This window comes from Alteromonas australica (assembly GCF_000730385.1).
GTDB lineage: Bacteria > Pseudomonadota > Gammaproteobacteria > Enterobacterales > Alteromonadaceae > Alteromonas > Alteromonas australica.
In genome coordinates, this window is sequence record NZ_CP008849.1 from 634386 (window position 1) to 692056 (window position 57671).

50 protein-coding genes (2 of these 50 cut by a window edge) are annotated in these 57671 nt (G+C 45.9%); 23 read left to right on the forward strand and 27 right to left on the reverse strand.

Annotated elements, in window-relative coordinates; genetic code table 11:
* Together fadA and fadB are read right to left on the reverse strand one after the other, a co-directional pair.
* Positions 1-743, reverse strand: partial view of an acetyl-CoA C-acyltransferase FadA gene (fadA, locus tag EP13_RS02785; protein ID WP_044055899.1) — the 5' portion only. The gene continues 421 nt to the left of window position 1, outside the view; the window shows 743 of its 1164 coding nt (coding positions 1-743); its start codon is at positions 741-743; the stop codon falls past the left edge of the window.
* Between the two features lie 18 nt (positions 744-761).
* Positions 762-2912 (reverse strand): fatty acid oxidation complex subunit alpha FadB, encoded by a 2151-nt coding sequence (gene fadB, locus EP13_RS02790; protein WP_044055901.1) that lies wholly within the window; start codon positions 2910-2912, stop codon positions 762-764.
* A 433-nt stretch (positions 2913-3345) separates the two neighbouring features.
* Here fadB and EP13_RS02795 point away from each other — a divergent pair, with 433 nt between their 5' ends.
* From EP13_RS02795 to EP13_RS02805, 3 genes are all read left to right on the forward strand, one after another.
* Positions 3346-5400 (forward strand): transglycosylase SLT domain-containing protein, encoded by a 2055-nt coding sequence (locus EP13_RS02795; RefSeq protein ID WP_052364256.1) that lies wholly within the window; start codon positions 3346-3348, stop codon positions 5398-5400.
* A gap of 112 nt (positions 5401-5512) precedes the next feature.
* Positions 5513-6832 (forward strand): Xaa-Pro dipeptidase, encoded by a 1320-nt coding sequence (gene pepQ, locus EP13_RS02800; RefSeq protein WP_044055903.1) that lies wholly within the window; start codon positions 5513-5515, stop codon positions 6830-6832.
* A gap of 109 nt (positions 6833-6941) precedes the next feature.
* Positions 6942-7658 carry a ZIP family metal transporter gene (locus tag EP13_RS02805; RefSeq protein WP_044055904.1) on the forward strand — a complete coding sequence of 239 codons (717 nt, stop codon included), beginning with the start codon at positions 6942-6944 and terminating at the stop codon, positions 7656-7658.
* A gap of 77 nt (positions 7659-7735) precedes the next feature.
* Here the strand turns inward: EP13_RS02805 and ispB are convergent, their stop codons facing one another.
* Positions 7736-8710 (reverse strand): octaprenyl diphosphate synthase, encoded by a 975-nt coding sequence (ispB, locus tag EP13_RS02810; protein ID WP_044058695.1) that lies wholly within the window; start codon positions 8708-8710, stop codon positions 7736-7738.
* A 778-nt stretch (positions 8711-9488) separates the two neighbouring features.
* Here ispB and rplU point away from each other — a divergent pair.
* The 3 genes from rplU (at position 9489) to cgtA (ending at position 11419) form a co-directional block, all read left to right on the forward strand.
* Positions 9489-9800, forward strand: a complete 312-nt coding sequence (gene rplU, locus EP13_RS02815; RefSeq protein ID WP_044055906.1) for a 50S ribosomal protein L21 — start codon at positions 9489-9491, stop codon at positions 9798-9800.
* Between the two features lie 15 nt (positions 9801-9815).
* Entirely contained in the window at positions 9816-10073 is a 258-nt protein-coding gene (rpmA, locus tag EP13_RS02820) for a 50S ribosomal protein L27 (RefSeq protein WP_012517170.1), read from the forward strand.
* 179 nt (positions 10074-10252) lie between these two features.
* Positions 10253-11419, forward strand: a complete 1167-nt coding sequence (gene cgtA, locus EP13_RS02825; protein ID WP_044055908.1) for an Obg family GTPase CgtA — start codon at positions 10253-10255, stop codon at positions 11417-11419.
* 109 nt (positions 11420-11528) lie between these two features.
* On the opposite strand, the gene EP13_RS02830 is transcribed toward cgtA, so the two are convergent.
* The 5 genes from EP13_RS02830 to EP13_RS02850 are packed head-to-tail and all read right to left on the reverse strand — an operon-like array spanning position 11529 to position 13450.
* Positions 11529-11789, reverse strand: a complete 261-nt coding sequence (locus tag EP13_RS02830; RefSeq protein WP_052364257.1) for a S24/S26 family peptidase — start codon at positions 11787-11789, stop codon at positions 11529-11531.
* Positions 11790-11821: 32 nt separating this feature from the next.
* Positions 11822-12319 (reverse strand): superoxide dismutase, Ni, encoded by a 498-nt coding sequence (gene sodN / locus EP13_RS02835; RefSeq protein ID WP_044055911.1) that lies wholly within the window; start codon positions 12317-12319, stop codon positions 11822-11824.
* Between the two features lie 9 nt (positions 12320-12328).
* Complete coding sequence (locus EP13_RS02840; RefSeq protein ID WP_044055913.1) at positions 12329-12535, reverse strand: hypothetical protein; 207 nt, start codon at positions 12533-12535, stop codon at positions 12329-12331.
* A 34-nt stretch (positions 12536-12569) separates the two neighbouring features.
* On the reverse strand, positions 12570-13070 hold the full coding sequence (locus EP13_RS02845; RefSeq protein WP_044055914.1) for a hypothetical protein: 501 nt from the start codon (positions 13068-13070) through the stop codon (positions 12570-12572).
* 14 nt (positions 13071-13084) lie between these two features.
* A complete protein-coding gene (locus EP13_RS02850) occupies positions 13085-13450 on the reverse strand; it encodes a hypothetical protein (protein WP_044446106.1) in 366 nt (121 codons plus the stop codon).
* Positions 13451-13654: 204 nt separating this feature from the next.
* Here EP13_RS02850 and folA point away from each other — a divergent pair, with 204 nt between their 5' ends.
* Positions 13655-14161 carry a type 3 dihydrofolate reductase gene (gene folA / locus EP13_RS02855; protein ID WP_231497915.1) on the forward strand — a complete coding sequence of 169 codons (507 nt, stop codon included), beginning with the start codon at positions 13655-13657 and terminating at the stop codon, positions 14159-14161.
* A gap of 85 nt (positions 14162-14246) precedes the next feature.
* Here the strand turns inward: folA and rpoS are convergent, their stop codons facing one another.
* The 11 genes from rpoS to EP13_RS02910 all read right to left on the reverse strand — a co-directional run bounded on the left by rpoS (position 14247) and on the right by EP13_RS02910 (position 24315).
* Positions 14247-15236 (reverse strand): RNA polymerase sigma factor RpoS, encoded by a 990-nt coding sequence (gene rpoS, locus EP13_RS02860; RefSeq protein ID WP_044055916.1) that lies wholly within the window; start codon positions 15234-15236, stop codon positions 14247-14249.
* Positions 15237-15307: 71 nt separating this feature from the next.
* Complete coding sequence (locus tag EP13_RS02865) at positions 15308-16201, reverse strand: peptidoglycan DD-metalloendopeptidase family protein (RefSeq protein WP_052364258.1); 894 nt, start codon at positions 16199-16201, stop codon at positions 15308-15310.
* A gap of 1 nt (position 16202) precedes the next feature.
* Complete coding sequence (locus EP13_RS02870) at positions 16203-16781, reverse strand: YqaA family protein (protein WP_044055917.1); 579 nt, start codon at positions 16779-16781, stop codon at positions 16203-16205.
* The gene (locus EP13_RS02875) at positions 16778-17413 is read right to left on the reverse strand and encodes a protein-L-isoaspartate(D-aspartate) O-methyltransferase (RefSeq protein WP_044055919.1); all 636 of its coding nucleotides are present in this window, start codon (positions 17411-17413) and stop codon (positions 16778-16780) included. Before EP13_RS02875 ends, EP13_RS02870 begins: the two co-directional genes overlap by 4 nt.
* Before the next feature lie 75 nt (positions 17414-17488).
* On the reverse strand, positions 17489-18232 hold the full coding sequence (gene surE, locus EP13_RS02880) for a 5'/3'-nucleotidase SurE (RefSeq protein ID WP_044055920.1): 744 nt from the start codon (positions 18230-18232) through the stop codon (positions 17489-17491).
* 8 nt (positions 18233-18240) lie between these two features.
* Complete coding sequence (truD, locus tag EP13_RS02885; RefSeq protein WP_044055922.1) at positions 18241-19311, reverse strand: tRNA pseudouridine(13) synthase TruD; 1071 nt, start codon at positions 19309-19311, stop codon at positions 18241-18243.
* Positions 19308-19781, reverse strand: a complete 474-nt coding sequence (gene ispF / locus EP13_RS02890) for a 2-C-methyl-D-erythritol 2,4-cyclodiphosphate synthase (RefSeq protein WP_044055924.1) — start codon at positions 19779-19781, stop codon at positions 19308-19310. Before ispF ends, truD begins: the two co-directional genes overlap by 4 nt.
* A complete protein-coding gene (ispD, locus tag EP13_RS02895; RefSeq protein ID WP_044055926.1) occupies positions 19781-20491 on the reverse strand; it encodes a 2-C-methyl-D-erythritol 4-phosphate cytidylyltransferase in 711 nt (236 codons plus the stop codon). Before ispD ends, ispF begins: the two co-directional genes overlap by 1 nt.
* Before the next feature lie 5 nt (positions 20492-20496).
* Positions 20497-20787 (reverse strand): cell division protein FtsB, encoded by a 291-nt coding sequence (gene ftsB / locus EP13_RS02900; protein WP_044055928.1) that lies wholly within the window; start codon positions 20785-20787, stop codon positions 20497-20499.
* A 101-nt stretch (positions 20788-20888) separates the two neighbouring features.
* Positions 20889-22604: a TIGR03545 family protein gene (locus EP13_RS02905; RefSeq protein ID WP_044055929.1), complete on the reverse strand. Its 1716-nt coding sequence runs from the start codon at positions 22602-22604 to the stop codon at positions 20889-20891.
* Positions 22605-22692: 88 nt separating this feature from the next.
* A complete protein-coding gene (locus EP13_RS02910) occupies positions 22693-24315 on the reverse strand; it encodes a methyl-accepting chemotaxis protein (RefSeq protein ID WP_044055930.1) in 1623 nt (540 codons plus the stop codon).
* Between the two features lie 433 nt (positions 24316-24748).
* Between EP13_RS02910 and putA the strand changes: the two genes are divergently transcribed.
* The 6 genes from putA to EP13_RS02940 all read left to right on the forward strand — a co-directional run bounded on the left by putA (position 24749) and on the right by EP13_RS02940 (position 36558).
* Positions 24749-28546, forward strand: a complete 3798-nt coding sequence (gene putA, locus EP13_RS02915) for a bifunctional proline dehydrogenase/L-glutamate gamma-semialdehyde dehydrogenase PutA (RefSeq protein WP_044058699.1) — start codon at positions 24749-24751, stop codon at positions 28544-28546.
* Positions 28547-28707: 161 nt separating this feature from the next.
* Positions 28708-30099 (forward strand): TolC family protein, encoded by a 1392-nt coding sequence (locus EP13_RS02920; RefSeq protein WP_044055932.1) that lies wholly within the window; start codon positions 28708-28710, stop codon positions 30097-30099.
* On the forward strand, positions 30096-31451 hold the full coding sequence (locus tag EP13_RS02925) for an efflux RND transporter periplasmic adaptor subunit (protein WP_044055934.1): 1356 nt from the start codon (positions 30096-30098) through the stop codon (positions 31449-31451). Before EP13_RS02920 ends, EP13_RS02925 begins: the two co-directional genes overlap by 4 nt.
* On the forward strand, positions 31444-34575 hold the full coding sequence (locus EP13_RS02930; RefSeq protein ID WP_044055935.1) for an efflux RND transporter permease subunit: 3132 nt from the start codon (positions 31444-31446) through the stop codon (positions 34573-34575). Before EP13_RS02925 ends, EP13_RS02930 begins: the two co-directional genes overlap by 8 nt.
* An 8-nt stretch (positions 34576-34583) precedes the next feature.
* Positions 34584-35264 carry a response regulator transcription factor gene (locus tag EP13_RS02935; RefSeq protein WP_044055937.1) on the forward strand — a complete coding sequence of 227 codons (681 nt, stop codon included), beginning with the start codon at positions 34584-34586 and terminating at the stop codon, positions 35262-35264.
* Positions 35257-36558: a sensor histidine kinase gene (locus tag EP13_RS02940; protein WP_044055938.1), complete on the forward strand. Its 1302-nt coding sequence runs from the start codon at positions 35257-35259 to the stop codon at positions 36556-36558. The genes EP13_RS02935 and EP13_RS02940 overlap by 8 nt, the downstream gene beginning before the upstream one ends.
* Before the next feature lie 76 nt (positions 36559-36634).
* On the opposite strand, the gene EP13_RS02945 is transcribed toward EP13_RS02940, so the two are convergent.
* Complete coding sequence (locus EP13_RS02945) at positions 36635-37240, reverse strand: TIGR04211 family SH3 domain-containing protein (protein WP_044055940.1); 606 nt, start codon at positions 37238-37240, stop codon at positions 36635-36637.
* 266 nt (positions 37241-37506) lie between these two features.
* On the opposite strand from EP13_RS02945, the gene EP13_RS02950 reads away from it, so the two are divergent.
* Together EP13_RS02950 and EP13_RS02955 are read left to right on the forward strand one after the other, a co-directional pair.
* Positions 37507-39012 carry a CYTH domain-containing protein gene (locus EP13_RS02950; RefSeq protein ID WP_044055942.1) on the forward strand — a complete coding sequence of 502 codons (1506 nt, stop codon included), beginning with the start codon at positions 37507-37509 and terminating at the stop codon, positions 39010-39012.
* A gap of 35 nt (positions 39013-39047) precedes the next feature.
* Positions 39048-40124: a helix-turn-helix domain-containing protein gene (locus EP13_RS02955; protein ID WP_044055943.1), complete on the forward strand. Its 1077-nt coding sequence runs from the start codon at positions 39048-39050 to the stop codon at positions 40122-40124.
* Between the two features lie 2 nt (positions 40125-40126).
* Here the strand turns inward: EP13_RS02955 and mutH are convergent, their stop codons facing one another.
* Complete coding sequence (mutH, locus tag EP13_RS02960) at positions 40127-40807, reverse strand: DNA mismatch repair endonuclease MutH (protein ID WP_044055944.1); 681 nt, start codon at positions 40805-40807, stop codon at positions 40127-40129.
* Positions 40808-40921: 114 nt separating this feature from the next.
* Here mutH and rppH point away from each other — a divergent pair, with 114 nt between their 5' ends.
* From rppH to EP13_RS02995, 7 genes are all read left to right on the forward strand, one after another.
* Positions 40922-41464, forward strand: coding sequence for an RNA pyrophosphohydrolase (gene rppH, locus EP13_RS02965; RefSeq protein WP_044058700.1), 543 nt, complete (start codon positions 40922-40924; stop codon positions 41462-41464).
* A gap of 42 nt (positions 41465-41506) precedes the next feature.
* Complete coding sequence (gene ptsP, locus EP13_RS02970; protein WP_044058701.1) at positions 41507-43798, forward strand: phosphoenolpyruvate--protein phosphotransferase; 2292 nt, start codon at positions 41507-41509, stop codon at positions 43796-43798.
* Between the two features lie 123 nt (positions 43799-43921).
* The gene (locus EP13_RS02975) at positions 43922-44728 is read left to right on the forward strand and encodes a sulfite exporter TauE/SafE family protein (protein ID WP_044055946.1); all 807 of its coding nucleotides are present in this window, start codon (positions 43922-43924) and stop codon (positions 44726-44728) included.
* A gap of 5 nt (positions 44729-44733) precedes the next feature.
* Positions 44734-45546 carry a prolipoprotein diacylglyceryl transferase gene (lgt, locus tag EP13_RS02980; RefSeq protein ID WP_044055948.1) on the forward strand — a complete coding sequence of 271 codons (813 nt, stop codon included), beginning with the start codon at positions 44734-44736 and terminating at the stop codon, positions 45544-45546.
* An 8-nt stretch (positions 45547-45554) separates the two neighbouring features.
* Positions 45555-46388: a thymidylate synthase gene (locus tag EP13_RS02985; protein ID WP_044055950.1), complete on the forward strand. Its 834-nt coding sequence runs from the start codon at positions 45555-45557 to the stop codon at positions 46386-46388.
* A gap of 9 nt (positions 46389-46397) precedes the next feature.
* Positions 46398-47423 (forward strand): response regulator, encoded by a 1026-nt coding sequence (locus EP13_RS02990; protein WP_044055951.1) that lies wholly within the window; start codon positions 46398-46400, stop codon positions 47421-47423.
* Entirely contained in the window at positions 47423-48376 is a 954-nt protein-coding gene (locus EP13_RS02995; RefSeq protein WP_044055953.1) for a diguanylate cyclase, read from the forward strand. The genes EP13_RS02990 and EP13_RS02995 overlap by 1 nt, the downstream gene beginning before the upstream one ends.
* 58 nt (positions 48377-48434) lie before the next feature.
* Here the strand turns inward: EP13_RS02995 and EP13_RS03000 are convergent, their stop codons facing one another.
* The 6 genes from EP13_RS03000 to rapA form a co-directional block, all read right to left on the reverse strand.
* On the reverse strand, positions 48435-50651 hold the full coding sequence (locus EP13_RS03000; protein ID WP_052364259.1) for an ATP-binding response regulator: 2217 nt from the start codon (positions 50649-50651) through the stop codon (positions 48435-48437).
* A gap of 137 nt (positions 50652-50788) precedes the next feature.
* A complete protein-coding gene (locus EP13_RS03005) occupies positions 50789-52117 on the reverse strand; it encodes an AmpG family muropeptide MFS transporter (RefSeq protein ID WP_044055954.1) in 1329 nt (442 codons plus the stop codon).
* 139 nt (positions 52118-52256) lie between these two features.
* Positions 52257-52580, reverse strand: coding sequence for a hypothetical protein (locus tag EP13_RS19015; protein WP_081869425.1), 324 nt, complete (start codon positions 52578-52580; stop codon positions 52257-52259).
* 133 nt (positions 52581-52713) lie between these two features.
* Positions 52714-53514 (reverse strand): DUF3530 family protein, encoded by an 801-nt coding sequence (locus tag EP13_RS03015; protein WP_197035945.1) that lies wholly within the window; start codon positions 53512-53514, stop codon positions 52714-52716.
* Between the two features lie 183 nt (positions 53515-53697).
* Entirely contained in the window at positions 53698-54402 is a 705-nt protein-coding gene (gene rluA / locus EP13_RS03020) for a bifunctional tRNA pseudouridine(32) synthase/23S rRNA pseudouridine(746) synthase RluA (RefSeq protein ID WP_044055959.1), read from the reverse strand.
* Entirely contained in the window at positions 54402-57227 is a 2826-nt protein-coding gene (gene rapA / locus EP13_RS03025; RefSeq protein WP_044055961.1) for an RNA polymerase-associated protein RapA, read from the reverse strand. The genes rluA and rapA overlap by 1 nt, the downstream gene beginning before the upstream one ends.
* Before the next feature lie 354 nt (positions 57228-57581).
* Between rapA and EP13_RS03030 the strand changes: the two genes are divergently transcribed.
* Positions 57582-57671, forward strand: the start of a protein-coding gene (locus tag EP13_RS03030) for a PhoH family protein (protein WP_044055962.1). 1308 nt of this gene lie beyond the right edge of the window; the window shows 90 of its 1398 coding nt (coding positions 1-90); the start codon lies at positions 57582-57584; the stop codon falls past the right edge of the window.

The following is a 57671-nucleotide window of genomic DNA, read 5'->3' on the forward strand; positions in this document are numbered from 1 at the left end:
ATGCCAGATGCACCGTCAGACAGCGCAGAAGACGTACCCGCAGTAACAGTTCCGTTTACAGGGTCGAATACTGGGCGAAGCGCCGCCATGCTCTCGGCTGTGCTTTCTGGGCGAATAACTTCATCGTAGTCAATAAGCTTTAATACGCCGTTTGCATCGTGGCCTTCAACAGGCACAATTTCGTTAGCCCAGCGGCCTTCAAGGTGTGCTTTATGCGCTAGCTGGTGCGAACGTGCGCCAAAGGCGTCTTGTTGTTCACGGGTAATCCCGTTTTGACGGCCAAGTAGCTCGGCAGTCATGCCCATCATGCCCGACGCTTTCGCCGTGTACTTAGCAAGGCCTGGGTGGAAGTCGATGTTATAGTTCATAGGTACATGGCCCATGTGCTCTACACCACCAATCATGTATATATCACCACGGCCAGTCATAATGCCGCTTGTGGCATCGTGAAGGGCTTGCATTGATGAACCACATAAGCGGTTAACCGTTACCGCGCCTGTTGTGCGTGGAATTTGTGTTAATAGCTGCGCATTACGCGCAATGTTAAAGCCTTGTTCTTTCGTTTGCTGAACACAGCCCCAAATAATGTCTTCAATTTCCGCTGGGTTTACGCCAGGGTTACGCTCTAGTAGCGCGGTCATTAGTGCTGCAGAAAGGTCTTCTGCACGCACATTTCTGAAAACACCGTTTTTTGAACGACCCATAGGGGTACGTACGCAATCGATTACGACCACTTCTTTCATTAGATTTTCCTCCGGGTCTTATGCGAAATAGGATTTACCAGCAGCGGCCATTTCACGAACGCCATCTGAAATCTGGTAAATTGGACCAAGTTCAGCGTACTTGTCTGCCATCGCAACAAAGTTCGCCAAGCCAATGGTTTCAATCCAACGGAAAATACCACCGCGGAATGGAGGGAAACCTAAGCCGTAAAGTAGCGCCATGTCAGCTTCAGCTGCGCTATCTACAATGCCTTCTTCTAGGCAGCGAATTGCTTCGTTTGCCATAGGGATCATTAGGCGTGCAATAATGTCGTCAGCTTCAAAGTCTGTCTTTTCAGCTACGTGTGGCGCCATGAGTGCGTAGGCTTCTTCAGCAGGTGTTTTAGACGGCTTGCCGCGCTTATCAACACCGTAGTTGTAGAAACCTTTACCGTTTTTCTGACCTAAACGCTCTTCTTTATAGAATAAGGTTACTGGGTCGTTATCTAGGCGCGCCATACGCTCTGGAATACCCGCGGCCATTACGTCAGCTGCGTGATCGCCAGTGTCGATACCTACAACGTCCATAAGGTACGCAGGGCCCATCGGCCAGCCAAAGATTTTTTCCATAACTTTATCAACCGCTACAAAGTCAGCGCCGTCGATAAGTAGCTTACTGAAGCCCGCAAAATACGGGAACAATACGCGGTTTACTAAGAACCCAGGGCAGTCGTTAACCACAATAGGGGTTTTGCCCATTTTAAGCGTGGCAGCCACTACCGCATTAATGGTTTCTTCCGAGGTTTTTTCCCCGCGAATAATTTCAACGAGTGGCATGCGGTGCACTGGGTTGAAGAAGTGCATACCGCAGAAACGCTCTGGCTTGTCTAGGCTTTCTGCTAGCTGGTTGATAGAGATAGTCGAGGTGTTTGAGCAGATAATAGCGTCGTCAGCGACATTCTCTTCAACCTCTTTAAGTACAATACCTTTCACTTTTGGGTTTTCTACCACCGCTTCAATAACAAGGTCTGCATCTTTAAGTGTACTGTACTCGAGGGTAGGTGTGATTGCGTTAAGCGTCTGCGCCATTTTGGTCGCATCAACTTTACCGCGCTTCATACCTTTACCAAGTATTTTCGCCGCTTCTGAAAGACCAAGATCTAGTGCACCTTGATTAATGTCTTTCATAATAACTGGTGTGCCTTTCACGGCGCTTTGGTATGCAATACCGCCGCCCATGATACCAGCACCGAGTACGGCGTTAAGCTTAGACTGCTTAGTGGCTGCTTTCGCTTGCTTCTTACCTTTGCTCTTAACAAGCTGGTCGGCAAGGAAAATACCTATTTGGGCTTTCGCCGCGTCGGTTTTCGCCAGTTCTACAAAGCCTTTATTTTCAAGCTTAAGCGCACCTTCACGGTCTAGTACAGAGGCTTTTTGCACTGTCTCCACCATTTTGTGCGGTGCTGGGTAATGTTTGCCTGCTTGTGCAAACACCATAGCTTGAGCAGTAGAGAAGCTCATCATGGCTTCGTTTTTGTTTAGCTGTAGTGGGGCTTTCTTAACCGCACGTCGTGCTTGCCAGTCAAACTTACCGTCAACGGCGTCTTTCACCATTGATAGTGCACCTTCCACTAACGTTTCTGGTGCTACTACTGCGTCAACTGCGCCTTCAGCAAGGGCTTTCGCGCCTTTTCTGTCACGTCCAGTGGTCATCCATTCTAGGGCATTATCTGCGCCAATGAGACGAGGTAAGCGAACGGTACCGCCAAAACCAGGCATCAGGCCTAGCTTAACTTCTGGTAAACCAATGGAAGCTGTGGTGTCTGCAATACGCATGTCACATGCCAATGCCATCTCACAACCGCCGCCCAATGCAAAGCCGTTAACGGCAGCAATGGTAGGGAATGGTAAGTCTTCAAAGCGATCGAATACCTGTGAAGTATTAGCAACCCACTGTAGTACCTCTTCGTCGTCCATGGCGAAAAGGCCCGTGAACTCGGTGATATCAGCACCTACAATAAATGCAGATTTTGCGCTGCGTACTACTAAGCCTTTTACGTCGCCCTTAGCTAGCAGAGCTTGTGTTGCTTCGTCAAGTTCAGTTACCGTTTGGCGGTCGAACTTGTTCACTGAACCTTCGGCGTCGAATACCAGCTCAGCAAAGCCGTCATCTAACAGGCTGACGGAAAGACTTTTGCCTGTGTATATCATTATCATCTCCTTCGGCATTGGCCAGGATGTTAGTGAGTTAATTCAACAAGTACGTAGGGTCGTAATTAACTACTAACGCGTTAGTGTGGCTAGATTCTTTACAAAACCACACAAAATTTCAACAAAAAATCAAACAAGCGTTTCAATCTGTCTAAGGTAGTGGTCGGATGACTTAAATTCAAGGGTTAAGTTTGAATTCACGCTTCATTTCAATATCAGTGCTTGTATAATGAGCGTTATTGGCGAAAAGCGCCAATCCAGCATAAGAATAATCCACAATCACAACGTTAATGTTTATGAACAGCATATAACGCGCTGGCACAACAACTTCCGTGGCAAGGAGCCACACCGTTTTATCGGTTTTAATCGCATACTCATCAACACAACACCTTTATGTGTGTGTTTGAATGCATCACAGGGTAGGAGTTCAATTGTGTCTTTAAATATCACATTTCAACGTTTCGGCTTAGCCCATTGCCGCACCAGTTACTTAGGTTCTTTGTCTTTTCGTTTGTTAACGATATTGCTAATGCTCGCGTGTGGTGAAACATCAGTATTTGCTCAAGCGCTCCCACAAGACACTTTCGAAGCACAACGTGAACGCTTTTTAGAGGTTGAAAAAAACTTAAGAACCATGCCTTCACGAAGTTTAGATAAGCTAGATCGCGATATTCACGCCCTCGCTACATACCCCTTGTATCCGTATTTACTAAGGCTGAAATTAGAGCGCACGCTTTCGTTAAAAAATAAGCGGGCCATCGAATCTTTCTTAGAAGACTATAGTGGGCAACCTGCAAGCTATGGGTTGCGGTATAGATGGTTAAACTACCTAGCATCAAAAGGGCACAATAGCGCCTTTATGGACAGCTATCGAAAAGGAATGGGCGCCAAGCTCACCTGCAAAGCCTTAGGTTACCAGTTAGCAAGTAGCGATAATCCGAAGGCGTTGCTTAACGATGTAGATGCACTGTGGTATCACGGAAAGTCGCAGCCAGACGAATGCGACCCTTTATTTTATCAATGGCGTAAAAATGGTTTGATGACGCCTGAAAAAGTGATTGCGCGCATTGAGATTGCAGCTAAGGAAGGAAATAGGCGTATAATTCCCTATCTTAAGCGTCAACTCCCAGATAACGAAACCTATATTGCCGATGCATGGTTGGCGGTCACGCGTGACGTGGCGGCAGTCAACCGCAGCCGCCACTTCCCCCTTAAGCAACCTGATAGGGAATCTACCATTCTTACTTGGGCTATTGAGAAGCTGGCGTGGAGAAACCCAAAGCAAGCAGTGAAGGCCTATGAAAAGTATGTGCCACAGGGTGTTTTTTCAACGCCTCAGTTACACATTATTCAGCGCGCTATAGCATTAAGTTTCACCCTCGACAGAATGCCTGAAGCCGGTCAGTGGTTACTTATTGCTGATGTAAAGGGAGCAAATGAAGACGTCAAGTTATGGCACGTAGCCTACCTACTGCGTGAACAGCGATGGCAAGATGTATTAGATGTGATTGCATCAGCTAAACCTGAATTGCAACAAGATGAAAATTATCGGTATTGGCGAGCCAGAGCGTTAGAAGCGCTAGGGAATACAATGCAAGCAACGGTGTTATATCAGCAGTTGTCTGAAGAGCGTCATTATTATGGTTTTATGGCTAGCGCACGTATAGGTAAGACCCCCAGTTTATCCAATAAACCTGTACCCCGTGACAATAGTGCTATCGAAAAGCTAGCGAGAATACCCGCCACATTGAGGGCATTGGAATTTTACCGCTTAGGCCGCAAGAATGAAGCACGTAGAGAGTGGCGTTACCTTATTAATGCACTACCGGACCCACAAGTTACCCACGCCGGAGTGTTGGCGTATGAGTGGGGCTTGTACGACCAAGCCATCATTAGTTTTGCTAAAAGTGGCTATTGGGACGACGTAGAAAGACGTTTCCCATTAGCATTTCAATCTTACTTTAAGGAGCAAGGTGAAACCTACGAGGTGCCCGACGCATTAGCCATGGCTATCGCGCGCAGAGAAAGCTCGTTCATGACAGATGCAGTATCGCCTGTAGGCGCCACTGGTTTAATGCAGTTGATGCCGGGTACTGCCCAATACATTGCCAAGCAAAAAGTCAGTCGAAACACCTTATTTAACGCCAAACACAATGTAGAGTTTGGCGTGCAGTATTTAAGGTATCTCATGGATAAATTAGACAACAACCCCGTATTAGTCACCGCGTCGTATAACGCGGGTTGGCGCAAAGTGTTAGAGTGGTTGCCTGAAAATGCGTCACTGCCAGTGGATATTTGGATTGAAAATATTCCATACCGGGAAACGCGGCACTACGTAAAAGCGGTAATGGCTTATCAGCACATCTACGAACAGCAGCTGGGGTCAAACAAAAATATTTTTCCGCAACTTACCCAAGATGTTATTCCTTCTACCGAGTCCATTACTACGCATCCGGTTACTGGCACATTACAGTTAGCCCCTCATTAGTGGTTATTTAGATTTACACGTGTGCTCACCGAGGCTGGGGCAGGAGGTAACTCTGCGCTTATCTTCATGTTACACTTTAGGATAACGTTAACTTAGTAAACACGAGGGAAGAATGTCACAACAGCAGGCATTATATATAGAGCATATCGAAGAATTGCAGGCTCGAACCCGAGAAGCGCTTCAGCGAGAAGGACTGGATGGCGTGGTTATTCATTCGGGGCAGGGGAAGAGAATATTTTTAGACGATAACCACTATCCGTTTAAAGTGAACCCTCAGTTTAAAGCTTGGCTACCTGTTATTGACAACCCTAACTGCTGGATTGTGGCTAATGGTGTAGATAAACCTACGCTTATTTTTTATCGTCCGGAAGACTTTTGGCACAAGGTGCCGCCAGAACCGAATGAGTTTTGGACCCAATGTTTCAACGTGGTGTTATTGCAGCAAGCCGATGCGGTAGAAAAGCACCTTCCCTATGACAAAAAGCGCTACGCCTACATTGGTGAGTATATTGAAGTGGCGAAAGCATTGGGGTTTGAAAATGTAAACCCCGATCGCGTGCTGCATTATTTGCATTACCAGCGAGCTTATAAAACCGAATATGAGTTGTTGTGTATGCGCGAGGCTAATAAATTAGCCGTGGCTGGGCACCAAGCAGCAGAACGCGCTTTCCGTAATGGGGAGAGTGAATTCGACATTAATTTAGCCTATGCAAAAGCGTGCCGTCAGGGTGACAACGATGTGCCCTACACCAGCATTGTGGCACTTAACGAGCACGCCGCCATATTGCACTATATGCAATGTGACACACTTGCTCCCAAAGAATCTCGTTCTTTTCTTATCGATGCCGGTGCGAATTATCACGGGTATGCCGCTGATATCACACGTACCTATAGCCAAAACTCAGCGATGTTCAGCGATTTAATCCAGGCAGTAGATAAAGTTACACTTACCCTGATAGACGGGTTGAAGCCGGGGGTAGCCTACACCGATATTCATTTGCTCGCCCACGACGGTATTGCACAAATCCTTCACGATACAGGTATTGTCAACTTAACCCCTCCAGACATTGTTGAAATGGGGATAACGCGCACGTTTTTCCCGCATGGCATAGGGCACTTCCTAGGCCTGCAAGTTCACGATGTGGGCGGGCTCGTCAATGACGATAGAGGTACACCTAAGCCAGCGCCTGAAGCGCATCCTTTTCTGCGATGCACACGGATAGTAGAGCCTCGACAAGTGTTTACAATTGAACCCGGTTTATATTTTATCGATAGCTTGCTACGTGACTTAAAAGCTTCACAGGCTTCAAAATATATCAATTGGGACACGGTATCGGCCTATAAGCCCTTTGGTGGCATTCGTATTGAAGACAATATTATTGTGCATCGCGATAAAAACGAGAATATGACCCGCGAATTAGGATTAAACTAACTGAAGGTTTAATTCGTTTAAGAATAAGTCATTTGAAGAGCAGCATAAGCTGCTCTTTTTGTTTGAATGCTAACTCCGTACTTCACTTGCACATAAAAAGGGAACACGTATGCAGGAGCCGAATATTCTTAGTTTATTGGTGGTAGCCTTTATCGCCGGGTTCGCCATGCCAGCGGGGGCAATGTTAGCCACCTATCACGGCATTCAACCCAAGTGGCTAGAGAAAGAATTACGCCACGGTATTTTAGCCTTAGGGGCAGGCGCATTGATTTCTGCGGTGGGGTTAGTTCTGGTGCCTGAGGGAATTAAAGATGTGTCTGTGACGGGGGCGTTAATGTGTTTTATCGCTGGTGCATTAGCCTTTATGTCGTTAGACATTTATTTAGCAAAAAAGAAAACCGCAGGAAGCCAGTTAGCGGCCATGTTAAGCGATTTTGTGCCTGAGTCCATTGCGCTAGGCACAACTGCGGCATTAGGCGGCGGTACGTTACTTTTGGGCGTGCTGATTGCGGTGCAAAACTTGCCTGAAGGCTTTAACGCTTATCGAGAAATGTTGCCAAAAAATAAACAGCGTAGTACTAAGCTAATTGTCATCTTTGCATTGATGGCGCTGCTTGGGCCACTGTTTAGTTTGGTCGGGTTTTATTATTTGTCCCAATTCCCGGTCGTCATGAGTGGTATCATGTTATTTGCTGCGGGGGGGATTTTATATTCGGTGTTTCAAGATATTGCCCCCCAAATTCGAATGGAAAACCACTGGCTGCCACCTCTTGGCGGCATCTTAGGGTTTTTAGTGGGCATTGTTGGGCATATGTTAGAGGGGTAAAAACGCTGGCGTGCAAAGCAAGGAAACTATCCCTTAATACACGCCGGTGTTAACGGTGCTAGTTTTAACAGTAAAGGTTAGCTGGTGCGCTCAACAGAAATGTAAGCTAATGAAACAAGCGCTTCTTTATAGGCGGAATCAGGAATAGCTTGCAAGCTGTCAATGGCCATTTGCACTTCTTTATTCGCACATTCTCGTGTGTAATCTAGCGCGCCCGTGGCCTCCATAATGCCCTGAATTCGCTGTAAATGGGGTAAGCCATTACTTTGCTCAATCGCCTCTTTGATCAACGCCTTGTCGTCCTCAGATTCGGCGTGCCACATGGCATACAATAAAGGTAAAGTGGGCTTACCCTCAGCAAGGTCATCACCGGCATTTTTACCCATGTCCTCGCTATCCGCCATATAATCTAATATATCGTCAGCTAACTGAAATGCCGTGCCTAAGTGCTTCCCGTACTCTTGCATGGCCACTTCAACTGAGCTGGGTTGGTCAGTCAGTACAGCACTTAATTGCGTCGCGGCTTCAAATAAACGGGCAGTTTTGCCATAAATAACATCAAAGTAGCGGGCTTCGGTAGTACTAGCGTCATTACAGTTCATCAGCTGTAGCACTTCGCCTTCGGCAATTTGGTTGGTGGCTTCAGAAAGGATCTCCATCACTCGCATACGTTTTAAACTCACCATCATCTGAAATGACCGAGTATATAAAAAGTCGCCTACAAGTACGGAAGCTTGATTTCCAAAGATAGCGTTAGCCGTTTCACGGCCTCTGCGCATTGTGGACTCATCTACCACGTCATCGTGCAGCAAGGTGGCCGTATGGATAAATTCAACAATCGCCGCAAGGGTGTGATGATCGTCATTTTTAATGCCCATCGCACGTGCGCTTAACACAGTAAGAAGAGGGCGCAGACGTTTCCCGCCGCTATTAACGATGTAAAAACCAAGTTGATTGATTAGCGCAACTTCAGAGTCGACCTGTTGTTGAATCAACTGGTTAACCGCTTGCATATCGTCATTTGATAACGCGCGGATTGAATTAATATCCATGGGCATTGATGTAAAAACTTATTTAATTTCTAGGGCAATAATTAGGGCAGATTGTACCTGAATGCTGTCTACTATCCACCAAATTGTCTTAAAAAATGACCGCTTAACGCATTTTGAATAAAAACATGAATAGGTAAGATCCCTTTATTTATGATTGACGATGCGTGTTAGTCAGCCATCCAACCCCATCGGTTTGTCTGTGTAACCTAATGATTTGGCGGTTAGTAAACGCATGTTTTGCGCGCTCGTCTACTATTATAGGCGTTATTCAATAGAAATGTGTTAAGACAGGTGTTTTTCTCAATTTTCTCGTGTTTTTCATGCTATTTGGACAAGGTAAAACTTACAACTTTAACCCGCCTTATGTTAACATTCCCGCCATATACATTTGTGGCATCTCTCTTTTTCGCTGTAAATGATCCCTGTGGGATCGGTATCGATCCTTAATAGGTGGCATTCACAGCTAAGAGGGCAAACGTGCCACCATCACTATGCATATAAAGGGCAACATTTTGTTGCTACCTCGTTACGTTATACCAGTAATAGGTATGTGAGTGAGCACCATGAAACTAGCTAATTTCTCATTTGCTTACTCTCAACCTGATTAACATTATGAGGTAGAGCTCTCGGTTTTCGTTGAATTCGAGATTAAATTGCAAAATGTTGGAAAAATAATCTATTTTTCTTAGAATCGGGGTTGTGGTTTGCGGATGTTTCACGTACAATTCGCGCCCTGTTTTTTGAATTGAAGCGTCAGTGACGCAGAGCGGAGTTAACTATGTACGCGGTTTTCCAAAGTGGCGGTAAACAACACCGTGTGGCCGAAGGCCAAACCGTTCGTCTTGAAAAAATCGAAGTAGCCCCAGGCGAAACGGTTGAATTTGACAAAGTTTTAATGGTAAGCAACGGTGACGATGTAAAAATCGGCACACCAATCGTTGCTGGTGGTAAGGTGACAGCTGAGGTTGTTACACACGGTCGTGGCGATAAAGTAACTATCGTTAAGTTCCGTCGTCGTAAGCACTCTCGTAAGCAAGCGGGTCACCGTCAGTGGTTCACAGAAGTGAAAATCACTGGTATCAACGCATAATAGGAGCACGAACACATGGCACATAAAAAAGCTGGTGGTAGTACCAAAAACGGTCGTGATTCAGAGAGTAAACGCCTAGGTGTTAAGCGCTTTGGTGGCGAATCTGTTCTTGCTGGTAACATCATTGTTCGTCAACGTGGTACTCGTTTCCACGCTGGTGACAACATGGGTATCGGTAAAGACCACACGTTGTTTGCACTAAAAGACGGTAAAGTTCAGTTCGATGTTAAAGGACCGAAGAACCGTAAATTTGTAAGCATCGTAGCTGAGTAAGCGCGAAAGCTTCTCGCCGAGCAGGCTTAGAAAAACCCCGCGCTAGCGGGGTTTTTTGTTATCAGCAAGTGCATACGCTTTTATCTATTATACAACGAAGCGTATATGCACAAATTGGTGTAAACTTTAAGTTCGTATTTTTAAGTAATAACCCAAGGCAGAATTGCCCGGAGTGATAAATGAAATTTGTAGATGAAGCTGAAATTCGAGTGGAAGCCGGCGACGGTGGAAACGGCGTAATTGGCTTTAGAAGGGAAAAGTACGTACCCAAAGGCGGCCCTGATGGTGGCGATGGGGGCGACGGCGGCAGCGTATTTCTCGTTGCCGATGAAAACCTAAATACATTGATCGACTATCGTTTCGAGCGTTTCCATCGAGCCGAGCGTGGCCAAAATGGACAAGGCAGCAATTGTATTGGAAAAAAAGGTAAAGACCTTGAAGTGAGTGTGCCAGTAGGTACGCGTGCAACAGACAGTGATACGGGTGAAGTGCTTGGCGACTTAACTGCTCATGGCCAGAAGCTTAAAGTAGCACAAGGTGGTTTTCACGGCTTAGGTAATGCGCGATTTAAAAGTAGTACCAATCGAGCGCCTCGTCAGAAAACTAACGGCACGCCAGGCGAAATCCGCAACCTTAAACTTGAGCTTATGTTGTTAGCCGATGTGGGCTTATTGGGTATGCCCAATGCGGGTAAATCTACCTTTATTCGCTCAGTGTCTGCGGCTAAGCCGAAAGTGGCTGATTACCCATTTACCACTCTAGTGCCTAACTTGGGTGTTGTACGTCAGGATGCGCAGCGAAGCTTCGTGGTGGCCGACATACCGGGTCTTATCGAAGGCGCTGCTGATGGTGCTGGACTAGGGATTCGATTCTTAAAGCATCTTGAGCGATGCCGTATACTTTTACATGTGGTGGATTTACTTCCCGCCGACGAAAGCGATCCGGCTGAAAATGCAAAAGCTATTATCGAAGAGCTTGAGAAATACAGCCCGAAATTGGCAGAAAAGCCCCGTTGGTTAGTATTCAATAAAGTGGACTTACTGCTAGAAGATGAAGTAGAAGAATGTATAAAACACGTTGTTGAAACCCTTAATTGGGAAGGTCCAACGTATCAGATTTCAGCATTCCAAAAGCTTAATTTAGCGCCGCTGTGCCACGATATTATGGACTTCATTGAAACCCTTCCTGCTATTGAGGAAACGAAAGAAGAAGCTGAAGACGTAGAGTTTAAGTGGGATACGTATCATCGTAATACCCTTGAAGCTCACGACGATTTAGGCGACGACTTAGATGATGACGATTGGGATGAAGACGACTACGATGTTGAAGTAGAGTATCGTAAGTAAGCTGATAAAAGGCGCATTCTTTGCGTTGCTAGCAAAATGGATTTGCAGTATATAACGTAAACGTCACTAAAAACACGAACCTGATTATTCAAGTTCGTGTTTTTTGCATTTAGCGAGGGCGTTTTACATAATAGAGAACACGGCCGATAACACGTTGGCGGTTAAACCACCCCATCTTTTCGGTAGTTAACGAAGCCGCAGTGTTATCGCCGCTAAGGGAGAATTCGCCGTTAGGAATAATTTGGTGAACCCGTTTTATGAGGGTGCCAAAGTGTGGGCAATTAACCACGACTACTTGCCCTGACCGTAACGCTTTTTTCGGCCACGTAAGCACAACAGCAAAATCGCCATCCAATAGTGTCGGTTGCATGCTATCTCCTGAAACCCTCACAATTTTCAGCATTAAAGATCTGGATAAACCAAGGTTAATGAAGGAGGGTAAGGGCATACTGCCTTTTTCGTTTTAACCTTTTTAGTCACCCAGAATCGTTCGGCAAATTCATTCACTAACGTCAGTAAATCTTCACCTTTCTCTCGGCTCACATGTTGTTTACACGCTGAACCAGCAAGCATAATTTTATGCACCAATTCATTGGTATCAGGAAACTGTTCAAATTGAGGGGCCTTAAAATAATCGCCCCATATAACGCGTACTTCATGCTTTACTTTTTCGGCATGCGTTTCTTTTTCTGAAATGAGGCGGCTCATCTGCGCTTGATCGGCAAAACTCAGGCTGTCTTTTTCCGCAAGTTCATTGAGCAAGTCAGTAAAGCGCACAACGCTGAGTGCTGCTAGTTGAGCCGTCATGGGATCATATATTTTACAAGGAATATCGCAGTGCGCACTGGCTGTGGTAAAGGGGTTAACTTTGTTTATAGAAGAAAGAATGTCGTAAATCATGGCGGGCTCCTAGTTTGATGTCGGCTTTTTGCGGTTGATGTATTTGTAAGCGCTATACGAACAGGCTGCAGCAACACTTGCTAGTGCTACGTAAAACACGGTGTGCAATACGCCACTTGTCCAGTGTCCATGATCATGTCCCGCGTGCGCGAACGCGCTGGCACTGGCTAAAATAGACATTATTGCTATACACATACGATGAATAAGTGTGTTCATAGTGGTTCCTTTAATACAAAGTGAATGATATCGGTCAATGCAATGCCTTCTTGATGTATTGCAAATTCGACCGGGTAGGGTGCTCACATTGCAAGGCTGCAAAGTGAGGGTAACGTTTTAAGAATACAAATCGTTGTTGACGGGCAATACTGCTACAACGCACGACGTGGGGATGCCGAGGTAATTGGCGTTCAATAGTGTCAATTAACCCTTCCACCTCTGTAATTGCGCCGTAGGCCAACGACAACTGCGTATTGCATGGAGCCGTTTCACTAGATAGGTATGCATCGGCAAGGTTGTGGTAACTGGTTAAAAGGGCGGTGAGTGACTCCTTTTTGGCTGGCGCCATACTCACTAAAACTTTCGCTGCCAGGATGGCTTGATGATATGTACCTATTGCCGAAAAAAGCCCCCCTTGTTCGTATTGCGTGTTACCTCCACGAATAAGCGTTTCCCAATGTGCAAAGTCTACCGTGTACTCGTCTTTTGGTTTTAGGGAGAGAGTGGTGCTGCGATAAATAGGGGAATTAGTCATCGGAGTGCTCTTGTCTAAAGGGTGAAATTGAAGGTAAGGGCGCGAGATGAAGTTCGATTAACCGCTGACAGTATGGCGTGTGTTCTATCAACAATGGCGTTTCGGTATAGCGGGAGTTTGACTTGAAAGTAAGCGTCTTCAAGGAGTTGGGAAAGCTGTGTAAGCTTTTTTATCATGGCGGGGTTTTCACCTCCGTCAATCTCTAGCAATATAACGGCGATATCAAATGCACAACCTAAATACGGAATAGCTTCGCTGGCTTGGTCGCACTGCATTAAGAGTGTGCCCTGCATTTCGTCTCTCGCCATTACGTGTAGTGCCTGATCAGGATTACCATATACCCAGTCTGCATGTTTCGGACATAAATAATTTATCTGCATGATTTGTCCCTCCTGTTTTTAACAATAGGCCATTAATAACATCAATGCAAATGATAATAGTTGCTATTTGCTTTTATCGTTATGGGTGTTCTTGCCTGCATGTTGCTGGTGGTGAAGATTAAGCCTTACAAGACGGTACACTCTTTTCAAATAACGGGCTAAGTTGAGGTATGATAGGGTTATTAACCATCTGGAAGTTGATGTATGAAAATTGCAATGATTGCTGCAATGGCGCATGAACGCGTTATTGGGGCTGATAATGATATGCCTTGGCACTTGCCCGCAGATTTGAAGCACTTTAAGCAAATTACCCTGGGCAAACCTGTCGTCATGGGAAGAAAAACCTATGCCTCTATTGGTAAAGCGCTACCTGGTAGGCCGAATATTGTTATATCAAGCAGTTCGTCACTGCAGTTAGCGGATGCAGACGTTGTTTCATCTTGCGATGATGCTATTGAAAAAGCGGCAACGTACCTTACAAGTCACGATGACGAAATCATGATTATTGGAGGGGGGACGCTCTATGAAGCGTTCTTAGCGAGGGCACAAACGCTGTATTTAACGGAAATTGATTTAGCCGTAGACGGGGATACTTACTTCCCTGATTATCATGCACGTGGTGAATGGGCATGTACATTCGAAGAAAGACACGATGCAGACGAAAAAAATCCTCATCGCTACCGGTTTTTAACCTTCAAAAAGAAGGGCTAAAAAATTGCCGATGTTGTAAGCATCGGCAATTTAATTTTCTTCTGTTTCACTATACCCGTCTTACTTCGGCGGGTGTTCGAGTGTGTCAATCACCCATCTGGTCAAATAAGCTTTCTAACGAAAGGCCTTGATGACTCAGCATATCACGTAGACGTCTGAGCGCTTCTACTTGAATTTGACGTACACGTTCACGGGTTAATCCAATTTCAGCACCTACGTCTTCCAGGGTTGAAGGCTCATACCCCATAAGGCCAAAACGACGTGCTAAAACTTCGCGTTGCTTTGGATTAAGCTCTTGTAACCATGTCACTATATTCGCTTTGATATCCGAATCCTGTAGGTTTTCTTCAGGTCCGAATTCTTTCTCATCTGCAAGAATATCGAGTAATGCTTTGTCGTTTTCACCACCGATAGGGGTATCAACCGAGGTAATGCGCTCGTTTAATCGAAGCATTTTGGTGACGTCTTCTACTGGCTTATCTAATGCTTCAGCAATTTCCTCAGCAGTAGGTTCATGATCTAACTTTTGTGATAATTCACGCGCTGCACGTAAATAAACATTAAGTTCTTTAACAACATGAATAGGTAAGCGAATCGTGCGAGTTTGATTCATGATTGCACGTTCTATGGTCTGTCTAATCCACCAAGTTGCATAGGTAGAAAATCTAAATCCACGTTCAGGATCAAACTTTTCAACAGCTCGGATTAGGCCCAAGTTACCTTCTTCAATAAGATCCAGTAAAGCCAATCCGCGATTATTATAACGGCGAGCAATTTTCACCACTAGGCGAAGATTACTTACAATCATACGTTTACGAGAGGCTTCACAGCCTTTGAGAGCGCGGCGGGCAAAATATACCTCTTCTTCTGCTGTTAGCAGAGGCGAGAAGCCTATTTCGCCTAAATACAACTGGGTTGCATCAAGGTTTTTAGGATGGTCATCCGAACTAATTACAACGTCTTCAGTTTCGGGTGCATCGGTTAGTGTGTCGTCAGCTTTTAGGTCAGCTGGCATGTCAATAACGTTTATGTCATCTTGCGGTTTTGATTCGACGGCTTTGTTTAATTGGCCCATAATGAATCTCCTACTCTAAGGTTTACCTTATGACGTTTCTCCTTTATTCATTTTATTCTTATTCTTTATTGTTATTTTTGTGTTTTTGGCAGATAACGCATAGGGTCTAATGACTTACCGCGATACCTAACTTCAAAATGAAGTTTTACCGAATTTGTGCCGCTGTTTCCCATGGTGGCTATTTTTTGCCCCGCATACACCCATTCTCTTTCTTTCACTAAAATGGTGTCGTTGTATGCATAAGCGCTTAAAAATGTGTCGGTATGTTTAATAATAACCAAGTTACCGTAACCACGTAGCGCATTACCTGAGTAAACAACTTTGCCTGCTGCGGCAGCGAGAATATCGCTTCCTTTTGCCCCAGCAATGTCTATTCCTTTGTTACCTGACTCTGATTTGCTAAAGGTACCTACAATGTTTCCTTTAGCTGGCCAAACCCACTTTTTCACCTTATCCGGGAAATGGGTGGGCGCTGTCTTTTTGACGTTTTCTGCCGTCTTTTTGACGCTGGTAACGCTTTGTCGCTTAACAACTTTTTCACCTTCACCATACCCCTGTGGTATAGGAGGGTCAACTAACCTTTTGTCTATGGTTTTGGTGGTCGGAGGTGTAGACTGAGTGGTCTGCTTGTCTGATTTTTTTGTAGATTTAGCTGATTTTGTTGGCTTTTTTTGTTGTGATGCGGGAGCAGTGACGCGCAATTTTTGACCAGGATAAATTCGGAAAGGGGCGGATAAATTATTGAAATCTGCAAGATCGCGGTAATCATTTCCCGTATACCATGCAATAGCAAACAACGTATCGCCAGGTTTCACCTCGTAGGTGGAGGCAGTAAAGCCACCGGACTCTTCTTCAAGTTGACTATTTAGCAGCACCACAGGGGCTGGTGCGGTGCGGCTACTGCAAGCTTGCAGTAGGGTAATTACGCTAGCAGCAATGAAAATAAACCATCCCTGTCTATTCATATTACCGCAATACCAGATAGGCGACGATGGCGAGGATTACCGTGGCCCAGCCCAGTATTTCGACATATTGCCTCAGTTTGGCCTCCATGGCCGCGCCCCCCCATCGCATTAGCCCAGCAACCAAGAAGAAGCGTGCGCCTCTGCCTACCGCTGATGCGAGTAAAAAAGGGAAGAATGCCATGTTTAGCACACCAGCACTAATCGTAAATACTTTATAGGGAATAGGAGAGAAGCCTGCGATAAATACAACCCAGACACCGTATTGTGCAAACCAGTCCATCGCTACGTCTAGTTTATGGCCGTACCCCCAACGTTCAATTAAGGGGGCAAGCCACACATCGAATGCTAGGTAACCTAAGAAGTATCCCGCAATGCCGCCCACAATGGACGCAAAGGTAGTAATAATGGCGAACCGCCATGCTTTATCAGGTTGCGATAGCGACATGGGAGCTAGCATGACATCAGGCGGAATAGGAAAGAAAACAGATTCTGCGAAACTTAAGCCACCCAAGTACTTTTCCGCGTTGGGGTGTCGTGCCCAACGTAACGCCATGTCGTACAATGGCTCAAACAGTTTCACATTAGTTCTCCTGCAATTAAAGGAACAAACCTAACGGCCTCTATTGTGGTGGTTTTTAATTCACCCTCCACCCTATCGATACACAACAACGATTGTTGTTCATTGCCAACAGGAATGATCAAGCGCCCACCTTCTTTTAATTGTTCACACAAATCTTGCGGTAAGCTACTGGCAGCAGCCGTCACGATAATGGCGTCAAATGGGCCTTTTGAGCTCCATCCTTTCCAACCATCGCCGTGTTTCATTGCAATATTATGTAAATCCAGCTGGTTCATTCGCCTTTTAGCGTGAAATTGCAGCGATTTTATCCGTTCTACGCTAAACACCTTGGCAAACAGTTGCGCGAGAATAGCTGTTTGGTAACCCGAACCTGTGCCGATTTCTAACACTTTTTCAGGTTTATTGGGGCTATCTAACAGCAGTTCGGTCATTTTCGCCACAATATAGGGTTGTGAAATTGTTTGACCTTGACCAATAGGTAGCGCGGTATTTTGGTAAGCTTTATGTTTTAGGGCGTCGGGTAAAAATGCCTCCCTTGGCGTGCCTGCTATGGCATTGAGCACAGACTGCGAACGTATTCCTTCGTCATAAAGCAGCTGTGCCAGGGCATCCCCTTTTCTGGAAGCTCTCATGATGTTGCTTATTTTCCTTGTTATGCGCGGTGTTACAACGTGATATCGGCGCTTATTATTGTTTGTGTACTTTCGTTACTTTGCTAGCCACGCCTTCATATTATCTAGGCTTTGGTAAGCGGTCATATCAACACTCAATGGGGTGACAGAACAATATCCTTCAGCAATAGCGTGAAAGTCTGTTCCCGGTCCTGCGTCTTGTTCTTTACCCGCTGGACCATACCAAAACACGGTTCTGCCGAAAGGGTCAGTGTCTTCAATCATGGGTTCAGCGCGGTGCCTTCTCCCTTGACGGGTCACTTCAATGCCTTTTAATTCTTCATAAGGAACATCAGGTACATTAACGTTTAATATTTGATTGGCTGGCAATGGATGTGTTTGTAACTTACGTATTATTTCTAACACAACCTTTGCGGCGGTTTCAAAGTGCTTAGCTTCCTTTCCCACTAATGAGACTGCAATCGCCGGTAAGCCCATATAACGGCCTTCAGTGGCGGCGGCAACGGTGCCTGAATACACCACGTCGTCCCCTAAATTTGCGCCATGATTGATGCCAGATACCACCAATTCAGGGTCATTTTCTAAAATGCGTGATAACCCTAAATGAACACAGTCAGACGGTGTACCGCTTACTGAGTAATATCCACTGTCCATTGTCTGAACGCGTAGTGGCTGATGCAGTGACAATGCATTACTCGCACCACTGCAGTTTCGATCAGGGGCAACCACTGTCACGTCATGTTCACGGGCGACAATGTCATGCAATACGGCTAATCCTTTTGCAAAAACGCCATCATCATTACTCATTAATATTTTCATAAACACTCTTAAATACTATGTACAGGCGCCACTGTCTCAATGCACTCTCGAAGTACTGATGTGGCAAAACAGCCACTTGGCAACGAAAACGATAAGGTTAATGTATCACCCTTACTATGCCATTCAAGTTGTGAAGGCCAAATTTTTATTGCACGGCGTTCTTGTTCAAATCCGCACTGGGATAAAAAGTCTACTACCTCAGGGTGCGTACTCGCTATCGCTTGCTCTTGAGATTTAGCTTTTCCAAGAGTGGCTAACTCGCCCGCCCCCCACAACGGCGCAGAAGGACAAATGTCTTTTTGTTGATAGCGCTGCTGGCTTTCTTTTGATTCGGCGTTTTCAATGAAAAAGCTGTTTGAGCCAGCGAGTACCATGGCATCACCATCTTGCACCTTGTCAAAGTCACCCTGTGCAATTCGTGATGAAATCACCTCATTGAAAAACCAACTACGTAAGGCAGATAATGCCATTGAACGTTTATTTCTGTGGCGAATGGCTTCTCCGTTTATCATGCGTTCCGCCATGAGCAAATTGCCGCCTCGTTGGACGTCTCCCATTTCGTTTACGCGCATGACACCGAATCGCTGTTCACCATAGTAATTAGGCACACCATGTTCGGCAATCTCTGCTAAGCGAGACTCAATGGCTTCGGGATGAACAACTTGGCGAAGCGTGATGGTGAATGCGTTGCCTTTTAACTGTCCTGTCCGTAGCTTCTTATTGTGCCTCACTTGTTTTAATACACGCACACCTTCCAGCTCAAAATCGCTAAAGTCAAAATCGGCTTTGCCTGGTGCGTGAATACCAAACCACTGCCGCGTTAACGCATATTTGTCTTTACGCCCAGCATAGGTTACCTGTCGCAATGGTAATTTTGTGAAACGAGCTAATTGCTCCGCCACAAACGCGGTGTTGTTATTCACCTTTTCTACGTAAATAAACTGATGCTCACCTTCACCACAAGGCGTATAACCTAAGTCCTCTTCAACGACAAAATCGTCGGCTTGAAACTTAAAGATACCGGTGGATACCGGTTTGCTAAAATAATAATTCCAATGCTGTGTTTCTAATGGCTTCATGCTTTTTCCAATAGCACCACAGCGTGGGCTGCAATGCCTTCTTTTCTGCCGGTATAGCCCAGCTTTTCAGTGGTGGTGGCTTTAACGTTGATATCATCAAGGTCGCATTCACAATCTTGCGCAATATGTTCTCGCATTTGGCTAATGTGTGGCGCCATTTTAGGGGCTTGAGCCACTATAGTGGTGTCTGCATTAATCAACCTAAAACCTTTATTTTTTACAATGTTTACAACGTGGCGCAGCAGTACACGGCTATCTGCACCCGCATAGGCGTCGTCGGTATCAGGAAAATGCTTACCTATGTCACCCATAGCAGCTGCACCTAAGATAGCGTCACACAGGGCATGTAGCAACACATCACCATCAGAATGGGCGAGTAAGCCTTGCGCGTGTTCTATCTTCACACCGCCGACAGTAATGGGGCCTTCACCGCCAAATTTATGTACATCGAAGCCGTGTCCAATTCGCATTATTCATTTACCTTATGTGTTTGTTTTATATAAAACTCAGCCAGTGGGAGATCAGCGGGGTGGGTTATTTTTATATTGGCAGGGTTTCCGTTTATGAGTGCCACTTTACCGCCAGCATATTCTATGGCCGAGGCTTCATCTGTGATGGTGACGCTGTTAGAGAGCGCTTTGTTCAATGCCCGCAAAAGTACGCCTGTAGGAAATAGTTGCGGGGTCAGTGCATGCCACAAATTTTCTCGACTTTCCGTATGGGAAATGAGACTGGCTTGGCCGTGATCACAGGCACGTTTCATGGTATCTCTCACGGGTGAGGCCAATATGCCTCCCGTAGTATTGCTGTTGTTCATTACGGCCAGCAGGGCGTCAATGTCTTGATGGGATACACAAGGGCGCGCTGCGTCATGAACTAACGCCCAACTTTCTTCTGGCAAGGTAGCTAAAGCATTTAACACCGAGTCGGCGCGGGTTTTACCGCCTTCCACCAAGTCTATATTGGCATTTGCTATTATTGGCAGCGAATGAATAAAGTCGTCATCATGACTTATCGCAATGACTACTCGGCTCACCGATGGGTGGTTAAGTAAAAGTGTCACTGTATGTTCTAGAATGGTTTTACCCGCTAGGGATAAATATTGTTTGGGGCGGTCGGCTTGCATGCGGCTGCCAACGCCGGCTGCGGGAATAACCGCAACAACATGGGGGGATGTCATTATTCTCACTTACTATCAGCAGGTAGGATCCGGTAAAAAGTTTCACCTCGCTTTATTAACCCAAGCTCATTTCTAGCACGCTCTTCTATGGCTTCTAAGCCAATTTTTAGGTCATTAATATCAGCTTCTAACAACGCATTACGCTGAGCTAGGTTGGCGTTTTGCTCTGCCTGTGCTTGTACTTCTTGTTCACGATTTAAATAATCGGGAATACTGTTTTTGCCAAACCATAACCGGTATTGCAGTAACCCTAGCAAAACGAGAAGTACAACGGGGATCCATTTATCTTGCCACACGAGAGCACCTGATATTGGGTTAGCGAAGAATAAGTAAGGGCGGCTAGCCGCCCTCTCATGTGTTGTATTATGCCGCGAAGCGGCGCTGAGTCAAAGGTGCTTTACTCCCCTTGACCGAATTTGCCCTTTAATTTATCAAATAGCTTGTTCTTCTGTTGCTCTACCACACTGTTTAATTGGGTTTGCAACAAGGCTTGCAATGCTTCGCTGTCGCCTTGGGCTGCACTCAGCATACTGTTCACGTCGACCAACTCACCAGATAAAAGCGACTGCTCGTTACTTATCATGCTGTTAAGTTTATTGTTAAGTTCGTCCAGTTTATCTTGCTGGGAGGCCGTTAACTGAGACAGTGCTGCTTGCGCAAGCTTGTTGTCTAAGTCTGACTTTATATTAAAGTTAGGGTTTGAAAGTGTACCATCAAGAAGCATGGTCATACTTAGGCTGCTTAATGATTGGAGTGCATTGGCAATAGCGCTAGTGACATCACTGCTGCCGGTTGCTTCCATCACAAGGTCTTGCAAGTCAACATCGCCGGTGCCGGTTAAGGTGTTGTCAGTCACCTTCATCGACCCTGTGGTGGTCATCAATGCCGAGGTTAAAACCGCGTCGAGCGTGTCGTTTCCACTAAAAGCCACATTCGACATATTGACGCCCGCTAAAGACCACACTTGGCTAGCATCGACTCCGCTACTATCTATCCAAAATTCACCGCTAGAGGTAAACGATTTTAGTAAGTCTCCTGCTGCTTCAATGCTAAAGGTGGTGGGGTTACCAAATACTTCGTGAACATTGGTGATGTTATTCCATTTGCTGGTGATAGCCTCGTTTTGCCAAAGTACAGAGACATTGGCTTCTTTCACTAAAATAGAGGGAATTTCGGTAGGCGCTTCACTTTTTTCTTCCCCTTGAATAAGGGGCATGACAATTTGCATCGCCGACATCAAGTACTCTGTGTATTCCGCCGCTTTATCGCCAAACACAAAATAGGTAACTTGTGACAGTGCGGCTTGATCGCCAGCAATCACGCCTTTAAGCAAAGCATAATCTTCTTGAGGCGCTGATTTAAGCGCGCTAATGGCTTCCGTTAACTCACGCTTTGCGTTTGAGGCTTTGCTAGTAAAGTCGGCAATGCGCGCGCGGTCGGCAGACATTTCTTCTTTTAACTGGCCAAACGCTGACTTAGCCTGAAGCAACGCTTGAGGGTCCTGGTAGTTAGTTTCTTTCAGCTGCGTGACTTGTGTTTTGTAGTAGTCGATTCGCGATTTATCAGGCAAATTACCATAATCTGTCTTGAGGCCTTCACCATAGGTTTCATAGGCAGCTTTGGCGTTCTCGATAGCGGCAGTGGTTTTCAATGGATTCCGTTCAAGGAGTTCGTCCACACTAGGAACGGCTTCTTGTGCTTTACTTTTTATTTCGTCAAAGGACAGTGAACGCTCAGGTACACGATATACTTCGCCAGTGGAGGCGCGCTCCGTATCAAATTGCACATCTAATAAATTGAGTTCATTAACAATAACTTCATCGTCAAGCAGGGGAGCTAAAGCCACATCGGCGTTCGCCTCTCCAACCAGAACTTGGTTGTGTGTGGGTTTGGTGGGGTTGGTTAGTGCAATCCCTTTTAAGGTGACAGTGGTAGGAAATAATGAGTGATCAAACTCTGCAATATTAACTTCCGCCCCATAGGATTCACCCAGTTTAGACTCTAAAACTAATTTAATAATGGTGTTGGCGAATAAAAAATACACCAAGAAAAGCACCACAAAAAAGCCGACCACCCACAGTAATATCGACTTGCCTTTAGCCTTGCTACTCATTTTCCACTCCTTGATTTTGCTTAGCCTGCGTTTTCGTGATTCAGTGTAAATCAGTCATACGCAGACTTCCATACATACTAAGTAGCAGTTAGAGTTTAAATTTATTCGCAATATCCATTATCGCTACACAGCTTTCTTTCAGCGCTAAACTCGCTTTTGCGAGGTCATCAGCGGTTCGTAAGCTGCTATCGGCTGCCCCTGAAAGCGCGTTTATACGTATGTTCGCTTCATTGGCTGCTTCAGCTTGTTGCTCAGTGGCTCGGGCAATTTCACTGCTCATGCCTGAAATGTCGGTCATTAATCTGTCAGCCTCTTTTAGACTTTGATTGGCCTGCGTTGCATTTTCCACCGTTTTAACCGATGCCGATTGGCTAACATGCACCGCGTCAACGGCACTTTTGGCATTACTTTGCAGCTTTTCTATCATCGCTTGTATTTCATCGGTACTTTGACCTGTTCGACTAGCAAGGGTACGCACTTCGTCTGCCACCACCGCAAACCCTCTTCCTTGTTCACCCGCACGGGCAGCTTCAATGGCAGCATTAAGGGCCAGTAAGTTTGTTTGCTCTGCAATGCCACGTATCACATCAAGTACAGCGCCAATGCTTTGTGATTGTTCGGCTAATGCCGTCACCACGCTACTAACACTTTCAATGTCAGAGGTGAGTGAACGAATGTCGGTCACTGTGTGCTCCACAACCGTAGCACCATCTTGGACATTCGTACGCGCGCTAACGGTACTTTTTTCAGCAGCGTCAGCGTTGTTGCTCACGTCGTGAATTTGGGTCGTCATTTGCTCCATGGCCGCCGCCACTTGCAACATGTTTTCGTTTTGATCGTGCGCTTGAGCGTTGCTGTCGTCACTCACGCTTTTTACTTTCTCGGCTTGTTCAGTGAGGGCGGCAATGTTGTCTCTAATGCCTATAAGCGATTGGCGCATTTTGTCTGTGTACTGATTAAAGTAGCGTGCCAGACGCGTTATTTCATCTTGCCCTTTTTCGGGTAGCGAGCGAGTTAAATCGCCCTCACCACTGGCGATATCTTTCATGCGCTCTGCGATTTCCTGCACAGGCTTAACAATGCTGCCTCCTATGATGTAAATCAGCAGAATCACCAACGCCACACTGATCACGCAAAAAATAATAATGATGTTTCTTAAATGCGCATATTCTTCTTCTAAATGCGTTAAATAAATGCCTGAGCCTATTGTCCACCCCCAAGGCTTGAAGGCCTTGACGTAAGAAATTTTATCCGTAGGCGTATCTTCGCCGGGTAGCGGCCAGACGTAATCCACAAAGCCTTCGCCCTTCTGCTTGGCTGTTTGTGCCATTTCAACAAAAAACGCTTTGCCATTCCCGTCTTTAAAGGTGCGAAGATCTCTGCCATCTAATGCCGGCTTTATAGGGTGCATCACCATGCTAGGTGTTGCATCTTGAATCCAGTAATAATTACTGTTGTCATAACGCAGCGCTTTGACTGCTTCTAACGCTTGTGACTTTGCTTGTTGCGCATCGATATCCGTTCTATCTGCATAATGGCCTAATAATGTATGAACCACCTCAACGAGGTGTTTGTTTTCTTCATAAGATTTGTCTTTTAAGGCTTGATAGTGTCGATTTAATACAACCCCAGTGAGAAGCAAAAAGAGCAGCCCAATAAGCACGGCAATAATGCCTAGTCGTTGAATCAAACTAAAGTTTCTTAACCACATAATTAACACCCATTTTTTTCGTTTTATAAGTGTAGTCTTAATCTCGTATTTAAAAAGAGATAAAACATTTTATTAACATTTAGTGTGCGCCTTTTTTTGTGTGAAGGTAATAAGACGATAGACTTACTTTGCCCAGTGATAAGAAAGCGTAAACCTGTGGAAGCTGACGGGGAATTAGCGGTATTTAAAGAGATTGTCTTGGGTGGTAGAAAAAGTTGACAGCAGAGGCTTTTCACATAGGAAGTTTGTGCTAGTATCCGCGCAAATTAAAAGGTACCGTGATCTTCATCCTTTAGTCTAAAGTTTAAAGAACACAGGCGAATAAAAGCAAAGTGAAAGCTTTGCTAGCAAAACAGCGTGTTTCGCGATGAAAGAACCAAAGGTTTTCTTGACGAAACGCTTTTATTACAGCTATTTCTACGAAAGGGTTGCAATGCTCACTAACGACACACTTCATACAACATCTCCTCTGCGCCAGCGCATTCGTGACTACTATCGCATTAGCGAGTCAGTGGCCGTGGATCAAATTCTTCCTATTGCCGAAGTAAACCCTCGGGCGCGAAGTCGAGCTTGGGAACGAGCCAGAAAAATGGTGCTGCAAATTCGCCGTGAGCAAGAAGGGCACGGTGGTGTTGACGCGCTGTTGAATGAGTACTCATTGTCTACCGCCGAAGGGGTGGTATTGATGTGTTTGGCCGAAGCACTATTGCGTGTGCCAGACCGCGAAACACAAGATGAGTTAATTCGAGACAAATTGTCCAAAGGTCAGTGGACGCCGCATTTGGGGAATTCTGATTCACTATTTGTTAACGCATCTGCCTGGGGGCTCTTATTCACCGGCAACATGGTGAACTATGCAGATAAGCGTAAGCAAGAACAGTTTGGGTTGTTGAAAAAAACCTTGGGCCGCTTGGGTGAACCCGTTATTCGCCGTGCCATGAATATTGCCATGCGGGTGATGGGGCGTCAGTTTGTCATGGGTGAAACCATTGAAGATGCGGTAGACAGAGCCAAAGACAAAGAAACCAAGGGTTACGTTTACTCATACGATATGTTGGGTGAAGGTGCTCGTACTATGGGTGACGCCGACCGGTACTATGATGCCTACGTAAAAGCCATAAAGGTGATTGGGAAAGCGGCGAATGGTCGCGGGCCGAAACGCTCGCCAGGTATTTCCGTTAAATTATCGGCGATTCATCCACGCTTTGAGTTCTCTCATCGTGAACGCGCCATGGAGGAAATTCCACCGCGCCTTAAAGCCTTATGTCTTATGGCGAAAGAATACGATATTGGCCTTACCGTGGATGCGGAAGAAGCCGACCGTCTTGAGTTATCTCTGGACATTATTGAAGCCGTCTTTCGCGATAATGAGCTAAACGGTTGGACCGGCTTTGGCCTTGCCGTGCAGGCATACCAAAAACGCGCCATTCATGTTATCGAGCACCTGCGAGATTTAACCTTAGAGGTGGGCCGACCATTAATGGTTCGCTTGGTGAAAGGCGCGTATTGGGATACTGAGATAAAAATGACCCAGCAAGCAGGGTTAGAGGAATTCCCGGTGTTTACCCGCAAGTCATCCACTGATGTATCTTATCACGCGTGTGCCAACCGACTGCTTGAATATCGCGATACTATTTATCCGCAATTTGCTACCCATAATGCGTATACCGCTTCAGTCATTGTTGAATTAGCAGGGGATGACAAAGAAGGATTTGAGTTCCAGTGTTTACACGGCATGGGCGACACCCTCTACGATCAAGTGGTGACAGAAGACAAAATTCAGTGCCGAGTTTATGCCCCCGTGGGAGAGCATGAAGACCTCTTGGCCTATTTGGTTCGACGTTTACTGGAAAATGGGGCGAATTCATCATTTGTTAATGCCATTGTTGATGATGAAAAACCGGTTGAAGCACTACTGGAAGACCCGGTAGAAAAAACCCAACGTTTGAAGGTTCGTTATAACAAGTTGATTAAAACGCCCCGTGGTCTGTATGCACCAGAGCGCGACAACTCAAGAGGACTGGACCTTACCGATACCAATGCGGTCACTGCCCTTAAACACGAACTAGAACGCTGGCAAGAGTACTACAAAGTGACCGACTGCGTGCCTGAAGGTGCCACGCCGGTGTTAAACCCAACCGATAAAAATGATGTGGTGGGCTATCACTATTACGCCAAGCCAGATGATATGCGTCAAGCTCTTGATGAAGCGCAATCTGGCTTTGAAGCTTGGTCTAAAAGGGATGTGGCCGAGCGAGCAGAAATCTTAAATCGTACCGCCGATGCCTTAGAGCGTCACATGGCAGAGCTTATTGCCATTTGTATGCGTGAAGCGGGCAAGGTTGCACAAGACAGCATAGATGAAGTGCGTGAAGCTGTAGATTTCTGTCGCTACTATGCGGTGCGTGCTCAGGAAATAGCAGAAGATCAGCGTTTGCTACCTCGCGGGGTGGTGTTGTGTATTAGTCCGTGGAACTTCCCATTAGCCATATTCTTAGGCCAGGTGTCAGCTGCGTTAGTCACAGGCAACACGGTTATTGCAAAACCTGCAGAGCAAACAAGCATGATTGCCCAGCGGGCGGTGGACATTATGCACTCGGTGGGTTTACCGGAAGATGCGCTTAAATTGATTATTTCTCCCGGAAAAGAAGTGGGCGAAACCTTGTTACCTGATGAGCGTATTAAAGCGGTTATGTTTACCGGCTCTACGCAAACCGGCACCTTAATTTCTCAGGTGTTGGCAGAGCGTGGCGGGGAGCAAGTCCCGTTGATTGCCGAAACCGGCGGGCAAAACTGTATGATTGTTGATTCAACAGCGCTGCCTGAACAAGTGGTTGATGACGTTATTCATTCTGGTTTCCAAAGCGCGGGTCAACGCTGTTCCGCGTTGCGTGTTTTGTTTGTTCAAGAAGATATTGCTGATGATCTCACCGAAATGCTCATTGGTGCAATGAAAGAGCTGACGGTGGGTGACCCGACTCAATTGGCCACCGATGTGGGCCCGGTAATTGATGAAAAAGCATTGAAGAGCCTGACCGATCACCAAGCCTTTATGGAAGACAAAGGCACCTTGCTCTACCGCAATGAAATGCCAGCTGGTGCAGAGAAGGGCACCTTCTTTGCGCCAACGCTTTATCAAATTGACAACATACAGGTACTTGAAAAAGAGGTGTTTGGCCCTGTTGTTCATATTATTCGCTTCAAGTCGAAAGAGCTCGACAATGTGCTTGAGCAAATTAACGGCACAGGTTATGGACTGACCATGGGAATTCATTCTCGTATTGAAGAGCGCGCTAATGAATTAGCCGCGAAAAGCCGTGCGGGTAATGTGTATATTAACCGCAATATGATTGGTGCCATTGTGGGTGTGCAACCATTCGGTGGACGAGGCCTTTCTGGCACTGGGCCGAAAGCGGGTGGCCCTAATTATCTGCCACGCTTAATGATGGAGCGAGCGACACCTAAGCCGTCACATATTGATGATATCGATACTACCGATACGGCACTTGTAGGTGATGAAAAGATTGCTGAGCGGGCGCACATCATGATGGACAGAGCTAAATCGGTAGAAGCTCAATGGCGTCATACCGCACTAAATGATCGCATTTCAATGGTGCGTCAGTTGCTTGCTAAGATAGCCAAGGTCGATATTGTTGATGAGTTGGCAGACGATTTAAATCGTACCCTTGCCACAGCCCGTCAACAACTTACCAGTGTAGAGCGTAGGTTAGCAAAACCACAGACATTACCCGGTCCAACAGGTGAGTCGAATAAGCTATATCTAGAGCCCCGAGGTATATTGGTATGTTTTGCCGACAAAGAAGTCACGTTTGAATATTGGTTACTTTCTATTGTGACGGCGCTTTCTACAGGGAACCCTGTGGTGTCGGTAGTATCGGAAATCTTCTACGACGAAGCGGTGGAAATTCAGAACAAGTTTGAAGCCACTGGCGCACCGAAAGGGCTGTTCCAAGTCGCTCGTCTAGCTCATCTAGATACGTTATTAATGGACGAAGACTTGTCTGGGGTAGTGGTGGACTCTAGCACGGAAAGAACGGCGCGTATCACGGCAATGTTGTCTTCCCGTGAAGGCGCCATTTTACCTGTTATTACTGCTGAATATAACGACAATCTTATTCAGCGATTAATGACCGAGAAAACCATCAGTATTGATACTACTGCATCCGGTGGTAATACATCATTGATGACCCTAGTCGAAGACGATGAATAATCTCCATTAGCGTTGTGTACGCCGCTAAATAAAAAATACCAGCCTTTGTGCTGGTATTTTTTTGCCTTAACCCTTCCTTAACCTTGGCTTTGAAATAATACCTCCATATAAGCGGCATTGTTTGTCGCGGTGCACCGATAAGGGCAGTATGGGAAAGGTAAATGATTAAAACGAAACAAACAGCATGCGCCATAGCACTGAGTTTGCTATTAGGTGCATGTGCCAATGTGGGTGACAAATCACTTAGCGAATCTGCAAAGACAATCACCGGCAATAAAGTGGCTTGGCAGCCTCTTACCCGTGATGACAAAACGCCTGCCGCGGCAATTACCGCAAGCAAGCTTACCGATCTCATTGATGTGTCTGGCATAGAGCACCTGTCTGACTTCATTGATGAAGCGCTAAGTCACAACCCCAGTTTGCAGCAAACACTGATTACTCTGCGACAAGCGCAGGTGGCCATTAAAAGTACTGAGTCTCAAGACAATCTTAATATAGACGCCAGCTTAAGTGGCGCTAAAGGTGAGCAATCTGACACGAGTTTTACCGGTAGCTTATCGGTTAGCTGGGAGCTAGATTTATGGCAGAAAATTGCTGATGGTGTCACCGCGGCTAACTTAGATGCTGCGAGCGCGCGGGCGAGTTATCAGTCGGCCAGAGATAGCTTAGCTGCCAGTGTAATTCGAAGCTATATAGAGGTTATCACTCAACAGAATCTGCTTGCGATTGAACGTCAGCGCCTGCAAGTATTAGAGAACCAAGAAGCCATAATTTTAACCCGTTACAGAACAGGGTTAGGAGATTTGGATGATTTGGATACCGCAAGAACGAGCAGTGCAAGTACCCGTGCTACCATTGCTCAGTACGAATACGCTTTAGCGGCATCCAAGCGCACACTAGCGGTGTTGCTGGGTCGCCAAGAGCAGTCGCTACCTGAATTGCATTCAAATGTGTCCTATCCAGACGTACTTGTACCTTTAACGTCTGTTCCCGATCAAGACTTGGCACGACGCCCCGACCTGCAAGCCGCTTACTTTACGATCAAAGCTTCAGAATACAATGTCGATGTCGCTTACAAAGCCTTGTTACCTAGCATTAATCTATCTGCGGCATTAACCGACACAGCGAGCTCTGCTTCTGACGCCTTATTCACGAACCCTTTGTGGAGTTTGTTAGGCCAGATTACCGCGCCACTTTTTCAGGGGGGGGAATTAAGAGCGCAAGTAGATACGGCCGAGCTAAATGCATTGACTGCGTGGTGGCAATACAAAGAAACCCTACTTAATGCGGTTCAAGAAACCCAAGATGCCATAGACAACGAGCGTACCCTAACGGCACGTATTCGCTTTACTGCAGAGGCAATTGACAATGCGCAAAGAAGTGTCCAGAGCACCTCTGGTGATTACCGTCAGGGGCTCGCTGACATTCTTGACTTGCTGTCTGTTTACAACACCCGCTTTGATTTGCAAGCGCAACAGGTTGAGTTGCGTGCATCACAACTTCAAAATCGTATCGACTTAGGCCTTGCTTTGGGCCTTGGAGTGTCTCAATGAAAAACAAGAAAGTTATCGTTACCCTTTTAGCGGCAGCCTGCATTGCGTTGGCTATTGTTTATACCATGATGAACATGGGCGGTGGACGCCAAGGGATGCCATCTAGTGCCGGAAATAAAGCCCAAGCCAATAGTGTGCCTGTAGATAAACAGGTAAATGAAAAACCAGATACGCCTCGCGGAATGAATAAAAATGCTGCGTTTGCGCCAGCCCAAGGTGAAAGGCCTGCAAATGGAATGCGTGGCGTGGGCCCAAGGGCCGGAATGCGAAAAAGCAATGCCACAGAAACGAGTAACAGTAACTTGGCTCAGGTGGGGGTTTTCGCAGTACAAACCTCGTCCTATAAAGCGTCGGTAAAAGGGTACGGCGAAGTGATGCCTATAGATGCGCTCACCTTGGTGGCGCAAGTCAGTGGCCGTATTACTCAGCTTTCCGATACATTTCAAACCGGTGCTGTAGTGAAAAAAGGTGAGGTATTAGCCTTTATTGATGATACCGATTATGTCGAAGCATTAAGTAGCGCTAAAACTGATTATGAAAGTGCCGTGGTGGCTTTGGAAGAAGAGCGTTTACAAGGTGTTCAAGCATTAGATGAATGGCAGCGTTCTGGCTTAGAAGGCGAACCCGCGTCAGCGCTAGTGTTGCGACAACCTCAATTAAAAGCGGCGCAAGCAAGTTTAGATGAGGCTAAGCAGGTACTGGAAACAGCGAAGCGAGATTTGGCATTCACTGAGATAACGGCACCTTTTGATGCGCTCGTGGTGACCCGGGATGTTTCTTTGGGGAGCTATGTTCAGTCTGGTGAAACGGTTGCTACATTGTATTCGCTAAACACAGCTGAAATTGCCGTTGCACTATCGCCAAGTCAATGGGCACAACTGCCCAATTTTACTGCCGGTGAATCTTTAGATTGGCCTGTAACGATTGCCGATTCAGCTACCGACAATCATTGGACAGCCGTGGTCTCACGGGCTGAATTACATCAAGACGCCAGTACGCGCCAGCGTAATGCTGTGGTTACCGTAAACGACCCTTTGATGCAGCCTGTACCGTTAACATTTGGCAGTTTTGTTAGTGCAGAAATTGAAGGTCGCACGCTGGACAATGTGTGGAAAATTCCGGCGTCTTCGGTATCCCAAAAACAAGAAGTGTGGTTGGTTGAACCCGATACTGGGTTATTGAAAAAATTTACCCCTGAGGTGTTGTTTGAACGGGATGGGTTTGCCTTTATTACGCCGTACAACAATGCATTACGGGCACTAGTTGTGGCTCGGCCGTTAAACAGCTATTTAGAAAATACTGCCGTGGCCCCTGTGGTTGAAGGACGTACGGGAGGGGTAGGTCATGACTAATCACAAAGGGATTATTGCCTGGTTTGCGCAAAACTCTGTGGCAGCAAACCTCTTAATGGTGAGTTTGATCATTTTGGGTTTGGTCTCAATGGGGGATATTCGAAAAGAAGCATTCCCTAGTATGGAACCCAGATTTGTCACTATCTCTATGACCTATGAAAGTGGTGATGCTGAGCAAGCAGAAGAGGGGATTGCCATCAAAATAGAGAATGCGCTAGAAGCCATTCCGGGTATTAAACGCATTACCTCCACCTCAAATGCAAACGGTGCAAGCGTACAGGTAGAAAAGGAAACCGAGTACGACCTTGATGTGCTTTTCGACGATATAAAAACTGAAGTAGACAGTATCTCTAATTTTCCCTCGGATGCTGAAAACCCTGTTATTGATAAGGCGCGCAGACAGGAACATGCTATTTGGGTACAGCTTTACGGTGATGCAGACCATGCAACGTTGCAATACCTAGGTGAGAAATTAGAGCGGGACTTATTGGCGACGGAGGCGATTCGGGAAGTCAGCGCAGGTAGCTTTATCGATCCTATGATGTCGATAGAAATTGACGAGGCAAAACTTCAAGCCTATGGGTTGACGCTTTCAGACGTGGCAAACGCCATTAATGAAGAATCTAATACCGCACTTACTACCAGTTTACGAAACAAAGAAAAGGTGATTCGGTTAAAAGCGTCTGAACAGGCTTACTATGCGAAAGACTTTGCCAGTATACCGCTTTTTACCAGCAGTAATGGGGTTATCCTAACAGTAGGTGATGTAGCGAAGGTTACCGACATGTTCGCCGACGATAGCTATAATTTATCACGCTATAATGGGCAAAATGGTTATGGTATCCAAGTGCTCATGGATGAGTATGGCGACGTCACCAAAATGGTTGAACAAGCTCATCGAGTGGTGGATGAATGGCACGAAAAAGGGCTGTTGCCACAAGGGATTGAAATTGAAACCTGGTACGATAAAAGTACGCTTATCACGGAGCGTTTAACCCTACTTACTAATAACGCCCTAATGGGGATTGCACTGGTGTTTGTGACACTTGCGCTGTTTTTGAACCTTCGAGTGGCATTTTGGGTCGCGGCGGGATTACCGTTTATTTTCTTCGGCACCCTGTACTTCATGACAGACTCATATACCAATATGACGTTGAACGAAATGACCACTTTCGGCTTTATTATGGCATTGGGGATAGTGGTTGACGATGCGGTTGTGGTGGGGGAAAGTGTCTACGCCACCCGTAAACAGTACGGTGATACTTTACAAAATACCATTGCGGGAACGCACAAAGTGGCTATTCCTACTTTGTTTGGGGTGCTCACCACAGTGGCAACCTTCTTTGCGCTTTCTAATGTTTCTGGTGGTTTAGGCACCTTGTATTCCCAGTTCGGCACCATTGTTACCTTGTGTTTACTGCTATCAGTGGTGGAGTCAAAACTCATATTGCCTGCTCACTTGGCGCACCTACCAACCAAAACCACACCTAAAAAGGGCATTGCGGGGCTGTGGAATAAGGTACAAGGAAAAGCGGATGCTGGATTGCAATGGTTTAACTACCGGTTGTATCAGCCTCTTTTAAAGGTCACGGTAACTTACCGCTATGCCGCTGTGCTGTTTTTTATTGCACTATTTGTTGTTGTCATGAGTTTGCCATTAACCGGCGCGGTGCGAGTGAGCTTTTTCCCTAGCATGCAAGGGGACACCGTCACCGCTAACTTATCTCTTTACAGTGACGCAAGCTTTGGGCAAAACGAGCGCAATTTATTGTTGCTAGAGCAAAATGCATTAGAAGCTGACCGTCAACTCATTGCTGAAAAAGGCGCAGAGGGCTCTGGCATCAGCAGCTTACAAGTCACCGCCAGTGGTGATCAAAGTGGCACCATTACGATTTCGCTAGATGAATCTCAGCCTTATTCGTTAGATGAACTCTCGGCACGATGGAATGCGTTAACCGGCACCTTGGAGGGGGTGAAAAGCCTGAAAATTCGCTCCCGCAGAGAAATGGTAGATGGCTTTAAAGTGGAGCTTAAAAGCATTAACGAAGATACGCTTATTGCGGCGAACACAGCTTTTCAGGAAGTACTTGAAGACATTGATGGGGTGTATGCCATTGAAAGCTCGCTAACGCCTGGCGAAGCGATGATGCGTTTTGAGATTACGCCTCAAGGGCGAGCGCTGGGGATGGACACGCAAAGCTTGTCGCAACAGTTACTAAAAGCGTTTGGTGGTGAAATTGTACAGCGTTACCTGCGCGATAAAAACGAAGTAAAAGTGAGGGTGCGGTACCCTGAAGAAGACCGCATGAACCCCTCTGACGTTATGAATACGCAAGTGCGCTTAGATGATGGAACTGTGGTGCCTTTGAGTGTGGTGGCCACCGTTTTTCAAGATGTTCAGCAAAAGCAAGTGGTCCGTATAGATGGATTGCGCGCCCTAACAGTAAGCGCCTCGGTAGATAGTGACATCATCACGTCAACAGAGTTGGTTAATTACTTAAACGAGAGCTTTGTACCTCAGTTAGAAAAGCAGTATCAAGACTTATCGCTGTATTTTGCTGGGGAAGCTGAGCAGCAGGCGGAAACCCAAAGTTCGATGCAAAGCGTTTTTATCCTCGCATTGCTGTCTATATTTGCTTTGCTGGCCATACCGCTTAAATCGTATATCCAACCTTTGATTATTATGACGGCCATTCCGTTTGGTATTGTGGGCGCTATTATTGGGCACTGGTCGAACGGTTTAATGCTTAGTCTATTATCACTTAATGGTATCTTAGCGCTAAGCGGCGTTGTGGTGAACGACAGCTTGTTGTTAGTGTCGCGGTTTAACGCATTACGCCGAGAGGGTATGGCACTAGAAAATGCAGTGATTGAGGCCTGTACCAGTCGACTACGGGCGGTATTGCTCACCTCAATTACCACCTTTGTGGGTTTGTATCCAATATTGGGTGAAACGTCGATTCAAGCACAGTTTCTCATTCCGGCGGCAGCTTCTTTGGGGTATGGTATTTTGTTTGCTACGGCGATCACGCTTTTATTAATTCCCGCATTGCTGCTAATTTATGAAGATGTTGCGGGCATAGGCGCGCGCGCGAAGAAAAGCGTATTGAGAGTGACGGGGTAGTAGAAAGAATGATTCGAGTATTATTAGTTGAAGATGACTTAGGCTTAGCTGGGAATATACTCGACTATCTAGAGCTTGAAGATATGGTGTGTGACCATGCGGCAAATGGCATGGCTGCACTGCACTTTCAGCAAACTCACCGTTATCAGGTCATTATTCTTGATATTAATTTGCCGCAAATGAATGGCCTTAGTGTGTGTGAGCATATTCGAAACGAAGGTGATGATACGCCGATTATTATGCTTACTGCACGCGACAAGTTGGAAGACAAGCTGGTGGGGTTTGAAAAGGGCGCTGACGATTACCTCATAAAACCTTTCGCCATGGCCGAACTGGTGGCGCGAGTGAGTGCTTTGGCGAATAGACGCTCAAGCCAAGTGAATCAGTTAACCTTTGGGAATGTGATTTTAACGGTAAATCCAGAGGTAGCCATGGCAAATGGTGAGGCAATTAAACTTAGCCCTACAACTTATAGGTTGCTAAAGCATTTAGTCCGCGCAGGGGGAGAGTGCGTGTCTCGTGCTACCTTGGTTGAAGCCGTATGGGGGGAAGATGCACCGGAAAGCAACGCGCTAAAAGTCCATATCCATCATTTGCGCAAAGCACTAACGCAAGCAAACGCTAACGTGCAGTTACTCTCACGGCCTAATAGCGGGTTTTACTTGTCTACGGAGCCTGCCCATGGTTGAAGGGTTAAGACTGAGTCTACGCAAGTATGTTATTTTAACCTTACTGGCAGTGGCCAGTGTGATTTTTGCCCTGTTTTCTATTCAGTCTGCGGATAACTTTCTAGACGGCATGGATGGCATGCTAAGAAGCAGTATGGTGAGAGCCGCAAAGAATGTCGTTGTTGAGCCAGGCGCCCCTACACAAGTACTAGACTTCTATATTGCTGCAACGTATGACGATTTACCCGACACGGTAAAACAGAGCTTTAGTGAAGCCACCTTAATGCCGTTCATCTTGCACAAAGATATTGATAAGCCCGATATGTTTTCCCGCCCTCGTTCTGCTAATTTTTTGGTCGTGGTTCCGCTAGAAGACCGCGGTGAGGTGTTTGTATCTCAAAGTTTTCGTGCTCCCCCTACACCGAATAAAAGGTCGTTTCGAATAGGTCATGAGCTTTATAGTATTCTTGTGGGTGTGGCAGCGTTAATGGCTTTTGCTATTGCACTTTTTCTACTGCTACGGTCTGTTTCTCGACCGGTAGAGTCGCTACAACAATGGGCCGCAGGATTGGATGAAGCTCAGCTAGACGCACCTATTCCTAATTTCCGTTACAAAGAGCTAAACGCCCTTGCTGCTATTATTCACAAAAGCCTGCAAAGCGTGAAGCAGACATTAGAGCGAGAGCGAGAGTTTGTGAACCATGCCAGTCATGAACTCAGAACCCCTATCGCGGTAGTAAGAAGCAGTGTGGAGCTTTTATGCCGCGTAGTGGATGTGGAAAACAGTAAAGGCAGGAATGCAGTATCGCGTATTGATAATGCCTCTAAGACCATGGCTGACTTAACCGAAACTTTGTTGTGGTTAGGCAGAGAAGAAACCACCGGGTTAGTTGAACATCAAGTGGATGTCGCCGAGATGGTGAAAGGGTTAGCTGACGATCTAATGTACTTGCTACAAGGGAAGTCGGTGTCACTTTCTCTTAACTTAGACCCATGTACGCTCATGCTGCCGGAGACTGCCGCGCAAATTGTTATTGGCAATATTATTCGTAATGCCTTTCAACATACCTATCAAGGAAAGGTCAATATACGTCTTAAAGGCAAGCAACTTGTCGTCACCAACGTCGAGGAAAGTGCCTTGGCAGCGCCTCGTTTAGACGATACAGGAAGTGGTGTTGAAGAGGGCTTTGGGATTGGTCTTAAACTGATTGAAAAGCTTTCAATCAAGCTTAACTGGGCGTATCGACCTGAGTTTACTGAAAAAGGGTATTCGGTTACGTTAACCATTCGTTCATTGACGACACCACAGGTATAGCCTGTGGTTTTAAGGTCATGCACGCCACTATTTCAACGTCATACGCACGCGGGCATGAGCCCGCGCCATCATTAAATTACATCCACTCTTTACTGCGATTGCGTTTTTTGGGTAGGTAGGTGAGAAACACGCCCAGTAAAATCCCCGCACCCGCGACCATGCCGCCACGTGTGAACCAGGTGACCATTTCATCTTTATCTGCACTTTCAACCTTAGCGGTAAGTCGAGTGACTTTTTCAGCCTGTGTCTGTGTTTCAGTACTCAGCTGCGCTACTTGTTGACGTGCGTCATTAAGTTGTTGGCGTAAACGTGCATTTTCCTGGGAAGCGGCCTGTAGAGCAGCTTGACTGTCAGCCAGTTGCTCGCTAATGATAGGCAACTGCTCAGATTGAGACATAGTGGTGGTGACAAACTTAGATTCTACCCAGCCCGTTCTGTCTTGGTTATCTTTTATCTGAGTGTAGTCAGTTTCATTATCGCGACTTAATACAGTGACGGGGGTGCCTGCCTCTACCGATCCTAAAATACGATAGTTTCGGCTAGGGCCTGTATGCATAAAAATAAACAGGTCGTCACGAATATAATGTGAAGAAGATGCGTCTTGTGTTGGTGTATTGTCCTGCAAGGCGAACGCTTGGCATGAGCATACAAACAGGGCAACAAATAACCACTTTCGAATCATAGGTAGTCCAAATACTCGTTGAAAACATGGAGATGGTATTGGTTGACCGACATAAAGGCAAGTTTGTTCCACTTTTGTCTAATTTTAATCGTACGCATAAGGTATGATGGCGATGGCTGCTTGCTGTTTCATCGCGTTAAAAGCACATAAGAACAAAGCACTATCGATGCACATTAGTACCGCTTGATCTTCGTGCAGGGCTAGACAGCGCACAGCAAGGGTTGGTATAAGTTTACAACATAATAAAAAGGTCACAGCGCGTCGATATGTCTGAAATAGAACTAAAATTTGTCACGCAACACGATGCCCATCAAGCGTTTAAAGAGCGGGTGCTTCCGCTTTTCGAACGTCATCACGTTAAGGTGTTATCCCATGAAGAATTGCGCTTAGAGAACGACTACTACGATACCGAGCAGCAACATTTTCAACAAGCGAAAATGGGGTTTCGCGTACGTGGCAATAACGGCACTTACGAGCAAACGCTAAAGACAAATGGAAAAGTAAGCGGTGGTTTGCATCAGCGAGCTGAATACAACATACCTTTAGCAAATCCATCCCCTGATCTCACTTTGTTTGAGTCCGATGTTTGGCCCAACGATTGGCAAATTCAGTCGATGAATAGCCAGCTGGTGAGCCAATTTAGCACCCACTTTACCCGCCACGCCTATGTCGTGGAAGTGAATCATAGTACCGTAGAAGTGGTGCTAGATTGCGGAGAGGCGGCAACCACTAAAGCAAGCTCACCCATCAACGAAATTGAATTGGAATTGCAAAAAGGCGATATCGATAGCTTGTTTGTACTGGCTGCCTATATCAACAACGCCATGAACGTGCGACTTAGTGATGTCTCAAAAGCGGCTCAAGGTTACCAATTACTCCATGGATTAACTGCTAAAATTAGGCCCTTGCCCAATTTTCTCGCACTTTCCACCGAAACTACCACCGAAGAAGCGTTTTGCAGTGCAATTCAAGTGGCCCTTGCCCATTGGCAGCACCACGAGCATATGTTTATAGAAAGTGGGTCAATTAAAATGTTGGCTGAAGTGGCGAAAAGTGTGCGCTTGTTATTACAAAGTGTCTCTTTATATCTGCCCGTGCTTCAGTGCCCTCAGTTATTGTCGCTGCACAAAAGGCTCACCGCCTATGCGCAACAATGGGGTTGGCAAGATGATTTGCAGAGTTTGCGTTATTTGCTGTCGAAAAAGAGCTTGTTCCATAAAACCCTGAGTAAGCACCCCGCTATTGTCAGTTACTTACAAGGCAGAAAAGCCGGTTTATTACATGCGCACGACCCTGCCCGTTTATTTTTCGATTCACCCGCCACCGAAATCAAGTTGCAAGCCATTGATGTCATCAATGCGTTGCCATGGCGTCAAGAGGCGACGGGTTACCAATTACCTGTACTTGATCATGCGAAGGGATGGTTGTCTCAAGGTTGGCAAACGGTGCAGCAGAGTATGCCTGTGAATAAACCGATGGCACCGGCTAATTATTCCGCAGTAGAAATGCTATTGCGCCAAACCTTGTGGAGTGGTTTTTTACTCGGTGACTTGTTTGTGGAAGAGCGTGGAAACTTCCGCGCACCCTGGCTTGACTTACTCACAGGTATCGATGAATTAAATGCCTTACTCATGTTAAAGCGTGCGGTACAAGATGCCGAATTAGAAAGCCAAGCAGAACTAAGCAAATGGACCAGTGAAAAACTAAGTACCTTAATTAAAGTCATGGAGCGCACGCGCGCGGTAGCCATGCAAAAAGATATTTACTGGTAAATCCGTAGCATCACGTTAACAAGGATGTGGTTAAGATGAGTTCAGCACCGATATTTGATTACCTACTTTATGCCTTACTTGCAGGGTATGGCGTGGTAGTGATACGTTTTTTGTACCGCAGCAAACACCTTGCACAAACCAAGTGGCTAGCGTTAGCAATGGTGAGTTGGCCACTGTTTATGCTAGATGAATGGATTCGCCTGTGGCAACTTGACGCCTTTTTACCCCTGTACGGTTTAGGGGATGTTTTCGCCGTTATGTTAATGTCTGCTTGCTACCGCATGATTAAACCTATGTTACTGGCTCACCCAACACGACGCCGTCGGCTTTGGATTCCTTTGGCGATAACCGCGCTAAGTCAATGTGCCATTCTCCTTATACCTGCCAGTGAGAAAGCCCTTTGGCTTGGCGCTGCGCCAAGCGGCGCACCGTTGAACTTATGGCCCGCCTATCTGCCAGCCTTACTGACAGGGTTCAGTGTTTTGTTATTGGGTATTTTTATTACCGAGCAGGTACAAATGTATCACCATCACTTACCTGAACAGGTTGTGGATGTCCGTGAATTCCGTATAAAAGGCGTCACTGGGGCGTCGGGAGCAACAGTTGGTGTGGCTTTTACTAGTATTCTGATGGTGACGGCAGCAACCTTTGGGTTTTTCGCTTTGCCATTTTGGCAAAGTTTGCATCATGTTATTATTGGCCTGTCTTTACTGGCAATTTTATATGCGCTGACACGGCAGGTTAGCACTTCGCCTTCCCCTTTAGATTATCAGCGATTGGATATTGGAGAGGCTAAACCAGCAGAAATGCGCGAAGTCATCAGCCGTGCAGAACGTGCCGTGATCAAAACCAAAGCTTACAAGCAACTCGGGCTAACATTAAAAAGCTTTAGTCACGATGCCGGAGTAGACCCTACCACGTTGGCTATTGCACTTCAGTTGGAACAGAAAAAGAATTTTCGCAGTTTTATTTATCAATATCGATTAGATTACGCTAAAAAAGTGTTGTTACGAAGTGATGCTAATATTTCCAGTGTTGCCAAACGTTTAGGGTTGAACTCTGAAAAGTTTCTTGGTGATGTTTTGGTTAAACACTTTCAAAGTCACCCCTAAAACTAGGGGCTTGAAAACGCGTTAATCAATATATTGTGAGTAAAGGTTTTGCGTAAATAAAATCCTCTTGGGCGAGTCTTAATTCGTTCGCCCTCAGGGCCTAATGCGTCAGTGAGAACTTTGCCATTTGCCGCTTTAGGACGAATATGCAAGGCCACCCCTTGCCGTGAGGTCATCGATTCTACATTTCCGGTGAAAATATGTTCAGTCAGTTCTTCCCAGTCCCGCTGAAGAAGAGTGTCTTCCTGGAGGCTAGGCTGCCACATAAATCCGGTTGCAACGCGCCGCTCAGCTAAGGGTATTCGCCTATCTCCTTCAATAGGGAGCCATAGCACCTGCTGTAATTTATTTCGTACATTACTGGTTTCCCACGTGATGCCTGGTGGCATTAGCAAAGGAGCAAAGCACACATAGGTGGTTTCCAGCGGCCGAAAATCGCTATCAATTGGAATGGTTTTTAATTCGATACCCAACTCTGGGAAATCTTGTTGCGGTTTTGACCCAGCACTCGCTCCTAACCAACGTTCTATAAGCATGCCTGGCCAGCCCTTATGTCGCTGTAAGTCTTTAGGTATGGCGACTTCAGCCAATGTAGCAAGTTCGCCTAAACTTAAGCCTGCAATCGCGTAACAACGCTCAAGTAGGGCTTCTGCTGAGGAAGGCGGGGTAGAAGGTGGTTGCATATTGGGCTCGATAATTTGGTGACGAAATGCAGGTATTTCGATTAATGCTTTGAATGCTGTATATATTATGGAAGAATGCAAGAATATAAAAGTATAGTGTGCCCGGGAGTCTATGTGATAGATGCCGATGGATTCCGTGCGAATGTGGGCATAGTGATTTGCAACAAAATGGGTCAAATATTTTGGGCAAGACGTTATGGTCAACATTCATGGCAGTTCCCTCAAGGCGGAATTGATGAAGGGGAATCTGCTGAACAGGCTATGTTCCGAGAGCTACACGAAGAAGTGGGACTGACATCGAAAGATGTCACCATTTTAAGTGTGACTCGAAACTGGCTGAGATACAAACTGCCAAAGCGGTTAATCCGCCAAGGGAGTAATCCGGTCTGTATAGGCCAAAAACAAAAATGGTTCCTGCTACAGTTAGACTGTAACGAGCGGGATGTAAATGTATTGAAAACAGGGCATCCAGAATTTGATGACTGGCGATGGGTCAGTTATTGGTATCCCATCAGAAACGTGGTGTCGTTTAAACGTGACGTCTACCGTCGGGTGATGAAAGAATTTGCGCCCGTGGTAATGTCGGCACAACAGCGGCCACAGCAGCGCCAGCATTCAGCAACTCAACGACGTGGAAAAAAGCGTAGGCGAGGATAGGTGAAGGAGTATTAGGTGTCGTCTCAGGGTAATTCAGGTGCAATGCTAACCACATTAAAACGTATTGTGCAGGAAATGAATCGTATTCCTGCACTGGATACTGCGCTTTTTCGCCTAGCTAGCCAAGTCAAGCAAACCTTGAAAGTGGATTCTTGCTCGATTTATCTTGCCGATTACGATGCCCAAGTGTTCACCTTAAAAGCGACCGATGGCTTGCACCCCGATGCCGTAGAGTTGGTGAGAATTGGCTTTTCTGAAGGCCTTATTGGGCTAGTAGGGCAGCGAGAAGAGCCGCTTAATATTGTCAATGCCCATAGCCACCCTCGTTTTAAACACTACCCAGAAGTTAAAGAAGAAAGTTATAACGCCTTTTTAGGCACGCCCATTATTCATCAGCGTAAGGTACTGGGCGTTATTACGTTGCAACAAAGTGAAATGCGCCGCTTCAGTGAAGACGAAGAGGCCTTTTTAGTGACGTTGGCGGCACAGTTGGCTCTTGAGATCACCAATGCCGATATTCGAGGGGCACTGAATAATACGTCAAGCGTTGAAGCCATTGTGCAGCAAAAGAACGTGCGAGGTATTGCTGGCTCCCCTGGGTTGGCCATAGGTTTTGGTTTTTCCCCCGATAAATCGATAAACCTCAAAAACTACGTTATCAAGCGAACTCGCTCGCCATCTCAAGAAATTCAGCGTTATCGCTCAGGGGTTGAAATTACTCGCCAGCATGTTGATAGCCTGTCTTTGCGCTTGGACGACGGCATACCTGACGACGTTAAGTCTATATTTCAGCTGTATCATCAATTGCTTGATGCCAATAGTTTAGGTCGCGAAGTTGAGGAAAAAATTCGCGAGGGTTGGGATGCGGGCTCCTCTCTTAAAATGGTTGTGGACAGTTATGCGGCGCGCTTCCAAGCTATGGAAGACCCGTACATGCAAGAGCGCGCCATTGATATTGTTGACTTATCTGACCGTATTTTAGTCAACATCCTTAGTGAAGCGAATGGCCAAAAAGTAGAAGAAAAACGCCCCACCCGCGATAGCATCTTGGTGGCTGAAGAAGTCTCTGCCACCATGTTAGCGGAATTTCCTCGGGAGACCTTGAAAGGCATTATTTCCATTCGAGGTTCTAATAACTCTCACGCGGCTATTTTAGCGAGAGCCATGGGCGTACCCGCGGTCATGGGCTGTCAAAATGTGTCTCCGTCGTTACTCGAAGGCAAAGAAATACTGCTAGATGGTTACGCCGGTGAGGTGATTGTTTCGCCCGAGAGAAACATTAAGGCTGAGTTTAGCCAACTTATTGAAGAAGAGTCGGCCATTACCGAACGCATAGACGCTGAGGCCGGGCAGCCCTGCGAGAGCGTAGATGGTTGTCGAATGGAGCTTTACATTAACGCAGGTCTCTCTGCGGATGTAGAGGCCAACGCTGACTTTATCGGTTCAGGTATCGGCTTGTACCGTACTGAAATTCCTTTTATGTTACGAGAGCGCTTTCCCTCTGAACAAGAGCAGGTAGCGCTTTACCGTCAGGTTCTTGAATCGGCTCCTAACTTGCCCATTACCATGCGAACATTGGACGTGGGCGGGGACAAGCCTTTGCCCTATTTCCCTATTAATGAAGAAAACCCTTTTTTGGGCTGGCGAGGAATTCGTTTAACCCTCGATCATCCTGAAATATTTCTTGTCCAAGTTCGGGCTATGTTGCGCGCAAGCGTAGGATTAACCAATCTTCAAATTATGCTTCCCATGATTTCAACGGTCAGTGAAGTTAAAGAAGCAAAACGATTAGTGAACCAAGCTTACTTTGAGATTTGTGACGAAGTATGTGAAAACGGCCACGGATTGCAGCGCCCAAAACTCGGGATAATGTTGGAGGTGCCTTCAGTCCTGTATCAACTTTCTCAGTTGGCTCAACATGTTGATTTCTTCTCTGTGGGGAGCAACGATTTGACGCAGTATTTGCTCGCGGTGGATAGAAACAATACCCGCGTGGCTAGTCTATACAACAGTTACCACCCCGCGGTCCTTGCAGCCCTTAATAATATTGTTAAGCAAGCGAACGATAATGAAATACCAGTCACTATTTGCGGTGAAATTGCTGGCGAGCCAGCGGGTGCGATTCTCTTAATGGGAATGGGATATCGCCGCTTAAGTATGAACGCGTTTAATTTACGTAAAATAAACTGGCTAATACGAAAGGTCACCTTAGAAGAGAGCAAACATTTACTCTCGCAGGCGTTGAATTCCGTTAGTCATGAAGAAGTGTTCGGACATCTGAATGATTATCTGGAAACGAAAGGGTTAGGTGGGTTAATCAGAGCGGGAGCGTAATTTGCCTCCTTGTAGATATCTTCAACAGATTGTATTCACAGTCGCATGTAGACTAAAGTATAAAGTCGGGTGCAGTCAGCTGAGATTATGGTAGGCTTGTTAATCGCTAGATAGAGGGAAGCGATGGAACCCGTTTCAATTATATTTATTAGCTGTTTGGTGCTAGGGCTTGTCGTTGGCTTACTTGCGGGCATGTTAGGTATTGGCGGCGGATTGATTATTGTGCCTATTTTGTCCTACCTGCTCATTCATTTTGCCGGTATGACCATAGACAATGTCATGCCTGTGGCTGTGGCTACATCGCTTTCAACCATCATTTTTACGGGGCTTTCCTCGGCATCAGCGCATTACCGACTAGGAAATATGAACGGTACCATTGTGGGCTATACCGGCTTAGGTATCGCTATGGGTGCAGTAATTGGCGCGCAGTTAGCAAGTTATATGTCAGGGGCATGGTTAAAAAATATTTTTGCTGCGTTTGTTATTGTCATCGCATTGCAAATGTTGTTTGGTAAACAGAAGGCATCAGGGAATAACGCCTCGCCTATTATGCTTGCCTCCATTGGGGCTGTCACTGGCGTGGTATGCGCGTTAATGGGCATAGGTGGCGGAGCGCTGTTAGTTCCTGCGTTAGTTTGGTTTAATATCGATATTCGCCGCGCTATTGGTTGCGCCGCGTTCGGCGGACTAATCGTCGCTATTTTTGGTACAGTGAGTTTTGTTATTGCCGGTTGGAATGTGCCTGACTTGCCGCCTGGCAGTGTAGGATATGTATTTGTACCCGCTACCTTAGGCATAGTGGCTACCTCGGTATTTACTGCCTCTATTGGGGCAAAGGTGGGGCAAAAAGTGAACACAAAGGTGTTAAAGGCCATTTTGGCATGTCTGCTGGTAGTGGTAAGTATTAAAATGATTGCAGGATTAGAATAAAACGTATGGTTGAAAGTGGTTATTTGGTTTTTCCGAGTATTGACCCCGTCATTTTTAGTGTTGGGCCAGTAAGCGTACGCTGGTATGGCATGATGTATCTTGTCGGCTTTATCGCCGCCTATTTACTTGCACAAAAGCGTCTATCGCAAACAAATTGGAATCGTGACCAATTAAGTGATTTGCTGTTTTGGAGTTTTGTCGGGGTTATCCTTGGCGGGCGGTTAGGCTATGTATTCTTTTACCAGTTTGGCATGTTCTTAGATAATCCGTTGTACCTATTTAAAATATGGGCCGGTGGAATGTCCTTCCACGGCGGTTTACTCGGGGTGCTTACCGCCTTATTTTGGCAGGCAAAAAAAATGCAAACTACATTTTTGCAACTCGGGGACTTCGTTGCGCCCTTAGTGCCTATAGGGTTAGGTGCAGGGCGAATTGGTAACTTTTTAAATGCCGAGTTGTGGGGCAGAACCACAGATGTGCCTTGGGCCATCATTTTCCCTAATGCGGGCAGTGTGCCACGCCACCCATCGCAGCTTTATGAGTTTGCCCTTGAAGGAGTGGTGCTATTTGTTATTTTATGGCTGTTTTCTGCGAAAAAACGACCTGTAGGGGCCACGAGCGGCTTATTCCTTTTAGGGTATGGCAGTTTTAGATTCTTCGTAGAATATTTCAGAGAGCCTGATGCACATATTGGTTTGTACCAATTAGGTCTTAGTCAGGGGCAACTACTTTGTTTACCAATGATTGCGTTAGGGTTAGCGCTGATCATTCGCGCTTATACGCGCTCATCCACGCAAGTTGAACAAACGAAAACATAAGAAAAATAATGAAAGAATACCTTAAGCTAATGCGCCACGTTCGTGACAACGGCGTGAAAAAAGAAGACAGAACAGGCACCGGCACCTTGAGTGTTTTTGGTTATCAAATGCGCTTTAATTTGCAAGAGGGGTTCCCCCTTGTTACCACCAAAAAGTGCCATTTAAAGTCTATTATTCACGAGCTTTTGTGGTTTTTAAAAGGCGAAACAAACATCGCCTACCTTAAGGAAAATGGCGTCAGCATTTGGGACGAGTGGGCCACAGATGAAGGTGAATTAGGGCCTGTTTATGGTCATCAGTGGCGCAGTTGGGATCGCGGAGACGGCACCTCTGTGGACCAAATTGCAGAGCTTATTGAACAAATTAAAACCAACCCAGATTCCCGTCGTTTAATCGTGAGCGGTTGGAACCCAGCTGTTTTACCCGATACCGATTATTCTCCGAAAGAAAATGCGGCAATGGGTAAACAAGCTTTGCCGCCTTGCCATACGCTGTTTCAGTTTTATGTGTTAGAAGGTAAATTAAGTTGCCAGTTATATCAGCGAAGCGGGGATATTTTCCTTGGCGTTCCCTTTAATATTGCCAGCTATGCTCTTCTTACCATGATGGTCGCGCAGGTGTGCAATTTAGAGCCCGGCGAGTTTATTCATACCTTAGGTGATGCTCACCTGTACAGTAATCACTTAGAGCAGGTGGAGCTACAGTTAAGCCGTACACCGTTTACGCCGCCGACAATGAAAATAAACCCAGATGTAAATGATATTTTTGGCTTTAGTTTCGACGATTTCACCTTAGAGAACTACCAATCTCATCCACCTATAAAAGCCCCAGTAGCAATCTAAGGAAAGAATGTGACTACCCAAGTTCTAATTTGCGATGACTCGGGCTTTGCCCGACGACAAATGGCACGAAGTATTCCGGATGGGTGGGATGTAGATATCGCATTTGCTGAAAATGGTCAGCAGGCTATCGATCTTATTCGCGAGGGTAAAGGCGATGTCCTGTTTCTCGACTTGAATATGCCGGTCATGGATGGCTATGAAACGATGGCCTATATCCGCCAAAACGACCTTCCCTGTTTAGTCATCGTGGTATCCGGTGATGTGCAGGCACAAGCGAGAAGTAAAATGCTCAGCTTAGGTGCTATCGACTTTATTCGTAAGCCCATCGACAACGAAAAATTATCAGATATTTTAAATGCCTATGGTATTTATAGTGGCGATAAACAGGCCAGCGATCGTCACGCGGCACCGGCAAGCGTCGACAACCTTACCCTTGAAGATCAGTTTGACGCCTATCGCGAAATGGTGAATATCGCTATGGGGCGTGCCGGAGAGAATTTAGCCGAGCTCTTCGGGGAGTTTATTGATTTACCTATTCCCAATGTGAATTTACTTGAGAGCAATGAACTGTCGATGGCCATTGCAGAAATTAACAGTAAAGACAGTGTGTCAGCGGTTTCTAAAGGCTTTGTTAGTGCCGGGGTGGGGGGTGAAGCGCTGGTCATATTCAACGACACTAACTCACAAAATATTGTTCAATTATTGAAGTATGAAAACTATCAATCATCGGGCAATGTGGAGTTAGAGGCACTGATGGATGTATCTAACATCCTTATAGGCGCGTGTCTTAATGGATTATCAGAGCAGTTAAACCTGTCTTTTAGCCATACACATCCAGTTTTACTGGGACAACATCAAGGTCTCTCCGCCCTGTTAAGTGACAACGTTAAACAGTGGGGAAAGGTGATGGCCATTGAAATTGGTTACGCCATTAAATCGAGAAATATTGCTTTTGACTTATTGTTATTGTTTCCCGATGCAGCCATGAATGAAATATACGCGCGGCTAGTAGAAACAAACAGGGATGTAAACTGATGGACGCCTTCGCCTTAAAACAGAGTATTACCAACGAGCTTATAAATGCCATTGATGTAGGTGTAGTGGTGCTCGACAGTGACTTTTGTGTCGAGGTGTGGAACCAGTTCATGGAAAATCATGCGTCAATTAAGCCAGCAGATATTGTTGGCCAGTCCTTATTTAGTCACTTTCCGGAAATTGATGAAGGGTGGCTTAGGCAAAAGTCGGTTCCTATTTTCAACTTACGTAGCCCTGTCTTTATTATTTGGGAGCAGCGTCAGTATTTATTTAAATTTGGCGCAAACCGCCCAGTCACTTGTGGCGCTCACCACATGTATCAAAATGTCACCATGTTTCCGATTATCGGCGACAATGGCGAAGTATCGCGTTTTTGTATCATGGTGTATGACGTTACCGATCAAGCATTAAGTAAATTAGGCATGAGCCGTCTGAACGACGAGCTTAAAGTCGCCAGTCGCATTGACGGTTTAACAGGGCTTTTTAATCGGCGCTATTGGCAAGAGCGTTTCGAGCAAGCCTACAAATTAGCGAAACGAAGAGAAAAACCTAGCACGGCACTCATGTTAGACATTGACCACTTCAAAAAAGTCAATGATACCTATGGGCATCAAGCCGGAGATAGCGTTATTCAAAGCTTGGCACATTTAATTAAGCGATGCGTCAGAGAAACCGATTTGGCGGGGAGATACGGTGGAGAAGAATTTGCCGTTATTTTGACAGACTCAGCGGTGGATAATGCTGTTACGGTCGCCGAGCGCCTAAGACGTCTGGCTGAGCATTCACAGGTTGAGCACGAAGGTCAAATTATCAAATTCAATATAAGCGTGGGGTTAGCAGAGTTTTCTCCCTTGTGCGATTCGCCTATGGAGTGGCTTGAGCGAGCCGATCAGGCCTTATACCAAGCCAAGCAAACCGGCCGAAATAAATATTGCGTGTGGCAAGAGCAGTAACCTTAGGTTATGCCTGTTAGCCTTGCGACGGTAGTGGCGACACGTCATGCAATACAGGTTAATGCTCTGATTGATATAAAAAAGACAGCCTAAGTGTATTTTTCAATTCTTGGAAGGTAACCGGCTTCACTAAATGATACCGAATACCCGCTTTTAAGCTTAGTTCCTTGTCGCTTTTATGGGCATTGGCCGTGAGCGCAATAATGGGAATACTTGGGTGCTGTTCTCTTATTATACGCGCCACTTCAAGCCCATTGATGTCTGGCAGGTTAATATCTAACAGTACAGCATCAAATGCGCCTTCTCTCGCCGCAATGATAGCTTCTTCCCCAGAGCGCACGGTGGTGGGGATATGGCCCATGCACAGCATCATATTTTCAACCATTTCAGCATTTATCGCCTCATCCTCTATCACTAATACCCTAGCATGAGAGAAGCTTTGTAATGTTTTTCCTCGTGGATTCGCTAAATGGTGAAGACAATCTACAATTCTATTCTTATCAATTGGCTTCACAAAAGACTGCCATACTTCAACGTTATGGTTGGCGATAATATTGGCAATATCCGGTGTTGCTGATAACACAATAATTGGTGGAGTACGGTCACCATAAATGGCAGTGAGGGTGTTGATGAGCTCGATGCCGTTAATGCCAGGCATATATAAATCGACAAACACCCCCGAAAATTGCAGTACCTCGTCATGTAAATTGAGTAAGTCAGAACCGGATGCAAAGCATCGCGTTCTATAGCCTTCTGCATTAATGAGGTTTTGAATATGAATGCGGGATATTTCTAAATCATCCACAATCGCAAAGCGGGCAGTGCCACAAACATGTTGCTCAGGAACATCGTCGTTAATGGGGCTGATGGGTATATTAAGGGTAAATTCACTTCCTAGCCCTTGTTCACTGTTTACTTCTAAGCTTCCATTCAGTGCGTCGAGCGACTTCTTCACTATCGACAACCCAATTCCTGCACCTGGGTAGCGTTGATTATAGGGTTGGCTCCCACGGTAAAAGCGTTCAAAGATTCGCGCTTGTTCCCCATCGCCAATGCCAATGCCTGAATCTACCACTTTTACCACAAGGTAGACTTTTTTGTCCTTCACTTTAGTCGTGATATTGGTATCTATAATACCGTTGGAGGTAAATTTAACGGCGTTATCTAGAATATTTTTTAATATATTGGCAATTAAGGTGGGGTCGCCGTCAATGTAGTGGGGCACGCTATGACTACAGTGCATACTGAACTCTACTTGTTTATCCCTTACTTGAACTGAGAAGGGCGCAATACATTCATCCAGTAAGCTAATTAAATCAATACGTGTAGTGTGAGGGGTGATGGATGATTCATCACTTAGCACATCGAGTAAGTTATTCGTCAAATTAAGTAGGCGAAAGCAAGATTGTTCCGCTTGCTGAATTAATTTGGATTGCTTGTCTTTCATATTCGGTAGTAGTTCTAAAGCGGCGACAATGGCACTTATTGGAGCGCGAAATTCGTGACTCATTAAGTTTAAGAACTGCTTTTTTCCCGGCTCCAATGGCAAAGGTGACTGAGAGGAATAAGCTGATAAATTGCTTTCACTTTTCTTTGATTCGTCGGTGAGAGGATTCGCCTCGAGTGTGCGCGCCTGCTGTCGGCTTTTATACAGGTGCCAGGATACGATAGTAAGGCTAAGCAACAGTATTGCGAAGGCCAAATTGAGCGTCATTTGCGCTTTCTTACTTAAGGCATCTTCTTGGGATATCAGTACTTGTTCTTGTATCTGCAAATGGGTAATGATGGCGTTTAAGGGGAGCTTATTTGATAAAAGCCGCAGTGCCTCATCCGGAGAATATTGAACCAAGCTTCTTAGCAGGTTTAGGGTGGTTATACTTTGATGAATAAGCCCCGCATTCCCAATGGATTCTCGGTACGCCTCATATTGATCAACTTGTATGATGCGGCGGGAAAAGTCTATTTCGTCCGCTTGTGTTTTTAGGTAATTGACGAAATGAAAGTCAGCTTCAGTGGTAAGGCTAAGTAACTGACGTTGTAATACGAAAATGGAATCTAGATTTTCATCCTGGTAATAGCTTTCTACGTTTCTTTCAATATTGTAAAAGGTATTCTCTACACCATTCAAAGATAGCAGAGAGGCGCGCAAGGCGGTTTGCTGTTGAAACAGTGTGTAGTGATAGCCGTAAAAGAATAAGGTTAATCCAAGCATTAGCCAAATTAGCGGCACAAGGCGAGTTTTATACATCGATAGCAGGTGAGTGACGTAGCGCATTTATACTCCATTATGACAGCCAAGGTCGTCTCGTTGTGCGCGATATAGCGGGTTAAGGCGAGCGTTAATTTCCAAGGTAGATGGAATATACCCTAACTTTAGTCGCTAAAGGCTGAATTGCCAACTTTGTGTTCCTGTTAGGTTGGCGGGTGTTCAAGGTGTTGAATTTTGTCCTTTATTCGATATAAGAAATACAAGCTTGGTAGCACCATTAAGGCGGTAGCAATGAAAAAGAAGCTCCAATTGCCATCAAGGGCATCGACAACGAAACCACTGCCCGCCGCTAAAAATGTTCGCCCAGCAACGCTTAATGAGGCCATTAGAGCGTATTGCGTGGCACTAAACGCTCGATGACATAAAAGCGAAATGAAGGCCACCATGGCTACGGTACTCCATGCTGATGTGAAACCATCCACGATCACAGCGGCAGCTAATAGGGTAACGTTTGGTCCGGATTGAGCAATCCATGCAAACATCAAATTGGACGCGGCCATGGCAATACCCGCCGTCATTAAACCACGATAGATACCATAGCGAATATTCACCATACCGCCCACAAGTGAGAATAATATAGTCACCCACCAATTAAGGAGTTTCGAATAGGTGCCTATATCGCTGTTTGAAAATCCAATTTCTTTGTAAAAAACCAAACTCATGCGACCTAGGAAGGCTTCGCCTATTTTAAAAAGAAAGATAAACAATAGAAAAGAGAGAGCGAGTTGTACCCCATTACGAACGAAAAACTCAGCAAAAGGCGCAATTAAGGTTTGCTTTATCCACGTTAGGAACCGATTTTTTGTTGAAAGCGGAATGTGAGACACCGCACTTTCTAATAAGCGCTCTCTGGCAATCGCCGGCTCTCTTGCTAATAAGGTGCCTAACATCAGTATGCCCATTGCCGCGGCAAGTAAGAGGTACACGTTGGGCCAATAAAAGTAGGGCGTATCTACGAGGAAAAACGGAATGGCGCCCAGGCCTCCAAAGCCGGTCCACCATCCTGCAGTGGCAACGGACGATGCGGCAGAGAGCCCATCTTTATCGCTCTCATCAATGATATCAATTCTGTAGCCATCAATAGCAATATCTTGTGTGGATGAACATAGTGCAATACAGAAACTAAAAAGAGCGAGGTAGAAAAGATGCGTGTCAGCGGTAAGTTGTGACATCGCAACACAGCCGAGGGCAATGCCTATTTGCATGGAGATAATCCATCCTCTCCGCTGCCCTAAGAATAAGGGTTTAATTCGGTCTATCAGCGGTGACCATAGGAAATTAAGGGAATAAACTGAGAAAACTATGCCAAAGAGTCCGATGGCCGATCGCGACAAGCCTTCATCGGCAAGCCAAGCATTTAAAACTGAACCAATCATCACCCAGGGGACACCGCTTGCAATACCAAAGATAAAAATACTGAGGTAGCGACGATCATTAAAGGTTTTAAGGGACTGCAGCAAAGAACAACTCATCAGCAATAAGGGAAAATGCTATTGAGCCATGTTAGCACTTAATGTGCAACGTCTTAAATAAGGAAATAATGCCTTCTTGATAGCAATGACCATTGATACCAAGAAGGGCTATTAACAAATGAAAATTCTACGCCGACATTTAAGGGCGAATGCCTACGCAGTCAAACGGGCAGTGACCTTTGCCTTCTAAAAAAAGCACACAGTTAGTGAGCTCTTCTATAAGGTAGGTATCGTGCGCCAATTTATCTTCAGGCCAATAATGAACTTGGTGTAACAAATGCCAAAATACACGCTCTTTGGGCGTATAGGGTTGCGTAAAGGTGTATTCTATCTGGCCCCACTCTTCCATACTATCCCAAAAGAATAGCTCGACCTCCTCGATTGGAAGCTCTCCATGCCAGAATGCTCGCAAATAAAAACACAGCTGCTTGGCTTTTTTATTGACAAACTCTTGTACAGTCACAGAGATTCAGCCGCTGGTTAATTTGTTTCAATGAATTATAGTTTATTACGAACTTACTGCCTTAAACGCCGATGCATTTAAAGCTAGGTTGCTGTTTTATTGCAAAAATTAGACTAAACAATTTGCGTTTGTATTACCAGCCTAAATATCGTGTCCAGCCAATAATATGTCCACTAAGAATATGAATGTACGGGGGTTTGTCATTGTCCATTAGACTAAAAGTTGAAATTTGAGCAGGAATGGACTGTTGGCGGTAGTGTAATTTTAATGAGGTGGCGGCTTTATGCCTGCGTTTAGAGGCTGTTTGATGTGCCCAGGCATTCACATTGGGCAATGATAAATCGAGCACGGGAAAACTAGTACTGGCAATGACATCAGGGATGGCACGGTTTATTTGCGCTTCTGGCCAAAATGGCGAGAGGGTCACCAAGGTGCTTGGCGCCGCTATTTTTTCCTGCGCCCCTAAATCTAAAACTTGTGCGGCGGTCATTCCTTGGGAAACAATCACTCGAAACCCTTGATGTCCCTGACTGTAATTGTCTAACGCGTTAAGCAATACCACAAGATGTTGGGCACTGGCTTGATAATCGAGTTGGGTTGAACGGCTGTCTATTCTTGGATGGGCGCCGCTACTCTCGCCCTTTGCATCTTCACTTGTATTTTCAGCCCAAACGGGGTTGCCTAAAATTAAAGGTATAGGGCTTACAATACAATGCCAACCTTTTTCACTTAACGATTCAGCTAACGCTTTTGATTGCGTAAGATTCAGCTCGTTAGAAGACTGGTCGGCCAGTATATACACCACCCCGCGAGAAAGCGGTGTAGAAGCGGGAATGTCAAAGATAGGTACCGCCGTATCGCCCACCATCAATTGAGACAGTTCGTTGGGTAAAAAGGCGTTTGAAATGTCGCTGTAAAAGCTTGCCCAGCTCATTTTGCAAAATGCACTAGCAATTAAAAAAGCCAAAATGAAACGAAAAGGACGGACCATGTTATACCTGTATATTTTCTTCATATTTATATCGGCAAGCGCGATGACTTCTTCAATAAAATTCTAGTATACAGCGTATAAAAGGGTTAGCCCTCCTTGAGCGCAACGCATTCGCAGCGCTATGCGCTAGGGCCTGATCTCATCAAACAGGGGCTTAGGCACATAGTCACTAAAAGGAATAGGGCTATTAAATGTCATTGCTTCTAGGGTTACCGGATGTGCAAAACAGAGCGATTCAGCATGGAGTTGCAACCTAGGCGCCATGGCTAGCGCCTTCTCATGGGCGTATAGCCTATCACCTAATATGGGGTGGCCAAGGGCTAACATGTGCACCCTAAGCTGGTGGGAGCGACCTGTCACCGGATATAGCGCTACCAGTGTTTCGTCACCCTCTTGTTGTATGGTTTGGTAACGAGTGTGAGCAGGTTTACCCCTTTCATGATCCACCATTTGCTTTGGCCGGTTAGGCCAATCGCAAATAAGCGGTAGCCTTATCTCGCCCTCTGCTTGTTCAACGTTGCCAAACACTCGAGCGAAATAGCGCTTTCGAGTTTGACGAAGCTCGAACTGCTTCGATATATGCCTATGACTGGCCTTATTCAAGGCCATCACCATGATACCAGAAGTGGCCATATCCAAGCGATGCACGACAGTCGCAGTTGGAAACACATGGTTTACTCGGCCGATTAGGGCATCTTTATGCTCGTCAGCCTTTCCAGGCACACTGAGTAACCCGCTGGGTTTATCGGCCACTAAGATGTGGTCATCGTAATACACTATACGTAAATACGGTGACATTGGAGGCCGGTACACGAAAGAGGGGTTCGCCATTAGGGATTATTTACCACGATACGTAATGCATCCAATTGTACATCAGCAGACTGAATAACCTTGTTTAACGTTTGCATTTGCGTTTCTATAAATGCAATTTCACTGTCTCTTACCGCTGGGTTACGTTTTTGTAAGTCTTTAAGGCGCTGAATTTCCCCATTTAATGTTTCATGCATGTTTTCCAGGGCATCGTGCAATAGTGTGTTGGCTTGTTGATGCGCCAGTTTTCTTGCGGTTTCAATAGCAAGCGTAAGGGGTTGTTGCAAAGCCTTAATGAGCTGTGAGGAAATTTTACGGCCCACTTTGCGACTAATTTGCACATCAAGATCGACGGCGTTGCCTTGCGCATCTAAACAAATCCGCACCGGTGTTTGAGGTAAGAAGCGGCCTAGCTGTAGAGATTTTGGTGCGCTTGCGTCAAGTACGAATAACGCCTCTACCCAATATGCCCCTTTGGGCAATGTGGGATCTGCCATAAAGCCCATGCTGCTTTTGCCATGAACATCAGTAAGAATGACATCAATGGCGGTATGCACTAATGGGTGATCCCAGCTTAAAAAGTGCACATTTTCTAATACCGTGGCCACACGACGCTTATAAGTTACGGTCATGCCTTCTGGATCAAGTCCAGGAATTTGGCTCACCATATGTTCAGTGGGCATGAGAATAAAACAGTCGTTATCTTTTTCTTCTTGTTGCACGCCAATAGCGTCGAAGACGCGACCCATAAATCGTGACAAGTCTTGGGAAGTATCAAGGTCGATAATGTCTTCTAATAGTTTCTCTACCCGACCTTCACCCGACGCGTTGAGTTCTAAAAGGCGATCCCGTCCTGCTTCTAGTTGGCTGACGAGCTGACTATTTAGGGTATGGCTTAAATTAATGAGTTCTTCTCTTGCACGGTCGTCTGACGGCTTAAGGCAAGCCCCAATAAGTAAGGGTTTGACGTCGTCAAAAACCCCAGCACCTGTGGGGCAGGTCTTTTCAAATGCATTCAAGCCCTGGTGATACCAATCTACCAACACATTCTGCGCACTTTGTGCTAAGTAGGGTACGTGGATTTGTACCGTATGCATTTGTCCTATGCGGTCTAAACGGCCAATGCGCTGTTCAAGTAAATCTGGCGTAATGGGTAAATCGAACAAGACCAAGTGATGGGCAAATTGGAAATTGCGCCCTTCACTACCAATTTCACTACATAGCAGAATTTGAGCACCATCTTCATCATCGGCAAAATAGTGAGCGGCTTTATCTCGCTCAACGATGCTCATACCTTCATGAAACACACTATGGCGAATGCCTGTTTGTGTTCTTATCACTTCGCCAAGCTCTTGTGCTGTGCGTGCACTGGCACAAATGAGCAATATTTTTTCTGGCTTAACCGAGTTCATAAAGTCGAGTAACCACTCAACTCTGGGGTCTACCTGCGTCCAAGTATTGACCACACTAGGCATGCGTTCGGGATAAAGCGCGTAAGTGAGGTTGCCTTCGCTTAAGGCGGCATCGTAGGCCGCGGGTAAGGCAAGCGGATATGCAGATAATGCACGCTCTGGAAAGCCTTCAATATTTGCACGGCGGTTTCTAAACAACATTCGCCCGGTGCCGTGACAATCAATAAGTTGATGAACAAGGTTATTGCGAGCTTTTGCATCATTCAAATCGCCGGCGTGAGCCATTATGTCAGGGGCGAAGTCATTCAGTTTAGCGCGTTGCTTTGGATTGGGCTGGGCATCAGATAGCAAGGGGGCGACGGCGTCCGCCAACTGGCTATAACGTGATTCTTCGGTTAAAAACGCCTCGTAACTATGAAAACGGGCAGGATCAAGTAACCGTAAGCGAGCAAAATGACTTTCATGGCCTAATTGGTCAGGGGTCGCGGTGAGCAGAAGCACCCCTGGCGTTGCGTTTGCCAAAGCCTCTACACATAAATATTCTTGTGAAGGCGTGTCTTGAGACCATGCAAGGTGATGGGCTTCATCAACGACCATTAAATCCCATGAGGCCGCTTGAATCTGCGTTTGGCGTTTAGGGTTTTGGCTAATGAAATCGATACTGCTAAGTACCAGCTGGTCGTTTTCAAACGGATTGGCATCATCGTCATCCAGTGCTTCACATCGACTTTCATCGAAAATAGCAAAAGGTAAATTCACCCGTCGTAACATCTCAACTAACCACTGATGCACGAGTGAGTCAGGCACCAAAATAAGCACCCGCTGGGCACGGCCAGTGCGTAATTGTTGGTGAATGATTAAGGCGGCTTCAATGGTTTTGCCCAGTCCAACTTCATCAGCAAGTAATACTCTTGGAGCGTGGCGAGAGCCCACTTCAGACGCAATATGTAGCTGATGAGGAATTAGGGATATACGCGCTCCTGCAAGCCCTATAGTACTTGAACGTAAGTATTCGTATTGATGATTAAGTGCACTAAGGCGTAAATCGAACCATTTGGGATTGTCGAGTTGCTCGCTAAATAATCGTCGCTCAGGTTGGTTTAAGCGAATGTGGTGATCCAGCATGGTTTCAGAGAGGCGTACTTGGGCTTTATTGTCTTCCCTGATACCGGAATAAATGCACACGCCTTGGCTTTCTTCGATGTCAGAGATGGTCATTTCCCACCCGTCCTGACTTTTAACCGTTTCACCAATATCAAAAATTAACCGCGTTAACGGCGCTTCTTGTTTGGTGTACATTCGCGCTTCGCCTGTGGCAGGGAAGAGAATTTCAACTGAACGAAAATCGACACCAATAACCGCACCAAGACCCAGCTCGGTTTCTGTATTACTTAACCAACGCTGACCAATAGAAAACGGGCTTTCTGAACTCATATATCACCAACCTTTTTTACGGGGGCGGTATTGTACGCATTGCGACATAATAAGTCATTAATACTAGCTCATTTGTCGACGATTGAGAGAAGCGTGAATGCATCCGATGCTTTTTGCCGTCAAAAATAAAAGTAGAAAAACAGTGCCAAATTTAAAAATCTGGATTATGGTGGAATTAGACGTTCGTGAAATTGAAAAAGCGAACGTTGGAGGCAAGGTAACAGACCTTGCTTCTCAGTCGACGCGATAAGGGGGTGAAGTCCTGTTCGAGCGACAACTTCTCCTTTACGCGGAACTGTTACCTTGCAAACTGCGCAGTTGCAGTGAGCCTGGCTTTATTTACCGGAGTGAAGGATGCCCAAAAGAAATTCTAGCGATACAAAAATATACGTCCTCGATACCAACATTCTGCTGCACGAACCTCACGCCTTTCTCTCTTTTAAA

What these genes read in the sequence shown, in the direction of transcription:
- EP13_RS02975 (WP_044055946.1), top strand. Translation starts at nt 43,922, where the DNA reads ATGGAACCCGTTTCAATTATATTTATTAGCTGTTTGGTGCTAGGGCTT.
- EP13_RS02920 (WP_044055932.1), top strand. Translation starts at nt 28,708, where the DNA reads ATGATTAAAACGAAACAAACAGCATGCGCCATAGCACTGAGTTTGCTA.
- truD (WP_044055922.1), bottom strand. Translation starts at nt 19,311, where the DNA reads ATGAAGCCATTAGAAACACAGCATTGGAATTATTATTTTAGCAAACCG.
- rluA (WP_044055959.1), bottom strand. Translation starts at nt 54,402, where the DNA reads ATGGCGAACCCCTCTTTCGTGTACCGGCCTCCAATGTCACCGTATTTA.
- EP13_RS02985 (WP_044055950.1), top strand. Translation starts at nt 45,555, where the DNA reads ATGAAAGAATACCTTAAGCTAATGCGCCACGTTCGTGACAACGGCGTG.
- sodN (WP_044055911.1), bottom strand. Translation starts at nt 12,319, where the DNA reads ATGATTTACGACATTCTTTCTTCTATAAACAAAGTTAACCCCTTTACC.
- EP13_RS02905 (WP_044055929.1), bottom strand. Translation starts at nt 22,604, where the DNA reads ATGAGTAGCAAGGCTAAAGGCAAGTCGATATTACTGTGGGTGGTCGGC.
- rplU (WP_044055906.1), top strand. Translation starts at nt 9,489, where the DNA reads ATGTACGCGGTTTTCCAAAGTGGCGGTAAACAACACCGTGTGGCCGAA.
- fadB (WP_044055901.1), bottom strand. Translation starts at nt 2,912, where the DNA reads ATGATATACACAGGCAAAAGTCTTTCCGTCAGCCTGTTAGATGACGGC.
- EP13_RS02910 (WP_044055930.1), bottom strand. Translation starts at nt 24,315, where the DNA reads ATGTGGTTAAGAAACTTTAGTTTGATTCAACGACTAGGCATTATTGCC.
- EP13_RS03015 (WP_197035945.1), bottom strand. Translation starts at nt 53,514, where the DNA reads ATGAGCTGGGCAAGCTTTTACAGCGACATTTCAAACGCCTTTTTACCC.
- EP13_RS02955 (WP_044055943.1), top strand. Translation starts at nt 39,048, where the DNA reads ATGAGTTCAGCACCGATATTTGATTACCTACTTTATGCCTTACTTGCA.
- EP13_RS02995 (WP_044055953.1), top strand. Translation starts at nt 47,423, where the DNA reads ATGGACGCCTTCGCCTTAAAACAGAGTATTACCAACGAGCTTATAAAT.
- surE (WP_044055920.1), bottom strand. Translation starts at nt 18,232, where the DNA reads ATGAAAATATTAATGAGTAATGATGATGGCGTTTTTGCAAAAGGATTA.
- mutH (WP_044055944.1), bottom strand. Translation starts at nt 40,807, where the DNA reads ATGCAACCACCTTCTACCCCGCCTTCCTCAGCAGAAGCCCTACTTGAG.
- EP13_RS02845 (WP_044055914.1), bottom strand. Translation starts at nt 13,070, where the DNA reads ATGACTAATTCCCCTATTTATCGCAGCACCACTCTCTCCCTAAAACCA.
- EP13_RS02930 (WP_044055935.1), top strand. Translation starts at nt 31,444, where the DNA reads ATGACTAATCACAAAGGGATTATTGCCTGGTTTGCGCAAAACTCTGTG.
- EP13_RS02940 (WP_044055938.1), top strand. Translation starts at nt 35,257, where the DNA reads ATGGTTGAAGGGTTAAGACTGAGTCTACGCAAGTATGTTATTTTAACC.
- ispF (WP_044055924.1), bottom strand. Translation starts at nt 19,781, where the DNA reads ATGCGAATTGGACACGGCTTCGATGTACATAAATTTGGCGGTGAAGGC.
- EP13_RS02875 (WP_044055919.1), bottom strand. Translation starts at nt 17,413, where the DNA reads ATGAGAGCTTCCAGAAAAGGGGATGCCCTGGCACAGCTGCTTTATGAC.
- EP13_RS02925 (WP_044055934.1), top strand. Translation starts at nt 30,096, where the DNA reads ATGAAAAACAAGAAAGTTATCGTTACCCTTTTAGCGGCAGCCTGCATT.
- EP13_RS02945 (WP_044055940.1), bottom strand. Translation starts at nt 37,240, where the DNA reads ATGATTCGAAAGTGGTTATTTGTTGCCCTGTTTGTATGCTCATGCCAA.
- folA (WP_231497915.1), top strand. Translation starts at nt 13,655, where the DNA reads ATGAAAATTGCAATGATTGCTGCAATGGCGCATGAACGCGTTATTGGG.
- EP13_RS02830 (WP_052364257.1), bottom strand. Translation starts at nt 11,789, where the DNA reads ATGCAACCGACACTATTGGATGGCGATTTTGCTGTTGTGCTTACGTGG.
- putA (WP_044058699.1), top strand. Translation starts at nt 24,749, where the DNA reads ATGCTCACTAACGACACACTTCATACAACATCTCCTCTGCGCCAGCGC.
- EP13_RS02840 (WP_044055913.1), bottom strand. Translation starts at nt 12,535, where the DNA reads ATGAACACACTTATTCATCGTATGTGTATAGCAATAATGTCTATTTTA.
- EP13_RS03000 (WP_052364259.1), bottom strand. Translation starts at nt 50,651, where the DNA reads ATGCGCTACGTCACTCACCTGCTATCGATGTATAAAACTCGCCTTGTG.
- ptsP (WP_044058701.1), top strand. Translation starts at nt 41,507, where the DNA reads ATGCTAACCACATTAAAACGTATTGTGCAGGAAATGAATCGTATTCCT.
- EP13_RS02805 (WP_044055904.1), top strand. Translation starts at nt 6,942, where the DNA reads ATGCAGGAGCCGAATATTCTTAGTTTATTGGTGGTAGCCTTTATCGCC.
- EP13_RS02935 (WP_044055937.1), top strand. Translation starts at nt 34,584, where the DNA reads ATGATTCGAGTATTATTAGTTGAAGATGACTTAGGCTTAGCTGGGAAT.
- EP13_RS03005 (WP_044055954.1), bottom strand. Translation starts at nt 52,117, where the DNA reads ATGAGTTGTTCTTTGCTGCAGTCCCTTAAAACCTTTAATGATCGTCGC.
- lgt (WP_044055948.1), top strand. Translation starts at nt 44,734, where the DNA reads ATGGTTGAAAGTGGTTATTTGGTTTTTCCGAGTATTGACCCCGTCATT.
- EP13_RS02865 (WP_052364258.1), bottom strand. Translation starts at nt 16,201, where the DNA reads ATGAATAGACAGGGATGGTTTATTTTCATTGCTGCTAGCGTAATTACC.
- ispD (WP_044055926.1), bottom strand. Translation starts at nt 20,491, where the DNA reads ATGACATCCCCCCATGTTGTTGCGGTTATTCCCGCAGCCGGCGTTGGC.
- EP13_RS02950 (WP_044055942.1), top strand. Translation starts at nt 37,507, where the DNA reads ATGTCTGAAATAGAACTAAAATTTGTCACGCAACACGATGCCCATCAA.
- rpmA (WP_012517170.1), top strand. Translation starts at nt 9,816, where the DNA reads ATGGCACATAAAAAAGCTGGTGGTAGTACCAAAAACGGTCGTGATTCA.
- pepQ (WP_044055903.1), top strand. Translation starts at nt 5,513, where the DNA reads ATGTCACAACAGCAGGCATTATATATAGAGCATATCGAAGAATTGCAG.
- rapA (WP_044055961.1), bottom strand. Translation starts at nt 57,227, where the DNA reads ATGAGTTCAGAAAGCCCGTTTTCTATTGGTCAGCGTTGGTTAAGTAAT.
- rpoS (WP_044055916.1), bottom strand. Translation starts at nt 15,236, where the DNA reads ATGGGCCAATTAAACAAAGCCGTCGAATCAAAACCGCAAGATGACATA.
- EP13_RS02850 (WP_044446106.1), bottom strand. Translation starts at nt 13,450, where the DNA reads ATGCAGATAAATTATTTATGTCCGAAACATGCAGACTGGGTATATGGT.
- ispB (WP_044058695.1), bottom strand. Translation starts at nt 8,710, where the DNA reads ATGGATATTAATTCAATCCGCGCGTTATCAAATGACGATATGCAAGCG.
- cgtA (WP_044055908.1), top strand. Translation starts at nt 10,253, where the DNA reads ATGAAATTTGTAGATGAAGCTGAAATTCGAGTGGAAGCCGGCGACGGT.